This window comes from Kribbella sp. NPDC004875, assembly GCF_042873375.1.
Lineage (GTDB): Bacteria > Actinomycetota > Actinomycetes > Propionibacteriales > Kribbellaceae > Kribbella.
Genome location: NZ_JBIALI010000001.1, coordinates 1,234,282 through 1,288,095 on the forward strand (window position 1 = coordinate 1,234,282; position 53,814 = coordinate 1,288,095).

The following is a 53,814-nucleotide window of genomic DNA, read 5'->3' on the forward strand; positions in this document are numbered from 1 at the left end:
AGTACAACCTGGACGACCCGGCGCTGCTGCCGCCACCCGACCCGACCACCCGCGTGGCCGCCCGAACGGGAGTTGACGAGTAATGGCTCAGGGCAGGAAGAGCACCGGACCGGGCGGCCTGTCGCCCGAGTCGATCATGATCTTCGCCGCCGTCGGCGTGCTCGCGCTGGTGGTGTTCTCGCTCTACGGCGCGCTGAAGGTCGCAGCGGCGATCAACGGCACCCTCGTGGGCGGGAACCCGTTCAACGCGATCGTCGACCTGATCAAGGGGCACATCGCCTGGTCCGGCGCGGCCACCGGCGTCCTGATCCTGGAACTGGTCGTGCTGTTCGGCCTGGTCGGCACCGGGTTCTGGTACTTCCGGAACCGGCAGGCGTCGGTCGGTCGCGTCGACCGGCAGGCGCAGCTGATGTCGAAGCGGTCCGAGATCTACAAGCTGACTCGCGAGGGCGCGCAGGAGAAGGCGAACTCGCTCGGCGCCGGCCACGCGGGTCCGGGCATCCTGATCGGCCGGACCGTCCGCGACAACCTCGAGGTCTTCGGCAACTGGGAAGACATGCACGTCGACATCTGGGGTCCCCGTACCGGTAAGACCACGTCGCGCGCGGTGCCGGCGATCCTGGACGCACCCGGCTGCGTGATCGCCACCTCGAACAAGCGGGACATCGTCGACGCGACCCGCGGGCCGCGCTCGGAGAAGGGCCCGGTCTGGGTGTTCGACCCGCAGGAGGTCTGCGAGGAGCCGAACACCTGGTGGTGGAACCCGCTCAGCTACATCACCGACGAGACCAAGGCCCGGGAGCTGGCCGAGCACTTCGTCGCCTCGCAGCGCCAGGTGGGCGCCCAGACCGACGCGTTCTTCGACGCCGCCGGTACCGACCTGCTCGCCGGTCTGCTGCTCGCCGCGGCGGTCGCCAAGCGGCCGATCACCCAGGTGTACTCGTGGCTGGCCGACCAGCGCAACGACGAGCCGGAGCGGATCCTGCGCAACACGCCGGGTCTGCAGCTGTCGGCGGACGCGCTGTCCGGTGTCATCAACGCGCCCGACAAGCAGCGCGCGGGCGTCTACGGTACGGCGCAGCAGAGCGCGCAGTTCCTGGTCAACCGCAAGGTCACCCGCTGGGTCATCCCGAACGGGCAGAACGACAACCGCCCGCAGTTCAACCCGCACGAGTTCGTCCGCAAGGGCGGCACGCTGTACAGCCTCTCCAAGGAAGGCGCCGGTACGGCGGGCCCGCTGGTCACCGCCCTCACGGTGGCGGTCGTGGAAGCGGCGGAGCAGTACGCGCGCGGCTGCCCGATGGGCCGGATGCCGAGCCCGCTGGTCGGCGTACTCGACGAGGCGGCGAACGTATGCCGCTGGAAGAACCTCCCCGACCTGTACTCGCACTTCGGTTCGCGCGGCATCGTGCTGATGACGATCCTGCAGTCGTGGGCGCAGGGCCAGGAGTGCTGGGGCGACCACGGCATGCAGAAGCTCTGGGGTTCGGCGAACATCCGGGTGTACGGCGGTGGCGCGGCCGACGCGTCGTTCCTGGAGAACCTGAGCAAGATGATCGGCGACTACGACATCAGCTCGAACTCGGTGTCGTACAACGAGGGCAAGCGCGGCACCAGCCAGCAGGTCCAGCGGCACAACATCATGGAGGTCTCCGACCTCGCCTCGATGCCGCCCGGCCGCGCGGTGGTGTTCCCGTCCGGAATCCCGGCGACGCTGGTGAAGACCGTCCCGTGGTTCACCCGGCCGGACGCCGGTGCGGTGAAGGCTTCGCTGGCGAAGTACGATCCGGGAGCCGCGTCGAGCGTCCCGGTGAGCAACAACCCGTGGGTGGCGGCAGGCAGCGGCCAGCAGGCGCCCGCGCCGCAGCGTGGTCCGGACCGACCGGTCTGGGAGCAGAACGAGGGAGACAACCGCGGTGGATGGTGAACAGGAGCTCTTCTACCCACACGTCGCGGCGTTCGTCGAGGACCGGCTGATCTACCTCTACACCCGGCGGCTCGGGCAGCAGTTCATCTGGTGCCCCGAGTGGTACCGGCACGCGGAGGCGCTCAGCCGGCTGGACTCGATCTGGCGGGCGTGGGAGCACCTGCGGCTCGACCCGGCGACCGGGATGTCGGTCTGGTGGCGCGACCACGCGGACCCGCACATGATGTCGCTGCTGGACCCGGACGGCCCGTTCGCCGCCTGCCGGAACAACCAGCACACGGACTACCCGATCCCGCCGCTCCCGGTCCAGGAGCCGCCCGCGGGTCTGTTCTTCGACCAGCGCCAACCGAACATCCGCAGCGTCTGACGATGTGGAGGTGGGGCAACCTCCTCGTCGCCTTCCTCGCCGAGCTGGTTGCTCTCGGCATCTTCGCCTGGTGGGGCTGGGCCACCGGAGGTACGACGCTCGCCCGGTGGCTGCTCGCCATCGGGCTCCCGCTGGTGACCGCGGTCGTCTGGGCGCTGTTCGCGGCGCCGACCGCCAAGCGCACCACGCCCGTACTGCGCTGGTCCGTGAAGGTTCTCGTGTTCGGCCTGGCGGGCGCCGCCCTCTGGGGCCTGGGTCACCCGGTGGCCGGCCTCGTCTTCGTGGTCCTGGTGGCCGCGAACCTGCTGATCATCCAGCTCCAGAAGCTGGACGCCAACCTGCCGGCGAGTTAGTGTCCTGAGCCGAACGTCCGACTCAGGACACTAGGGGAGATCGAGGTCGATCTTCACCGGCTGCGGGCTCCTCCGCTGCTGCTGCTTCTTCTTCTGCTCGGGGGTGCGGGCCAGGTCGCGGCGGTGCAGGGCGTCCTGGGGTGCCTGCGCCGTCGCCGCTTCCTGCGGCCGGGTGCGGACCGCGTCGGCTGCGGGGGCCTGCTCCTCGCGGGCGTTCGCCCGGTGCCGTTCCGCGCGGTCTTCGTAGGCACGCGCGGTGTCGATGTCGGCATTCACCTGGTAACCCTCGAGCTGGCTGGCGCGCATGTTGCGCCGCCCCTGGGCGTCGAGTTCGTCGGCTCCAGGCGCATCCGGATCGGCGGCGGCTTGGTCCTGCCGGTGCTGTCCGCGGGCCTGCAGGTCGAGCTCGCGCTGCCGCCCGCTCGCAGCGAGGCCGCGATACCGGTCGGCCGTCGCTGCCGCGTCGTCGGCGAAGGCGATCTCCCGCGCGCGCCGGGCCTCGACCATGTCGGCGCGGTCGCGTAGTTCGTCGCGTTCTTTCTCGTCGAGCGCGTCCAGGTCGAGTTCCTCGGCCCGCGCGGCCTCGTCCTCGGCGTCGTGGCGGGCCTGCACCTCTTCCTCGGCGCGCCGCTCGGCGGCGTCCTCGGCGAGGTCGTGGGTCGGGGACTTGGCAGCCTCGGCACGTGCTCTGGCGGCTCGGCGCTCACTTGCGGCCTCGGTGTCGTCGTCGCCCTGCTCGCGCTGGTCGAGCTCGAGCGACTCGGACTTGCCGTCGTCGGTGTCGGGCATGCCGGCTCCTTTCCTTCCCGCAACACGATGCCGCACCGCGGGGTCAGCGGGTCGCTCCGGTGACCAGCCAGCCGTCGCGGCGCTCCCGCAGGGTGAGCGTGAGGAAGCGCAGCAACATGTACCCGCCGAACGCCCACCACAACGCCACGATCCCGCCCCCGAGCCACAACACCGCCAGCGCCAGCGGCACGTACAGCGCGAGCGCCACGACCCCCGCGAGCGCCAGGTACCGCCCGTCCCCGGCCCCGATCAGTACGCCGTCCAGCACGAACACGACCCCGTTGATCGGTTGCCACAGCGCCGACACGATCAGGACGGCCGCGAGCGTACGCCGTACCTCGGGATCGGTGGTGAACCACGGGACGTAGAGGTCGCGCAGCCCCCAGAGCGCGAGGCCACCGATCAGGCCGGAGAACAGGCCCCACCACATCATCCGGCGGGTGATCGCCCGCGTCCCCGCGACGTCACCCGCACCGAGCGCCCGCCCGGTCAGCGCCTGCGCGGCGATCGCGATCGCGTCCAGGGCGAGGGCGAGGAAGGACCAGAGCGTGAACGCGACCTGATGCGCCGCGACCGACGTCGTACCGAGTGCTGTCGCGACGAAGGTGAGCAGGATGATCGCGACGCGCAACGTGAGGGTCCGGACGATCAGCGGGACGCCCATCTGCGCCGATGCCAGGATGCCGGCCCGGTCGGGTCGCAGTTTCGCCCCGTCGCGCCGGGCGCCGCGGACGACCACCACGACCAGGGCGACACCGGCGCCGGTCTGGGCGAGCGCCGTCCCGAGGGCGGAGCCGGCGATGTCCAGGTGGACGCCGTACACCAGGAGGACGTTCAGCCCGATGTTCGCGAGGTTGGCGGTGATCGCGACGACCATCGGGGTCTTGGTGTCCTGGAGTCCCCGCAGTACGCCGGTGGCGGCGAGCAGGAGGAGCATCGAGGGGATGCCGAAGCAGGAGATCCGCAGGTACGTCACCGCGTGGCCGGCCACTTCGGGCGACGGGTCGAACGCCGCGATCGCCTGCGGAGCGAGCGCCAGCCCGAGCAACGCCAGTACGACGCCGAGGACCAGCGCGAGCCACAGTCCGTCGATGCCCTGCGCGAGCGCGCCCTTGTGGTCACCGGCGCCGATCCGGCGGGCGACCGACGACGTGGTCCCGTACGCGAGGAAGACACAGACGCCGACGAGGGTCTGCAGGATGGTGCCCGCGACGCCGAGCGCGGCGAGTTGCGGCGTACCGAGGTGGCCGACGATCGCGGAGTCGGCGAGCAGCATCAGGGGCTCGGAGACCAGCGCGAAGAACGCCGGGACGGCCAGTCGGAGGATCTCCCGGTCCTGTGCACCCACCCACCGTCTGCGTCTCACCGGAGCGAGGTTACCCACGCCTGACCCCGGCTTCCGAAATTCGTCTCAGACTTTTTCTTCTCCACAGTTGTGCATTTGAGAAACCGCAGGTCAGGGCCAGGTTGTGGGTAGTTGCCCACAGATATCCACAGGGTTGTGCCCAACCTGTGCACACCCCTTCCCGGGGTTATCCACGGTTCTTCCACACCCCCTGTGGACGGCGGAGTGGCCATTGGTGACAGGACCGGCGTACGGTCGCGAAGCCTGGCGCCGGAGACTGTCGGTGGGCGTGGCTATGGTTCGAGCAGGTGTTCGAACCCGGCCCACGGGTGGCTGGGGCAGCGGCGGACGAGGAGGTCGGACGAAGTGAGCGTGGCGGAGTTCCGCGGGGGTCAGGACGGCGGCCACGAGGAGCGCAGGCCGGAGATGGGCTTCGACCGCACCCCTCCGCAGGATCTGGCGGCGGAGCAGTGTGTGCTCGGCGCGATGATGCTGAGCAAGGACGCGATCGCCGACGTGATCGAGACCCTGCGCGGCACGGACTTCTACCGGCCGGCGCACGAGTCCGTCTTCGACGCGATCACCGACCTGTATGCGCGGGGCGAGCCGGCCGACGCGATCACGGTCGCGGCCGAGCTGACCAAGCGCGGCGACATGGCCCGGATCGGCGGCGCGCCGTACGTGCATACCCTGGTCGCGTCGGTCCCGCTCGCGGCCAACGCCAGTTACTACTCACACATCGTCCGCGAGAAGGCGATCCTCCGCCGGCTCGTCGAGGCCGGCACCAAGATCGTCCAGCTGGGGTATGCCGGCGAGGGCGAGGTCGACGACGTCGTCGACGAGGCGCAGGCGGAGATCTACTCGGTCACCGAGAAGCGGACCACCGAGGACTACGCCCCGCTGAAGGACATCATGGAGGGCGCCCTCGACGAGATCGAGGCGATCGACTCCCGCGGTGACGCGATGGTCGGCGTACCGACCGGGTTCACCGACCTGGACGAGCTGACCAACGGGCTGCACCCCGGCCAGATGATCATCGTCGCCGCCCGTCCCGCGATGGGTAAGGCGCTGGCGCTCGACACCCCGCTGCCGACGCCGACCGGCTGGACCACGATGGCCGAGGTCGCGATCGGCGACCTGCTGCTGGACGCCGACGGGCTGCCGACCACGGTGGTCGGCGCCACCGAGGTGATGGTGGACCGGCCGTGCTTCCGGCTGTCGTTCTCCGACGGCAGCGCGATCGTCGCCGACGCCGAGCACCAGTGGCGCGTCGAGGACGGCGGCCGCCCGGTGGTCTGCACGACCGCTGACCTGTACACGGCGATGTCGGCGAGTCCCGGGCTGACACCGTCGATCCCCGGGTCGGCGCCGCGCCAGATCACCGGGCACGGCTTCCCGGCCGCGCTGCACGGAGAGGGCGAGCGGCGGCTCGAGTGGGTCGACCCGGTGGACAGTGTGCCGGTGCGCTGCGTCGAGGTCGACAACGCCGACCATCTGTACCTGGCCGGCAAGACGATGATCCCGACCCACAACTCGACGCTCGGCCTGGACTTCGCCCGGTCCTGCTCGATCAAGCACGGCCTGACCTCGTGCATCTTCTCGCTGGAGATGAGCCGCAACGAGATCACCATGCGGCTGCTGTCCGCCGAGGCGAAGGTGCCGCTGCATCACATGCGCAACGGCAAGATGACCGACGAGGACTGGGCCCGCCTCGCCCGCAAGATGGGCGAGGTCTCCGAGGCCCCGCTCTTCATCGACGACTCGCCGAACCTGACGATGATGGAGATCCGCGCCAAGGCCCGCCGCCTCAAACAGCGCCACGACCTGAAGCTGATCGTGATCGACTACCTCCAGCTGATGACGTCGGGCAAGAAGGTCGAGTCCCGCCAACTCGAAGTCTCCGAGTTCTCCCGCTCCATCAAGCTCCTCGCCAAGGAACTCGAGCTCCCCGTAGTAGCCATCTGCCAGCTGAACCGAGGCTCCGAACAACGCTCCGACAAACGCCCCATGGCCTCCGACCTCCGCGAATCGGGCAGCCTGGAACAGGACGCCGACGTTGTCATCCTGTTGCACCGGGAGGATGCGTATGAGCGGGAGTCGACGCGGCCCGGTGAAGCGGACTTCATCGTGGCCAAGCACCGTAACGGCCCGACCGCCGACGTGGTCGTCGCGTTCCAGGGCCACTACTCCCGCTTCGTCGACATGGCCCACGACGGGTGACGGGTGTCTCGGCGGGTGTGGACGAGGATCGCGAGGGTTGCGCAGACTGCTGCGACGACAAGTAGTGCGGTGATCGCTACCGCCAGTCGGAGGAGACCGTCGGCGGAGGTCGGCGCCGCGAAGTAGAGGCTGCCGAGGCCCGCAACGGCCACGACCTCGGCGAGCACCGGGCCGGTCGAGTTCAGTGCGGAGACGGCCGAGGCGAGTTCCGGTTCCACCCGCGACGTGACCTGTGCGATCAGGGGGCTGTATCCGGCGGCGTGCCCGGCCCCGGCGGTCAACAGGAGAGCTGTGCAGCCGAGCGGGTTCCACTCCTCGCGAGAGACGAGCACCAGCACGAACATCCCGGTCGCGTAGACCAGTGGTCCGGCGATCGGCAGGGCGCCTCGCACCCGTCGCGGGCAAGCGCTCCAGCTGAGACTGACCACACCGAAGCCGATGGTGTACGGGATGAAGGCGAGCCCGGCCTGAAGCGGCGTGTAGCCGAGGTACGACTGCAGATGCAGTGTGAGCGTCAACAGAAAGACCGTGTAACAGCCCATCACGATGCAGCAGGCCACCAGCCCGAACTGCAGATCTCTCCGCTTCAGCGCCGCGAGGTCGAGGACCGGTTGCCGGGCCCTGGCTTCGTAGCGGCCGAAGATTCCCAGCAACAGGCCACCACTGGCCAGCATGAGCCACGTCCAGGTGGGCCAGCTCTGAGATCCGCCGAAGATCAGGGGCAGGGTGATCGCAGTCATCGCCGCGGTCAGGAGGCCCACTCCGGCAAGATCCAGGCGCTTCGGCTCGACGCCTCCGGGCGAGCCAGGGAGCCGTCGGAGGCCGAAAGCGAGGACGACGACACCGATCGGGACATTGATCAGGAACACCGGCCGCCACGAAAGACCGAGCAGGTCGGAACCGGCGACGAGCCCGCCACAGATCTGGCCGAGTGCGACGCCCAGCGCGAGCACCATGCTGTACAGGCCGATGGCTCTGCGCCGCTGGGCCCCCGCCCACTGGAGGTGGATCAGCGAGAAGACCTGTGGGGTCAGCAAGGCGGCCCCGACGGCCTGGGCGATGCGCGACACGATCAGCATGGCCGGATTCACCGAGATCCCGCACAGCAGTGACGCCGCCGTGAACCAGCCGAGACCGGTCAGGAACGCACGCCGGTGACCGATGACCTCCCCGATCCGTGCACACGTGACGAACAGGACACCGGTGGTCAGTAGGTAGCCCGACACGACCAGTTGGATCTCGGCGTCGGTGGCTTGCAGGCCGTGGCGGATGGTCTGCGCCGCGACGGAGACGATGGAAGCATCGATGGACGCCATGGCTTGCCCGGCGAGCAGAACGGCAAGCATCGAGCGTCGGCGCGCAGCAGTTCGCAGCGGACGGATGACCATGACGTCAAGCCTCTGCCGAACCTTTGGCCACGGTCTTGAACGAATATGCGGATCCACGTCCGGCTGGATTGTCCGTGCGTGCCGATAGATTCCTCGGCGTGCGGACGACCAGAACAGTGGCGGCGAGTCCGTACGCCGTGATCCGCCTCGTCGAGTGCACCGATGACCATGTCCGCTGGTCGCCGCCCGAGCAGGCAAGCGAGGCGCACCTGGTGCTCGTGTGGCGCGGCCGGTTCCAGGTGGACTCAGAAGGTCGGCGGATGACCGTTGACCCGACCAACGGCTACCTGGAGGCACCCGGGCGGGAGACCCGGTTCTCGCACCCTGCCGGTGGTGACGTCTGTACGTCGATCACCTTGCCCGACGGACGGCTCGCCGAGGGGATCGACGCGAGCCGGACGCCCGCTGTTCGAGTGGACGCCCGGCTCGAGTTGGCTCACCGGATGTTGTTGCGCGCCGATGCCGACCCGGACTTCGAGGTCGTCGAGGCGGTCGTTGCTCTGGTCCGGCTCGCGCTACGCCGCGGGCCGGAGGACCGGCCGGCGCCGGGACGCTACGACCTCGCGGATCGTGCGCGCGATGTGATCCTCGCGGACGAGGCGACCAGCTCCAGCCTGGTGGCACTCGCCGATGCACTGGACACCTCCCCGTCGCACCTGAGCCGCACGTTCCACCACCATGCGGGGATGAGCCTCAGCCGATACCGCAACCGCGTCCGGGTGAGCCGGGCGCTGCAGCGTCTCGCCGACGGTGAGACCGACCTCGCCGGCCTCGCAGTCTCCCTCGGCTTCAGCGACCAGGCCCACCTCACCCGCAGCATGCGCCGAGAGTTGGGACAGACGCCGCGGCGAGTTCGACGCCTGCTCACCCCACCGTCCGGCTGAGTCATCGCAACACCTGCGGTCCCAGACGGCCGGCGACGTTCAGGCGGCGAGGGGCTCGGCGGCGCGGAGTGGCTTGAGGGCGGCGGCCCATGACTCGAGCTGGTCGAACAGGACGGCCGCCTGGTCGGCGTACTGCGGGCCCGGAGTGAACACGCTGAAGTTCTCGAAGTCGCTGAACAGCGAGAACGACAGCTGCTGACGCACGTCGGCGATCTGCAACTCGGCGCTGATCCCGCGCAGGTGCTCGATCGCCCGTGCACCGCCGAGTCCGCCGTACGACACGAAACCTGCCGCCTTGTTGTTCCACTCGCCGTACAGGTAGTCGATGGCGTTCTTCAGGACGCCGGACGTCGAGTGGTTGTACTCCGGCGTGACGAACACGAACCCGTCGTACGCCGCGATCCGCTCGGCCCACGCCTTGGTGTGGTCGTTCGCGTACTGGCCGATCGACGGGGGCAGCGACTCGTCGAGGTGCGGCAGCGGGTAGTCCAGCAGGTCGATCAGCTCGTAGGTCGCACCGGTCCGCTGCTGGGCCTGCTCGAGCACCCAGTCGGCCACCGCCTTGCCGTTGCGCCCGGGGCGGGTGCTGCCGAGGATGACCGCGATCTTCAGGTCGCTCATCGCGACGACTCCTTCAGGATTGAGATGACTTGAAACTTCATGTCATCGACCACGGTAGGCGGGTTGACATGAACATTCAAGTCATTGCCTCGCTGGCTATGCTGCACTCATGAGCACTGAGGCGGCACGGGAGGCGGCGGAGCCGCGCTGGCTGCAGGAGGGCGAGCTCGAGACCTGGAAGACCCTGCAGCTCACGATGACGCTGCTCACGACCGCGTTGGGCGAGCAGCTCCAGCGCGATTCCAACCTGAGCTTCCTCGAGTACTACGTTCTCGCCGGCCTCTCGGATCAACCCGAGCACACGATGCGGCTGAGCAGTCTCGCGGTGCTGACGAACTCGGAGCTCTCCCGCCTGTCCCACCTGATCCGCCGCCTCGAGAACCGCGGTCTGGTCCGCCGCGAGCCCGACCCGAACGACGGCCGTTTCACGAACGCGATCCTCACCCCCGACGGCTACACGGAGCTGGTGAAGGCTGCCCCCGGCCACGTCGAGCTGGTCCGCAAGCTGGTCTTCGATCCACTCACCGAGTCCGAGGGTCGAGCCCTCCAGAAGACCATGGCCAAACTTCTCCCGGGTCTCCTCGGCGACTGCTAGTGGCCTGAGGGCGTTAGCGCGACCGCCAGCGTTCCGCCGAGATGGACTCTTGGGCGAGGAGGCGGAGGGAGGCGATCAGGGTTTCGCCGAGGATCGTGCCGATGACGACCGACTCGGCCAGTTGGTCGCGGGTGGGGTTCGCGCTGACCGCGTCGATCTCGACCTGGGTGAAGCGTTCGACGGCATCGGCGTAGGTGTCGAGGTGGGCGACGAGGTTCTCCTGGCCGAGGCTGCGTAGGGCGGCGACGGTGTCGATGAGCGTCGCCAGCGCCGGGGCCGCGGGGTCGACGGACCAGCCGCGTTCCGCGATCAGCTCGGTGACCTGAGCGGTGGCCGCGGTCCGGGCCTCGTCGGTCGCGTTCAGGCGGCGGGTCGGGGTGAGGGCGCGATGCGCGCGGCCGATCTGTTCGTGCAGCGGCTCGGTGTCGGAATCCAGGGACTCGAGGATCTCCTTCACGGTCGCGACCGGGACCTGGGCGAGTTCGATCAGCGCGCGAATCAGGCGTAGCCGGCGGATGTGCGTCTCGCCGTACGACGCCTGGTTCGGGCTGCTGAGCTCACCGGCGGGCAGGAGGCCCTCGCGCAGGTAGTACTTGATCGTCGGCACCGGGACGTCGGTGACCTTGCTGAGTTCCCCGATGCGCATCGCTTGCCTTCCTGTTGTCTCTGATGGATAGTATCAGTATCCATAATCGGATAGTTGAGCTATCCATAAGAGGCAGGACGTGTTCGCATGACCGATGCATCTCGGACTATCGCCGGCGTCATCCTGCTGACGATCGTGACGATCCAGTTCGGCGGCTACTTCATGACCAAGATCGTGCGTGGTCAGGTGCCGATGACCGGGTTCCAGAAGTCGTTCGCCCGGGCGGGGCACGCCCACGCCGGCGTCCTGGTGATCCTCAGCCTGGTCGGCCTGCTGTACGTCGACCAGACCGGCCTGACCGGGTTCTGGCTGTGGGTCGCCCGCCTCGCGATCCCGGCCGCGGCGATTCTGATGTCCGGCGGCTTCTTCGCCTCGTCCGCCGGTAAGGACCGCAACCAACCGAACCAGTTCCTCTGGGTCCTCTGGCTCGGCGCCGCTTCCCTCGCCCTCGGCGTCCTCACCTTGGGAATCGGTCTGATCACCTGAAGGCCTGGCGGAGGCGTTCGCCGACCTGGCTGATCAGTGCCGACGTTTCCGGGGTTGCCTGGGTGACGGTGAAGGGGCCGAGGGCCGCAACCGCGGCGACCTGAGTCAGGAGCAGCGCGGGAGTGTCGGCGCTGAAGCGGACTGTGCAGGAGGACGGGCCGAGTGGCTCGACGATGCCGCGGACCACGCCTTCGAACGTCGAGGTGACCGCGGCCGCCGGCGCCTCGACCGTCAGGTGCACTGTGTGCTGGTACTCCGCCGACACGAACGACTCCCGCAGGTACGACGGCCCGTCCAGCACCCGCGGCGTGAACCGGTGCAGAACCGGCGTCACCCCGGAGATCCGGTCGACCCGGAAGATCCGCCAGTCGTCCCGCTCCGGATCGAACGCGAGCAGGTACCACCGCCACGCCAGCGTCAGCAGCTGATGCGGCTCCACCCGCCGGCGCGTCATGTCACGGGCGCGCCCGTGGTAGTCGAAGGCAACGATCTCGTGGTTCCGGCAGCAGCGCGCGAGGACCGCGAGCACGCTCGGATCCACCTGCGGTACGCCGGGACGCGGAATCGCCTCCGCCGCCGAACTCACCGCGGCGAGCTGCGGCCGGAGCCGCGCGGGCAGCACCTGCTCCAGCTTCGCGAGCGCACTCATCGAGCTCTCCGCCATCCCGGTGACCCCGCCCCCGGCCGCGCCGACCAGACCGAGCGCGACCGCGATCGCCTCGTCGTCGTCCAGCTGCAAGGGCGGCAGGTGCGTTCCGGACCCGAGGCGATAGCCGCCCGCCGTCCCGGTCGTCCCGGTGACCGGGTAGTCGAGCGACCGGAGCCGGTCGACGTCCCGCCGTACCGTGCGTTCGGTGACGCCGAGGCGGTCGGCGAGCTCGTGGCCGGACCACTCGCGACGACTCTGCAGCAGCGAGAGCAGCCGGAGCATCCGGCCGGGCATGTCCTTGCGGGCGCTCATCCACAAATCATCCCTTGAGGACAAGATGTGTCCGCAAGGGCTCCTAGCGTGATCTTCATGATGCTCACGACGACAAGCACGGGGTACGACGAGGCGCGGCTCGGGTTCCAGCGGCGGGACCCGCATCGGCCGGCGGCGATCTTCCCGGTCACCAGTGCGGCCGAGATCGAGGAAGCCGTGCGGTCTGCGAACGACCAGGACCTTCCGATCGCGGTCCAGGCGTCCGGGCACGGTCTGACCGAAGGGCTCGACGGTGGCCTGCTGATCGCGACCGGCGGGTTCGACGGCGTGACGGTGGACGCCGAGCGGAAGACCGCCTGGATCGACGCAGGGGCTACCTGGCGGGACGTGCTGGCCGCGACCGCGCCGTACGGGCTCGCGCCGTTGTCCGGGAGTTCGCCCGGCGTCGGCGCGATCTCGTACACGCTCGGCGGTGGTCTCGGTCTGCTCGCCCGCCGGTTCGGGTACGCCGCCGACCACGTCCGCCGGATCGAGGTGGTCACCCCGGACGGCGTCCGCCGGAACGCCGAGGACGACCCGGAACTGTTCTGGGCACTCCGCGGCGGTGGCGGGAACTTCGGTGTGGTGACGGGGATCGAGGTCGAACTCTTCGACGTACCGACGCTCTTCGGCGGCAGCCTGTACTTCGACCTCGCCGAGCACGCGTCGGTGCCCGAGGTCTGGCGCGAGTGGACCCGGACGGTCCCGGACGAGGTGACGTCGGCGATCGCGATCCTGCCGGTGCCGAACATCCCGCAGGTGCCGGAACCAGTGCGCGGGAAGTACGTCGCGCAAGTGCAGCTCGCGATCCTCGGGGACCGTGGTGAGGAGCTGATCAAGCCGCTGCGCGCGATCGGTGCGCCGGCGATGGACACGGTGGGCGAGCTGGCGTACGTCGACTCCGGCCGGATCTTCGCCGAACCCGACCACCCTGACAGCTACAGCTCGCGCAACGTTCTACTCAGCGACCTCGACGCGCTCGAGACGTTGCCAGAGCTCGCGGGACCAGGCGCGCCGACGATGCATGTGATCGGCATTCGCCACCTGGGCGGCGCGCTCAGCAAGCAGCCGAAGATCCCGAACGCGGTCGGTCACCGCGAAGCGGCGTACTCGCTGACCGTACTGACGCCAGGTGCGGGTGCGGTGGATCAGCGGATCCTCGAGCCGTGGCGCTCGTCGACGGTCGGCCGGTTCCTCAACTTCAGCTTCGGGAAGCTCACCGACGAGGAGGTCGCGGAGGCGTACGACGCCGGCGTCTACGAACGGCTCAGTGATCTGCGGGCGAAGTACGACCCGAAGCGCCGACTCCGAGCGAACCACTCGCTCTAGCGAGCATTTCGAGGACGAGTGCACCTTTGCCTTCGACGTAGGCGGTGCGGTCGGTCGTGAGCAGGTGCGCGAGTTCGCGCTTGCGGGCGGCGTAACGCTCACGGTCGACGGCATCGATTCGCAGGTGGTCGCGAAGGAGCACGTGGTCCTGGTGCGCTTTGTTGCCGTCAACAACGACGTACAGGTGGTGGTAGTGCACCGTGTCCGGCGGGAGCGCGAACGCCTCCCGCCCTGGGATCCCTTGGTCGCCCTCGTGCCGGTAGCCGGCGGCAGTCAGTCGTTCGATCGCGGCCGGCACCAGATCGGCGGTCGGCACGACCACGTCGACATCGATGATCGGCTTGGCCGCCAGACCGGGTACGGCCGTGCTGCCGACGTGCTCGATGACGTTCGGGAACTCAGCGAGGTACGGCGTGAGTCGCGCGCGGATCGCCTCGAACCAGAGGGCCCATTGCGGGTCGTAGTCCACGACCTCCGCGGGGACGATCACAGCGCCGCCGTCACGTCGACCTCGACGAGCTGGCCCGGGAAGCCGAGCTGGGCCACGCCGAGGAGCGTGCTGGCGGTGGTGAAGGCCGGGCCCAGGGGAGAGGCGTTGAGCTGGGTCCACACGGCCGACAGGTCTTCGCGGTCAGGGCTCGCGACGTAGATCACCGTCCGCACGACGTGCTCGGGAGTCGCGCCGGCCGCCTCGAGGGCGGTGCGGATGTTCGTGATCACCTGAGCGGTCTGACCCTCGAGTCCGCCCTCGGCCAGCTCACCCGTCGGCCGCAGCGGGCACTGACCGGCCAGGTAGACCAAGGTGTCCGCCTGAACGCGTGTCACGTGGTGGTAGCCAGGGGTCGCATGCAGGCCCTCGGGGTTGCTCCGCTCGATCGTCACGCACCGACCCAACGCGATCCCTCAACTCCGGGTCAACAGATTTAGCACGTACCGCCGCTGCCAAGGCGTCTCGACCGCGCGCTTGTCGTAGTGCTTCCGGACGTAGTCGACGGCCTGGTCGGCGGGTACTCCGTCGAGCAGGGTGAGGCACGCCAGCGCAGTACCGGTCCGGCCGCGCCCGCCCACGCAGGCGAACTCGACCCGCCCGGTCGCGGTGTGCTCGAGCGCCTCGCGGAAGATCGTCAGCGCGTACGCGGGATCTGCGGGCAGCCGGAAGTCGGGCCACTTCACCCAACGCGTTTCCCATGGGACGTCGGGCGGTTCCTTGCCGAGCAAGTACACGCCGTACGTCGGAAACGGCTCTGCCGCCGAGCCGTGCCGCAGACCACGTCCGCGGACCAGCCGACCCGACGGCAGCTCCATCACTCCTGGTGCGTCCTTCTCCCAATGACCCACGGGATCAAACTACAAGCCGAAGGCGGTGGGAGGCCGTCACGCTACAAGGCGATCCTCGGTCGAGGTGGAGAAGAGATGCAGTTTCTCGGGGTCCGGTGCGAGGTGGACGACCGTGCCCTTGTCGTTGTGCAGGCGGGTGCCGATCCGGGCGATCACCTGCTGGTTCTCGGTGTGCTCCGCGCTGCCGTACAGGTACGCGTCCGAGCCGAGCTCCTCGATCACCGAGACCTTCACCGGCAGCCCTTCGTCGGCCAGGTGGAACGCCTCCGGCCGGATGCCGAGCGTCAGCGTCTTGTCGTCGCCGGCCTTGGCCAGCAGGTCACGCGCGATCGGGACCACGTAGTCGCCGATCTTCGCGCCACCGTCGACGATCTGCGCGGTGATCAGGTTCATCGCCGGCGACCCGATGAAGCCGGCCACGAACTTGTTCCGCGGCTTGTCGTACAGGTTCAGCGGTGTGTCCACCTGCTGCAGTACGCCGTCCTTCAGCACGGCTACCCGGTCGCCCATGGTCATGGCCTCGACCTGGTCGTGGGTGACGTACACGGTGGTGACGCCGAGCCGGTGCTGCAGTTCGGCGATCTGTGTCCGGGTCTGGACCCGCAGCTTCGCGTCGAGGTTCGACAGCGGCTCGTCCATCAGGAACACCTTCGGGCTGCGCACGATCGCGCGGCCCATCGCGACCCGCTGCCGCTGACCACCGGACAGCGCCTTCGGCTTGCGGTCGAGGTACTCCTCCAGGCCGAGCAGCTTCGCGGCGTCCTGCACGCGCTGGGCGCGCTCATCCTTGTGGATGCCCTGCATCTTCAGGGCGAAACCCATGTTGTCGGCCACCGACATGTGCGGGTACAGCGCATAGTTCTGGAACACCATCGCGATGTCGCGTTCCTTCGGCGGGGCGTTCGTGACGTCCTTGTCGCCGATGAAGATGGCGCCTTGGTTCACTTCTTCGAGTCCGGCGAGCATTCGCAGCGCCGTCGACTTGCCTGATCCGGACGGGCCGACGAGCACCATGAACTCGCCGTCCTCGATGTCCAGGTCGAGTCCGTCGACCGCGGGAAGGTCGGTGCCCGGATAGATCCGCGTAGCTCCCTTGAACGACACAGTTGCCATGTCGCGCTTCCTTTCTCCCTGTCGGTGGAACGTGCTGTGGCCGACTTACATTCCCGTGTGAACGAACATTGACAAAGCGATTTTTTACGTACAAACTTTTTTGTGTGATGAGAGACGTGATGCACCTGGAGCAGCTCGAGCAGGCCGAGGCCCTGTTCAAGCCGCAACGGATCGAGGTACTGCGGCGGCTCGCGGAGCCGGCCACCTGTGGCGAGGTGGCCGAGCAACTCGGCCAGACCCCGCAGCGCGTCTACTACCACGTCAAGCGCCTCGTCGAGGCGGGACTGGTGACCCAGGTGGACGAGCGCAAGGTGCGCGGGATCCGCGAGGGCATCTACCAGGCGACGGCCCGTTCGTACTGGCTGTCGCCCACGCTCGTCGGCCGGATCGGTGGCCTCCGCCGGGCCCGCGACGAGCTCAGCCTCGGCTACGTCCTGGACCTGATGGAAGAGGTCCAGACCGACATCGCCGCGCTGGACCGGTCGGCCCCGGAGCTGCCGTCCATCGGGGTGTCCGGTGAGATCCGGGTCCCACCGGACCGGCGGCGGGAGTTCTTCAACGACCTGCAGAGCACGCTGCAGGACCTGTTCTCGCGCTACGGCGGCGCCGAGGGGGACGCCTTCAAACTCGCCGTGGCCTGTTATCCCAAGGGAGACCAAGACCATGACTGAACCGCTCGTACTGCAAGTGCGTGCCAAAGCCGGCGTCGACCAGGTGCGCGAGGCGCTGACCGACCCGAAGGCCCTCAACCTGTGGCTCGGCGAGCACTCGACCGTCGACCTGCCCGGGACGTACGAGTTCTGGGGCCGCTACATCCCCGAGGGTGACGCCCCCCACCAGCGGGTCCTCGCGTACGACGGGACCGCGCTGAAGCTGGCCTGGTTGCTCGGCGGCGAGGAGACCACCACGGAGATCACCCTGCTTCCCGAGGGCGACGACGCTACGGTGATCAAGGTCGAGCAGAGTCACTTCGACTTCGCCGACGCGATCAGTGGCGCGAACATCCGCGGCGTCCTGCAGACCTTCTGGGCGCTCGCACTCGCCAACCTCGTCGACCATCTCGAAGGCCGCGAGCTCACCACCCGCCCGGACTTCACGTCGCCGGTCTTCGAGGGTGAAGCGCTGATCGACGCCCCGATCGCCCAGGTCTACTCCTCGCTGATCGAATCCGAGAAGGCCTCGGCCTGGTTCGGCTACCCGATCGGGATCGAACCCTGGGTCGGGGGCCGGTACGCGATGGGCGGCTTCGACTCCGGTGCGGCCGCGCTGGTGGTCGACATGGTCGAGGGCAGCAAGATGTCGATCGACTGGGGACCGGCCGGGATCAGCACCTGGGAGCTCGCCGAGTCCGACGGCAAGACCCGGCTCACCTTCGTGATGAGCGGGTTCGACACCGACAACCCGCCGTACGGCGCCTGGCTCGGGTGGCTCAGCGGCGCCGCAGCGCTGCGCAGGTACAACGAGCTGTCCGACTGGAACATCTACGCTGCCTAGAAGTACTGGCTCTCCAGGCGGATCGAGTCGCCGATCAGATCGAGCAGGGCGGTCACCGCTCTGCTCGGTCGGCGACCGGCGAGCGTCACCACCGACAGCGTCCAGCTCAGGCCGGCGTTCTCGATCGGGAGTTTGGCGACGCCCGGCTCGTCGGCCAACTGGACATCAGGTACGACGCCGACGCCCAGCCCGGCCCGGACGTAATCCGGGATCGTCGTCAGCTCCGGCACTTCGACCTGGATCCGCCGCGGTGACCCGATCGCCTCGAACGCCCGGTCGACCATCTTCCGGTTCCCGAACCCGGCCGGCATGTCGACGAACCGCTCGCCGGCGATCTCCTCCAGCCGTACGGCGGATTTGCGCGTCAGCCGATGCTCGGCCGGCAACAGCGCCACGAACGGGACGGTCGCGATCTCGCGGACGTCGAGACCGCTGAGCTCGGGCTTCGGCAGACCGAGCAGGGCGACGTCGAGCCGGCCGTGGCGTACGTCGTCCGCGAGGCCCGTCGAGCCGGTGGCCGAGGTGGCGACCTGTACCTCGACCAGCGGGTACTTGCGATGGAAGGCGCCCAGCAGGTCCGCCATGCTGACCAGGCTGAGCCGGGCGAGCGTACCGATCCGGATGTTGCCGCGCAGACCGGTGGAGGCTTCCTCGACCGCCGCTCGGGCTCGATCAAGGGCTTCGAGCGCCGCCTTCGCCTCGGGTAGCAGCGCCTGACCGGCGCCCGAGAGCACCACTCGCCGGGTCGAGCGGTCGAAGAGCGTCGTCTTCAGATCGGTCTCGAGCGCGCGGATCGCGGCCGACACCGTCGACTGGACCGTGAACAAACGCTGCGCCGCCCGGGTGAAACTCAGTTCCTCGGCGACCGCGACGAAGTACTCCAGTTGGCGGCTGTCCACAGGGTAATTATCGAGACTCTCGATAAGAGCGTGCAAGAACTTTCGTTGGACTCGATAGATGGTTCGGCCGCACGCTGGAAACATGTCCACCATGACGTTGTCGCGAGCCGGTGAACGGATCCGGCTCGCTCCTGCCCACGGGTTCTGGGTGATCGCGGCGGCCTTCCTCACCACGATGGCCTTCTCGACGATCCCGACGCCGCTGTACGCGATCTACCAGCAGCGGGACGGGTTCCCGACGTACGTGATCACGGTGATCTTCGCCAGCTACGCGGTCGGCGTGATGGCGTCGCTGTACCTGGCCGGGCATGTCAGTGACTGGCTCGGACGCCGGCCGGTCGCACTGCTCGCTGTCCTCGCCGAGGCGTTGTCAGCGGTGATCTTCCTGACCTGGTCCACGGTTCCCGGCCTGCTGGTCGCGCGGTTCATCTGCGGCATCGGTGTCGGTGTGCTGACCGCGACCGCCACGGCGCACATGTCCGAGCTGCGCCAGATCGCCCGGCCCCACGAGGATCCGAGTCGCTCGGCCCTGATCTCGAGCATGGTGAACCTCGGCGGGCTGGCGTTCGGTCCGCTGATCGGCGGCCTGCTGGCGGAGTACGTGGGTGCGCCGCTGGAACGCCCGTACGAGATCTTCCTGGTGTTGCTGCTGCTCAGTGCGATCGGGATCGCGCTGGTGCCGGAGACCGTGCAGCGGCCGGAGGAGCGCCCGGCGTACCGGCCGCAGCGGGTGGCGGTGCCGTCAGCGGCGCGGCCGCTGTTCTTCGCGTCGGCGATCGGGGCGTTCGCGGCGTTCGCGATCTTCGGGTTGTTCACGTCGCTCGCGCCGACGTTCCTGGCCGGCGTACTGCACCACACCTCGCGGCTGCTCGCCGGTGGGGTGACGTTCGTGGTCTTCATCGCGGGCGCCCTGAGTCAGGCGGTGTTCGTGCGCCTCACCCGCCCGGCTCAGCTCCGGCTCGGTCTGGTCGCGATGTCCGCCGGTCTGGTCGGCGTCGCCGTCGGTGGCCTGATCCCGAACCTGTACCTGTTCGTCATCGGCGGCGTGGTCGCCGGCGCCGGCGTGGGGCTGGTGTTCCGTGGCGCGGTCGCGACGGCCGCGGCGCTGGCCGATCCGTCGTCACGCGGCGAGGTGCTGGCCGCGCTGTTCCTGATCGCGTACGCCGGTCTGGTGATCCCGGTGCTCCTGATCGGTCTGGGGATCGCGTTCCTTCCGGCCGAGGTCGCGCTGCTGATCTTCTCCGTGTTGATCCTGATCCTGGTGAACGCCGCCGTACTGCGGATGTTGGCCGCCCACAAGTGATGTGATGCGGGTGTGGATCTGCCAAGGGACTACGGCCTGACCGTCGCCGAGCTGGAACCACACCCGGGTGGGTTCGCCACCGAGGGCTGGGTGGCGGACGGGCGCTGGTTCGTGAAGCGCTGGAAAGCCGGCGAGCGCCCGGTCGGGCTGGAGCAGTTGGCCGAGCTGCGAGCGCTCGGGCTGCCGGTGATCGAGCCGGTGCGGACGCTGCGGGGCGAACTGTCGGCGACGGCCGGCGACCGTGCGTACGCCGTCTTTCCGTACGTCGAGGGTCGTACGGCGACGTGGGACGACTGGCGGGTCGCGGCGCGGGCGTTGCGGCAGGTGCACGACGTACCGCTGACGCTCGACCTGCCGGCCGCGGACACGAGCGAACCGTGGATCGAGGTGCTGGGACAGAACCTCGGGCATCCGTGGATCGCGGACCGGGCGGACGAGGTCGCCGCGGCGATCGCGCGCCTGGGTGACGTCCGCGGGCGGCTCGTGCCGGTGCGAAGCGTGCTGTGCCACACGGACTTCCACGGCTTCAACATGCTGCTCGACGACGCGGGGGAGATGGCCGCGATCCTCGACTGGGAGAACGCCGTCATCGGTCCCCGCGAGTTCGACATCTGGGTGGCTGCCGAGGGCGATCACCTGGCGGAGTTCCTCGAGGAGTACGGCGCCCGCGACCTGGACCTCGATCACGTCGAGTTCGCGCTGCTCGCCCGCGGTCTCCGGGACATGGCGGCCCGGGTGCTGCGCGACGTCGACCGCCCGGGCGTCGACACCTGGGGCTTCGGCCGGATCCGCCGCGTCGACGCGAACCTCGACGTCTTCAGCCGGTATTGCCCGTAGACGACAACCTCGGCATCTCGACAGTACGTACACGTCCACTACCGGTGATCGTCGGCACATCCGCGCCTGCCCCCGACTCGACAAGCGAAGACCTCCTGTCGAGCTGCTGCCGACATTGCACCACCACCCCTGCCTCCGCAGCCGGCCTCTACGAAGTCAACCGTTAACCCTCGCAACGGCCCCTTCGCCCCTCGTGTGCCGGGGGCGAACGGGCAAGGCCGGGGGTCACCCCTCAAATGGTTCGCCGGGGTGCCGGATGCCGAGGTGCCGGACGACAGCGGCGTTGGATGCCGGGGTGTCGGATGGTGCGGGCTAGGTGGTGGTGGGGGTGGTGGGGGCTGATCCGGGGCCGGGGAGGACGTCGATGTCCTCGGAGTGCATGGGCTTTCCGCAGTGCGCACAGGACAGGTCGACATGACTGATCTCGCCGCAGGCGTGATGCCGGTAGAGGACCGGCGGGCCTGCCGGGCCGGCCAGCCATTTGTCGCCCCAGGCAACCATCACCATCAGTACGTCGGTCAACTCGCGGCCCTTCTCGGTCAGCACGTACTCGTACCGCGGCCGTTGGTCGTACGGCCGGCGCTCCACCACGCCGCGGTCGACGAGATGGTTCAGCCGCTCGGTGAGCACCTTGCGGGAGATCCCGAGGTCCGCCTGGATCTGCTCGAACCGGGACAGGCCGACCCAGATGTCGCGCAGGATGAGCGGTGACCACGGCTCGCCGATCACGTCGAGCGTGCGGGCGATCGAGCACGCCATCTCACTGAAGTCCGTTCGCTGCATGACACCAGGATAGCAATTGGGGTTCCCTCAGGGAACTCTAATGTGTTAGCGTTCCCTCAAGGAACTCCGAAGGGAAGGCGGAACGATGAGCAAGGTCTTCAGCGCTCTGGCGGTCTCGGTCGACGGGTACATCAGCGGGCGCGACTCCGGCCCGGACCGTGGGCTGGGTGACGCACCGATGCTGTTCGACTGGTACTTCGACGGTGACACCCCGAGCCGGGCGCTGGACGGCTTCAAGCTCAGCGAGCCGAGCGCCCGCGTGTTCGACGCCGCGGCGAGCCGGGCGGGCGCGATCGTGATCGGCCACAAGACGTACGACGACTCGGGTCACTTCGGCGGCGGCAGCCCGCACGCGAAGGCGAAGCCGGTCGTGCTGAGCCACGGCCCGGTCGCGGAGATCAGCGAGCAGCAGACGCTCGCGCACACGATCGAGGACGCGATCGCGGTCGCCCGGAAACTGGCCGAGGGGAAGGACGTCGCGCTGATGGGTGGCGGCGTCGTGACGGCCGCGCTGCAGGCCGGGCTCGTCGACGAGTTGATCCTGCACCAGGTGCCGGTGTTGCTTGGTGGTGGCCGGCCGTTCTTCCAAGAGCTGCCCGAGCACGTCCGCCTGAACCTGATCGAAGCCGTGCCCGCGCCCGGCGTGACCCACCTCCACTACGAAATTGTCCGCTGAAGGAGCCTGACCATGTTGAAGACCGCCGTACGCAACGCCGTCGAGAGCAACTCCATCGCCCACCTGGCCACCGTCCTGCCGGATGGTTCGCCGCACTCGATCCCGCTGTGGGTCGCGACGCTGGACGACAAGATCATCTTCCTGACCGGCCCGACCTCGCAGAAGGCCCGCAACCTGCGGCGTGATCCGCGGGTCGCACTGTCGCTCGCGCCGGTGGACAACCCGTACGAGCCGGTCATCGTCCGCGGCCGCGTCGTCGAGTGGATCGACGGCGACAAGGGCTGGGAGCTCGTCGACCAGATCGCGATGAAGTACATCGGCCGGCCGTACGGCCGCGACCTGGCCCGCGTCGTCGGCGTCATCGAGGTGGACCACCAAACCGTCGGCGTCAGCTGAGCCTAAGATGCCGGCATGGGTGTGACTGTGACGGTTGGGGAGCAGGACGCTTATCTCGCGCGGGTGGGGCATGCCGGGATGCTGTTGCTGCCGATGATCACCGGGATCGGCGAGCAGATCCGGGAGTGGGCCGACGAGCTCGCCGGCGAAGGGATCACCGCGCTGGTGTGGGATCCGTTCAAGGGGCGGAGCACGGACAACACCAGCCGGGAAGAGCTCAGCGGGCTGTTGCGGGAGATGGACGACGACACCGCGCTGGAGGAGCAGCGGGAGTTGCTCGACTACCTGACCGGTGAGCTCGGTTGCACGAAGGTCGGTGTGATCGGGTGGTGTCTCGGCGGCCGGTTCGCGTTCCTGCTCGGGGCGCGGGATCACCGGGTGTCGAACGTTGTCGCGTTCCACCCGACAGTGCCGTCGCAGCGGCCGCCGCATCACACGTACGACGCGATTGCCGAGGCGGCCGGCATCACGGCGCCGGTGCTGGTGAGCTACCCGAGCGCGGATGCCGCCGTACCGAATGCCGACTTCGAGACCTTGCAGACCGTGTTGCAGGCGCGGACGGCCGGGGCAACCTTCACGCAGTACTTCCCGGGGGCGGACCACGGGTTCTCGGACAAGTCGCGGCACGACAAGGACGTGAACGCGGACGCGTTCCGGCTGGCTTGGCCGCAGGCGCTCGCGTTCATGAAGTCGACGGTCGCCTGAGCTCGGCTTCGATCAGTTGATGCAGTTCGCCCAGGCGGCTGCGGCCGGGCGTTCCTTGCGGGTAGCGCTGTAGTACGTCGCGAACCACGTTCGGCGCGCGCTCGACGGCCCACCGGATCATCGCCATCGGGTCGCCGCCCGCGAGCTCGCGGGCGTAGGCGGCGTACTGCGCGGACGCGACCACATGCTTCACCTGCGTTGGGTTCGCCAACGGATGCAGGTACGCCGACCCGGCCGCGCCCAATGCGGACCGAGCAGCTGCCTCCGCCGCCGGATCGTCCACCTCGCCCGCGGCCTTCAAGGCCGCCCACGCGGCAGTCCGGATCGCCTTGGTGCGCTTGCCGCCGGCACCGAACTCGCGGACCACCTCGATCGCGTCGCGCGGCCGCCGGTCGTCCGGAGCGACCGCTTCGAACAACGGCAGGACCTGTTCCGCGCACTCCGCTGTCCACAGGCTCAGCGCCCGCAGTTCGTCGAGACTCAGAGCGATTTCCATGAGCCTCAATCGTATCGTTGAACCTCGGACTTTAAGCTTTCACGCCGCCCGGCGATGGTCCGTAGGCGTGACACCACGGACCCGCTTGAACGCAACGCTCAATGCGAAGGCGTTCGCGTACCCGACCCGGCGGGCGATCGTCTCGACCGTGTCCCGGGTCGACCGCAGCTGATCGGCGGCGAGCGTGATCCGCCAGCCGGTGAGGTAGCTCATCGGCGCCTCGCCGACGACCGCCGTGAACCGCCGGGCCAGCGAGGCCCGCGACACCCCGACCCGATCCGCGAGCTCGGTGACGTTCCACGGGTACGCCGGATCCTCGTGCAGCAACCGCAACGCGGACCCGGCGACCGGGTCCGTCTGTGCCTGGTACCAGCCCGGCGCGTGCGACTCCGGCCGCGCGAACCAGGCGCGCAGTGTGGTGATCAGGGCCAGATCGAGCCACCTGTCCAGCACGCTCTGCTGCCCGGGCGCGTCCCGCTGGATCTCGCTGGTGATCATCTCCATCACCGACCCGGCAACCTCCTCGGCCGGTACGACGAGCACCGGCGGCAACGCGGTGACCAGGCGCCGACTGACATCACCCGCCACCTGATAGGTGCCGCTGGCAACCATCACCTCGCCGGTCTTGCGGCTCCCGTAGGTCCGCACGCCGAGACGTGCGGAGTAGTCGACCGGTGCCCCGGGCAACGGTTCGCAGCGGCCGCCGGGATGGATCCGGAGTTGCGGAGCGGTCCGCGGGCTGTCGCCGACGACGTACGGCTCCGGGCCGGTGAAGATCGCGACGTCGCCCTCCTCCATCCGCAGCGGCTCGACGCCGGCGCGGGCCACCCAGCCGGAACCGCGGACCAGGGTCGCGAGCGCGAGCGGTGCCTCGTCCCGGATCTCCAGCGCCCACGGCAGATCCAGGATGGTCAGGTTGAACACCCCGTCCTGGGCGCGGGTCCCGGTGAGCAGTTCGTCGAGAACGTCCATGCGCCGACCCTACGACAGGTTGAGCGTTCCGGACATCAAATTGCGGCGTACGACCATGGTTTGTCTCACCTCGAGCCGGTGGACTGGAGCCATGACACCGATTCTGATCCTCAGTGGCAAAGGCAAGACCGGCCGTCGCGTCGCGGCCCAGCTCGATGCGCGGGGCGTCCCGTACCGGCTCGCCTCCCGGTCCAGCGAGCAGCCGTTCGACTGGTACGACGAGAGCACCTGGGCGGACGCGGTCCGCGGCGCGGACACGGCGTACCTCGCGCCTCCGGTCGGACCGACCGGGCTGGCCCGGGCCGGCAAGTTCGTCCAGCAGGCGAAGGGGTTGCGGCGCCTGGTGCTGCTGTCCGGGCGCGGCGTCGGCAGCCCGGGCCGCGACGTCGCCGTCTATGACGGTTCGCTCGAACTCGAGAGCGTGGTCAGGGCGAGCGATCTGGAGTGGACGATCGTGCAGCCGGCCTGGTTCGCGCAGGGGTTCAGTGAGGACTTCTTGCGGTACCACGTGCTGGCGGGCGAGATCCGGCTGTCCGCGGGCACCGGCGCCGAGGCGTGGATCGACAGGAACGACGTCGGCGACGTGATGACCGTGGCGCTGCTCGACGAGTCGTACGCCGGTGAAACCCTCGCGATCTCCGGCCCGCGAACGCTCACGATGCCCGAGATCGCCGACGAACTCACCAAGGCCACCGGCCGCCCGATCTCCTACGTCGACCTGGACCCGGAAGCCCACGTTGCCGAACTGGTCGAGCAAGGTCTCACTCGGGAGGACGCCGACGCGGTCCGCGACCTGTTCGCGGTGATCCGCAACCACCGCTCGGAGTACGTCTCGGACGGTGTGCAGAAGGTGCTCGGTCGCCCGGCCCGCGACTTCACCGACTGGGCCCGCGAAACCGCGACGACCGGAGTCTGGGGCGGACCGCCAGCACTCAACAACTGACACCGGACGCTGGGATTCACGCTCACGGCTGCGCGGGACGCGCGATTGATGAGTGCTGGCGGTCCGCCTGTCAGTGCTGCATCGCCGTCCACTCGTCGTGGGTCAGCTCTTTCAGCTCCGCGGCGGGCGTCTTGGTGCGAAGCGTCGTCCCCCCGCCGACGGCGCCGCCACCGAAGACGATGTTCGCCCAGTTGTTCTGCGCGATCAGGATCGACGTGGTCTTGTCGCCGTTGATGTCGGCGGCCGTCGTGGTGTCGGTGGTGTCGCCGTCGCAGTTCCAGTCGATCGGCTGGTTCGCCGCGCCGGCCGTCGTCCGGGTGGTGCCGTTCGGGCACTTCCAACTGGTCTTGTACCCGGCGCCCAGGCTGCCGAGGCCGACCGTCTCGTCGGGCCGGGCCTCGTTGATCGAGGTCGGCTGGACGTTCGAGTAGCCCCAGTACTTGGTGCCGTCGGCCTTGAGTACACCGCCGAGCTGGAACGAGTAGTTCATCACGCTCAGGTAGTTCGGCTTGTAGTTCAGGTTGTCGGTGCCGCCGTGCTTCAGGCCGATGTTGTGCCCGAGCTCGTGGACGAACGTGCCGACGTTCGTGTCGTCGGTCGCGTTCCAGTTGCACTTCGGTCCGACCGTCACGATGAACGTGTCGTTGGGGATGTTGAACGCCTGGCCGCTGCTGCAGCCGCCGTCGTAGCTGTCACCCCAGATCATGTAGTGGAAGACCGCCTTGCGGGCCGCCGCGAAGTTGGCCGCCTTGATCGCGTTGGTCTGCGTCGCCGACGGGTTCAGGTCGGCGTCGTAGGTGACCTCGTTGCCACCACCGAGGTCGTACTTCGTGCCGCGGGCGGAGCCGGCGTCGAGGTGGATGGTGACACCGGTGCTGCCGTCGGGATTGCTGACCGGTGCGGTCGCGAACACCTGGACGATCCGGTCGAGGGCCGCGGTGGTCGCGAGCCGTCCGGACATGTAGTCCATCTCGACGAACAGGTCCTTCTTCTTCGGGTTCGCGCCCATCGCGGGCAGGTCCACGTCGACGACGCCGTCACCGTTGGCGTCGTACCCGTTCGTCTCCCAGGCGTCGGGCAGCGAGTCGCCGTCGGTGTCCGTCGCCGCCACCACCGTGGCGGCGCTGTCGGTGGGCGGAACCGGCGCCGCCACCGCGCTCGAGGCAGCGAGCGCGGCGGTGGCGACAGATGTCAGTACGGCGAACAAGGCGGGGCGGGGCCTCATCAGATCTCCTTAGGGGCGGTGGGTGATCTGATCGCTACCGTAGGTGAAATTCCTCCATGAGTACGGCGCAGTGGGGCCAGTGACTCAATTGGGTCACCCGGCCGAGCGGAGCATCGCGCGGATGCCGACGGTCAGGCCGAGTGCCGCGGTGACGATCGCCGCGACCCAGCCCCAGAGCACCGCGGTCGAGACCACGTCTCCCGAGAACAGGGTCCGCTCGGCGTCCACGACGTACGAGAGCGGGTTGAACTTCGACGCGGCGCGCATCCAGCCGGGACCGGTCTCGAGCGGAAGCAGCATCCCGGACAGGATCATCAGCGGGAACAGGAACGTCTGCTGCACCACCCAGAACATCCAGTCCTGCTTGCGGACCGCGATCGCCAGCGCGTAGCTGAACGACCCGAGGCCGACGCCGAACACCGCGAGCAACGCCAGGCCGACCAGCGCGCCACCGACGTGCAGCTCGAACGCGAACGGCGTCATCACCGCGATCACGATCACCGCCTGCCCGAACAGCGGCACCATCTCCTTCAACGCGCGTCCGATCAGCAGTGAGGAGCGGGACAGCGGCGTGACCAGCATCCGTTCGTGCGCACCGGTCTGGAACTCGAACAGCAGGTTCGCGCCGGTGGTCGACGTACCGAACAGCGTGGTCATCACCAGGATCGACGGCACGAACCACTGCCAGACGCCGTCGCCGAAGGTTCCGCCCATCGACCCGGACAGCAGCGGGCCGAACAACGCGAGGAAGACGAGCGGCTGGATCATGCCGAACAGCAGGCTGAACGGATCACGCAGGACCGGCTTCAGTTCGCGGGTCATCACGATCCGGATGTCGCGGAGCAGGTTCCGGGACGGCCGGCTGGTCGTCAGGACAGGGCTGGGGTCGAGGGTCAGGGTGGTCATCTCAAGCGGCCTTTCCGTTGTTGTCCTCACGCAGGCTGCGGCCGGTGAGGTTGAGGAACACGTCGTCGAGCGTCGGCCGGTGCACCTGCGCCGCGGCAATCGGTACGTCGTTCCGCTGCGCGGCGGCGATCAGCCGGGGGAGCGTCGCCGGACCGTCGGCGACCCGGACGCTCAACTCGTCGCCAACGGCAACGATCTCGCGGACGCCCGGCAATCCCGCGGCCAGTGCTTCCAGTCGTTCGAGGTTGCTTGGGGCAACTGTCAGTGCGAGCCGGTCGCCGGCCAGCTTCGCCTTCAGGGCGTTCGCGGTGTCGTCGGCGATCACCTCGCCGTGGTCCACCACGACCACCCGCTCGGCCATCGAGTCGGCCTCGTCCAGGTAGTGCGTGGTGAGCACGATCGTCATCGAGTACTGCTCGCGCATCCGCAGGATGTGATCCCACAGGTTCGCGCGATTCTGCGGGTCGAGGCCGGTCGACGGCTCGTCCAGGAAAAGGAGTGACGGCGCGTGCACCAGACCCATCGCGACGTCGAGGCGGCGGCGCTGACCGCCGGACAGGTCCGACACCTTGCGCTGTGCCAGGTCCTTCAGTTCGAGCGCCTCGAGCAGTTCGCCGGCGCGGAGCTTCGCGGGCCGCCGGTCGAGTCCGTAGATGACACCCTGGCCGACCAGTTCGTCGGCGACCCGCTGGTGGTGGCCCGCGCCGTTGCCCTGGCCGACGTACCCGATCCGGCGGCGGACCTGGCTGGGGTGGTGCGTCACGTCGTACCCGGCGACCGTCGCGGTGCCCGAGGTCGGGGCGAGCAGGGTGGTGAGCATCCGCAGCGTGGTGGTCTTGCCGGCTCCGTTCGGGCCGAGCACGGCGACCAGTTCGCCGGGGTCGACGTCCAGGCTGATGCCGCGGACGGCGTGCACGGTCTCGGTACGGCTCACCACGAAGTCCTTGGTGAGCGCTCGGGTGCTGATCACGATGTCTCCTTCGGTCGGTCTCTGGGTCCGACATTTCCAGTGGAAGCGGACAGGTTCTGACCGCTACCCGTGGCAATCTGAAGTCATGTCCGAAACCTCTGCTCGACTGCTCGCGCTGCTGTCGCTGCTGCAGGCCCGGCGTGACTGGCCGGGTGCCCTGCTCGCCGAACGGCTCGAGGTGAGCCCGCGGACCGTCCGGCGCGACGTCGACCGGCTGCGCGACCTGGGCTACCCGGTGCGCGCCACCAAGGGGCCTGACGGTGGCTACCGCCTGGACGCCGGCGCCGACCTGCCGCCGCTGCTGTTCGACGACGACCAGGCGATCGCGGTCGCCGTCGCGCTGCAGACCGCGACGACCACGGTGACCGGGATCGAGGAAGGCGCGTTGCGGGCGCTGGCCACCGTCCGTCAGGTGATGCCGGCGCGGCTGCGGCAGCGCGTCGACGCCCTGCAGGTGACCACTGTCGACCGGTACGCGAACCGGCGTACGACGGTGGACTCCGAGCAGCTGATCGCGGTCGGGATGGCGGTCCGGGCCCAGGAGGTACTGCGCTTCGACTACGCGTCGCCCGGCGCGCGGGAGGACGAGTGGGTGCCGCCGCGGAAGGTGGAGCCGCATCATCTGGTGACGTGGGGCGGGCGCTGGTACCTCGTCGGCTGGGATCTCGATCGGAAGGACTGGCGGACGTTCCGGGTGGACCGGATGACGCCGAAGATCCCGACCGGACCGCGGTTCACCCCGCGCGAGTTGCCGGCGCCGGACGTCACGACGTACATCTCGGGCAAGTTCAGCGGGCAGGACCAGAACACGTTCCGGGGTGAGGCGATCCTGCAGGCGCCGGCGTCGCTGATCGCGAAGTACGCCGGTCGCGGCGCGATCGTCGAGGAGGTGTCGCCGACGAGTTGCCGGCTGGTGCTGACCGCGTGGTCGTGGACCGGGCTGGCGGCGACGTTCGGGATGTTCGAGTGCGATCTGGAGTTCGTCGGACCGCAGGAGTTGAAGGATGCCGCGGCCAAACTGGCCGCCCGTTACCAGGAGGCCGCGTCGTGATCACCGAACTCGTCGTTGGGGATGCCGAGGAATGGCGGGAGTGGCTCGGCGCGAATCACGGAGCGTCGGACGGCGTCTGGCTCGTGCTCGCGAAGAAGAACGTGACGACACCGACGAGCCTGACGTACGACCAGGCGCTCGAAGAGGCGTTGTGTCACGGGTGGATCGACGGGCAGCGGCGCGGCCGGGACGAGACGACGTTCGTCCAGCGGTACACCCCGCGGCGGGCCCGGAGCATGTGGTCGCAGCGGAACGTGGACCTGATCGCGCGGATGGAACGCGAAGGCCGGATGCGGCCGCCGGGCCGGGCCGAGGTCGAACGGGCGAAGTCCGACGGACGCTGGGACAAGGCGTACGGCGGATCGCGCGCGCTGGAGGTCCCGGACGATCTCGCGGCGGCGCTGGCCGCGAACCCGAAGGCGCAGGCGATGTTCGAGATCCTGACCAGCGCCAACCGGTTCGCCGTCGTGTTCCGGGTGAACGACGCGAAGAAGCCCGAGACCCGCGCCCGGCGCATCACGCAGTACGTCGAGCAACTCGCCCGCGGCGAGACGATCTACCCGCAGAAGCGCTCGCTCTAGATCAGGTCGAGCGTTGCTTCCTGGCCTGCCGTGAGCGGGAAGTAGGCGAGGAACGTGACGCCCTCGTCCTCGGTGTCGAAGCGGGAGATCCGGTCGACCGCGGGCTCGTAGAACACGTCGCCGGGGTGCAGGACCTGCGGCTCGTCGTCGGCGGCCTGCTGGTAGACGGCCGAGCCGGACAGGATGTTGCCGAACACGGGGCCGTTGTGAACGTGCGCCCCGAGGGCGGTGTGTGGGTCGATCGTGATCCGGCGTACCTCGACGCGCTGCACCGGGAGGGGCTCCGGCAGGTGCTGGTCGAGCACGACGACACGGCTGATCGGTGACTCTGCGGGGCTCATGCCGTACATACTAATAGGTACAGAGTTCACGCGGAACCGGCGCCGCGTGCGGCGGCGCCGGTCAGTAGAGGATCGGGTTGAGTGGCGAGGAGATGGTCTCGCCGGGTTGGTTGCCGGGCATCCAGCTGGCCAGGTCGGCGACCTGGTTGGCGTTGACCGGCTCGGAGATCTCCATCGATGCGTCGACGTAGATCACTGTCATCACCCGGCGCGGGATGCCGGTCGTGTTCGCCGGCGCGTGGTGGAACGTCCAGCCCAGGTGGTAGCTGACCTCGCCGAGCTCGAACGGTTCGGAGATCTCGGTGAAGTTCTGCTCGGCCAGCGACTGCTGCAGGATCCGCTCCGACTCGTCGCTGATCGGCAGATCGCGACCGTGCTCGAACCTGTGACTGCCGGCCGCGAACGACAGCGGGCCCATCTCCATCGGGGTCTCCTGCAGCGGGACCCAGATCGTCACGCAACGGTCGGTCGTGAACGGCCAGTAGTACTGGTCCGCGTGCCACGGCGTGACCCCGCCACCGGACTCCTTGTACAGCGCCTGGTCGTGGTACAGCCGCACCGACTGCACGCCGAGCAGTTGCGCCGCGATCCGCGCGAGCCGCGGGGACGACACGAACTCCAGTACCCGTTCGCTGTCCTGCCACAGGTTCGTCACCTGCAGGAACGCCTTCCCGTAGGTGTCCCGCTCCGCCAGCGGCAGGTGCTGGGTGTTCAGCTCGATCACCTTGCCGGTGATCTCCGGCTCGTACTCCGCGATCGTCTCGGGGCTGAGCACGTTCTTCAGCTTCACGAAACCGTGCTCGGCGAAGTGCGCGACATCGGACCGGCTGAGGGTGTAGTCGGTCTCGAGCTCCGGGCGGGTCAGAGTCATGGGACCTAAGGGTTCCTGCACGCTCCATCGCTGTAAAGATCAGTGATCAAATCTTTGCCCGGCGTGCACGTGCACGTGCACGCACCACAAAGCGGTCAGGACCGTAATGCGCGGACGGTGCTACAGCACGCCGGTGTAGGTGAGGGCGAACGTGCCGCACGGGAACAGGAAGAGCGCGGCGAGGGTGATGATGCCTGTGAAGGACTGGTGCGGCCCGATGAGTTTGGCGTATGCCGCGATCAGCACCGGGACCATCACGACCTCGAGCAGGAGCATGCTGCGCGGGATGATCGTGCCGGTGGCCGCCAGGATCACCGAGAGCGCGGCGGCGGCGATCCAGGCGCCGTACCCGATCAGGTACGTCGTGCGCGCGCCGAAGCGGACCGCGATGGTGTGGTATCCGGCCGTCTTGTCGGCGTCCAGGTCGGCGATCGTGGTGGGTAGGTAGAGCGCAGCGGCGGCGAGTGTGCCTTGCAGGCCCATGAGCCAAGGGAAGTCGCTGAGGTCGGGGTTGATCGCGGCCCAGCCGGCCAGTGGGCCGAAGGCGCCGAGGGCGAGGGCGTTGACGGCGACGTCGAAGCCGGCGCGGGTCTTGAGGCGGACCGGTGGAACCGAGTAGGCGTAGCCGAGAAGGACCGCCAGGAGTACGCCGAGCGCGAAGACGATGCCGACGTGGAGAGACAGCCCGACCGCGGCGACCGCTGCGGCGAACGCGAGCCGCTTGGCCGCCCGGAGCGTGATGCGGCCGTCGAGGAGTGGGGACTTCGCCTTGCGCGGGTTGAGGCGGTCGCTCGGGAGGTCGTACGCGTCGTTCACCGCGAGAACGGCGAGCCAGACCAGTGGTCCCATCACGACCGCCCCGACGATCAGGCGCGGCCACTCCTCGACGGGCGGGATCAGCCGACGCGTCGCGAGCAGGATGCCGGTGTAGTACGGCACGATCGAGACGACCCAGAAGGCCGGTCGCCCGACCGCGACGATGTCACGCACGCGAGCCGCAGAACCCCGGACCTGCACGGATGTGCTCACAGCTCCACTGTCCTCTCGCCGCCTGCCAAGCGTCTTCCCTCGGCCGAGTGAACCTCCTCACCCTGTGGGCGGACGTCCACCACTCACCAACCGCGCCCCGGCAGGCCGGTCCGGCCGAGCTTGAGCGTGGGACGCGGCCGGTTGAGGTGGTTGGTGAGTGGTGGAGGTCCGGCTACGGCTGGACCCTGGCGAGGGAGCCCGTCTCCAGCGCCACCCAGACCGCGTTGTCCTCGGCAAGGGACAGGCCGTGGGGCTCGGAGCCTTCGCCCAGTGGGTGCTCCGAGGTGACGTTGCCTCGGGCATCGACGTGGACGAGGGACGCGGCCGCCCAGAGAGTCAGCCAGCAGCCGCCTTCGGTGGTTGCGGCCACGGCGTGCGGCTTGGAGCCTTCGGGGAGCGTGAACTCCTCGATCGTCCCGTCGGCAGTGATCCGCCCGACCCGGTCGGCGAGGAGTTCGGTGAACCAGACGGCATCAGGACCCGCGCTGATGCCCACCGGACCCGCAACAGACGTCGGTAGCGGATGGGTGGTGACCGCGCCGTCCACCGTCATCCGGCCGATCGCGTTCGCCTGGTTGAGCGTGAACCACAGGTCTCCGCCGAACGTGGTGATCATCGCGGGGAACGCTCCCGTCGTACCGATCGGATACGTGCGGACCTCGCCGTCGACGCTGACCCGGCCGATCGCGTCGGCGTTCATCAGCGTGCACCAGAGGGCACCGTCCGGACCGACGCACAACCCGTACGGCGCCCCGGCGATCTCCACGGCCGACAGCGCGCCGTCGTACCCGATCCGGCCGATGCGGTCGTCGCCGTTGCGGGTGAACCAGACGGCCTGGTCCGGCCCCTCGACGATCACGCTCGGCCGGGAGCCCGGCGCGTCGAGGTCGATGACCCGGCCCGCGGCGGTGGCGACGCGGCCGGTGTGGACCAGGGTCGTCCACACCTCACCGCCTGCGACCGCAACGCCGTACGGACCGCCGTCGGTGAATTCAGTGCGTGACAAGGTAGTGCTCCTTCAGGTCGATGACGGTGCCGCGCCAGCGGGAGATGAAGCGGCGGTCGTGCGTGACGACGACGAGCGCGCCGGCGTAGCGGTCGAGCGCCGCCTCCAGCTCCTCCACCAGCACGAGCGACAGATGGTTCGTCGGCTCGTCGAGCAGCAGTACGTCGTGGGGCGTGGTCAGCAACCGTGCCAACGCCAACCGGCGGCGCTGACCGGTCGACAACGCGCTGACCTTCGTTTGCAGTTGGTCGGCACGGAACAGGCCGAGTCCAGCCGCACCCGGATGACGGGCGAGTGCCTGCCGCAACGTGGCGTCGGCGTTCGGCTCGTGCTCCTCCTGTCGCAGGTAGCCGATGCGGCCCCGACGGCCGACGTACCCGGAGTCAGGTGTGAGCGTCCCGGCGAGTACTTCGAGAAGTGTCGACTTGCCGATCCCGTTCGGGCCGGTGATCAACACCCGGCCACCAGCCGGCACGTCCAGCGAGACCGGCGCCAGCCGCTCCGCCACCGAGACTCCCACCGCCTCCAGCTCGCCCGATCCACTGCCCGTGCGGATCGCCGCGGTGAACCGCAGTGGTTTGGCGGGCACCGGCGGCGGGTTCTCCTCCAGTCGGCGCAGCCGTTCCTTCGCGTTGCGGATCTTGCTGCGTTCGGCCTCGTTCACGCGACCGGTCTTCCGGTCGTACGCGACCTTGTTGTTGTCCTTCATCGGTCGCCCGTACGCGACCCGATCGGCAGTCGTCCGCACCAGCACCCGATGCTCGGCGACGTCGTCCTCCCACTGCGCCCGGGTTTGCTCGGCCCGCGCCCGCTCGGCCGCTTTCTCTTCGAGGTAGCCCTGGTAGCCGCTCCCGTACCGCGTGACTCGGTGGGTGTCGCCGTCGACCTCGAACAGGGTCGGCGCGACGCGCTCCAGGAACGCGCGATCATGCGAGACCACGACCGTCGTACCGCGCCGGGAGCGCAGGTGATCCTCCAGCCAGACCGTCGCTCGCACATCCAGATGGTTCGTCGGCTCGTCGAGCAGCAGGATCTCCGGCGAGGACGCCAGTACGGCGGCCAGGTGCAACCGCGCCAACTCGCCACCGGACAGTTCGGACAGCCGCCGATCACCGGGCAGCGTGCTCAACCCGAGCCCGTACGTCGCGCGGGCGAACCGCGCGTCCGCGTCGTACCCCTCGCGGATCTCGAAGACGGTCTGCAGTTCGCCGTACTCGTCGAGGACGTCGACGCGTCCCTCGGTGAGTAGCGCCTCGAGCTCGCGCATCCGGGACTCGATCCGGCGCAGGTCGGCGAGGGCGTGGTCGGCCAGCGCGTTCACGTCGAGATCGAGCGGCAGCGGGTTGTCCTGCGCGAGATAGCCGAGGCTGCCGGCCGCGGTCACCGCGCCGTCGGTGGGCGGCTCGAGACCGGCCAGGACGCGCAGCAGTGTCGACTTGCCGGAGCCGTTCTCGCCGATCAGGCCGCTGACCTGACCTGGCGGGAACGCGCAGGTGACCTGGTCGAGCACCGTGCGGTGGTCGTAGGACTTGGTGACGGCGTGCAGGGACAGCTGGGTAGACATACGGATCCTCCTGACTCTCGCGGGTTCGGGGTTGGCGAACGGCGGGTCAGAAGATCACTGGCTGCTCCTTAATGCGACGTATGTTGCGTTAAGATCATTGCATGCCGGACGACGAACGCGCAAGCAGACCAGGTGGGCGAACCGCCCGAGTGCGCTCGGAGGTGCTCGCCGCCGTCGATGCCGAGCTGGCCGAACACGGGTACGACGGGCTCACGATCGACGCGGTCGCGACGCGGTCCGGCGTCCATCGGACCACCGTCTACCGCCGCTGGAAGTCGGTGGCCGGCCTGCTCGTCGACCTCCTGGAGGCCGGTGCCGACGACTCCTGGGAGCCGGCCGACACCGGCTCGCTCGAAGGTGATCTGATCGCGGTCAACCGCGAGATCCATGCCGCCCTCACCGCCCGCCCGTCGGTGACTCAGGCGGTGATCGCCGCGTCCTTCCGTACGCCGGAGGCCGCCGACGCCCTCACGCAGTTCTGGATCGACCGCTACGAGCGCACGGCGATCGTCGTACGGCGGGCTGTCGATCGCGGGGAGATCCCGCCGACCACGGACGCGCACCAGCTCCTGCTCACTGCGACGGCTCCGCTGTACCACCAGCTCGTCCTGCTGCGCCGGCCGATGACGCGGGCGAGCGCCGACGAGCACGCGCGGATCGCCGCGGCGTCGGTGTAAATCTCTTTGCGGGAGCTCGACCGGCGGCCCTACGGTGGCAGCCCCGGCCGATTGGAGCTCCGATGAGCGTCACCTTCTCCGCACTGTCGTTCGATGCGAAGGATCCGGCTGCGCTGGCGCGGTTCTGGGCGGCGATCCTCGGTTGGGAAGTTGTCGATGGCACCGAACTCGTGCCGCACGACAACACCGGGTTCAGGCTGCGATTCCTGCAGAGCGACGTACCGAAGGACCGGGCGAACCAGATGCACTTCGATCTGACCAGTCAGGTCCCCGAGGATCAGCAGGCGACGGTCGCGCGGGCGCTGGAGAACGGCGGCCGGCACATCGACGTCGGCCAGAAGCCCGAGGAAGGGCATGTGGTGCTGGCGGATCCGGAGGGCAACGAGTTCTGTGTGATCCCGGCGGGGAACAACTTCCTCAAGGACACCGCGTTCATCGGGGCGTTGTCGTCGGACGGGTCCCAGGCGGTCGGGTACTTCTGGAGCAAGGCGCTGGAGTGGCCGCTGGTGTGGGACCAGGACGAGGAGACCGCGATCCAGTCGCCGCAGGGCGGCCCGAAGATCACCTGGGGCGGCCCACCCGTGGAACCGAAGGCACCCCGGAACCGGCTCCGGTACGAGCTCACGACGGCCGACGACGTCGAGGCAGAGGTCGAGCGGCTGATCGCCCTCGGCGCCAAGCGACTCGACGCCGGGCCGGACGGCTCCGTCGAACTCGCCGACCCCGACGGCAACGAGTTCACCCTCCGCGCCACCCGCTGATCAAGGGGGCCCAGGCACCGCCCCTCCCCCTGAGCCGCCCTGCTCGGGAGGTGGCGCCGGCCCTTGGGGTGACCGGTGGGCGAGAGGGGGCAGGGTGGACGGTGACGTCCTACTAGGGTCGGTGGGGACGCCTAGGTGAGGAGACGGTTGTGACTGGTCGGTTGGCTGACGAGATTGTGTTGGTGACCGGGGCCGCGCGTGGGATCGGGCGGGCTGTTGCGGTGAAGGCGGCGGCGGAAGGTGCGGCGGTCGGGCTGATCGACATCTTGTCGGACCCGTTGACCGCGACGACCGCGGAGCTGGCCGAGTCCGGCGCGAAGGTCGCGGCGGCCGTCGGCGACATCACCGACGAGGCGTCGGTCCGGGAGTCGGTCGGTCGACTCGCCGAGGAACTCGGCGGTCCGTTCACCGTGCTGGTCAACAACGCAGGCAAGAACTCGTACGCCGACCCGACCACGATGTCCGTGGCCGAATGGGACGACGTGTTCGACGTCGACCTGAAGGGCGCGTTCCTGATGTCCCGCCAGGTCCTGCAGCCGATGATCGACAACCGGCACGGCTCGATCGTGAACATCGCCTCGATCCACTCGAAGCTGACCACGGCCGGCATGTTCCCGTACGCCGCCGCGAAGTCCGGCCTGGTCGGGATGACCCGGTCGCTCGCCCTCGACGTCGCGCAGCACGACGTCCGGGTGAACGCGGTCAGCCCGGGCTACATCTCCACCGACCTGCTCGAGGAGTTCTTCGACACCATCCCCGGCGAACGCGAGAAGGCGCTCGGCGTCCACCCGCTCGGCCGGATCGGTACGCCGGAGAACGTCGCCGAGGTGGTCTGCTTCCTCGCCTCCGACGCCGCCGCGTTCGTCACCGGTGCGAACTGGGCCGTGGACGGCGGCCTCGGCGTCCGCTACGCCTGACGGCCTGGAACCTATCCAGGCATCCCGGGGTGGTAGGCGCAGGCTGAGGCGAGATCGCCGTTGTCGGGCTTGGTGGTTGTGCGTGGTTGGGTCGTGCGGGGCTGGGTCGCGGTGCTCGGCGGGGCCGTGGTGACCTTGCGCGGCGCCGCCGTCGTCCGGCCTGCCGGATTGGTCGCCTGGGCCACGATCGCGCGCATCCCGGCGTAGTTCGGGTTGCGGCCGTTCGGGAAGTTCTTCTTCTTGTCCAGGTCGACGTTGACGATCTTGGCGGTCTTCACGCGTTCGCCGAGGGTGACCATCGCGCCGAGCACGTTCGACGGGATGTCGGTGCGGATCAGCTGCTCGCCGGCCTTCGCGATCTGCTGGTAGTTGACCAGCACGTTCTGCGGGGTGGCCCGCTCGACGATCGCCTTGACCGTGCACCGCTGCCGCGCCTGCCGGGCCAGGTCAGCGGTCGGGACCTTGTACCGGCCGCGCGCGAACCAGAGCGCGTCCGTCCCGTTCAGCAACTTGTTCGGCCCGGGCTGCAGGTACCGGCTCGGCGGGATCTTGTCGTCGTCGCTGCCGCCGACCGGAACCGGGTAGTTGATGTTCACGGTGATGCCGCCGAGCGCCTCGACGAGCTGCGCGAACCCGGCCAGGTCGACCTGCACGTAGTAGTGGATCTGCAGCCCGAGCGCCTCGCCGACCGACAACTTCAGCACGTCGGCTCCCTCGTTGTCGGACGGTCCGAGGATGCCGGGGTACAGCTTCGGGATGTTGCGGTACATGGCGTCCAGGTAGAACTCCGGCTGTTCCTTGTTCGGGTCGATCTTCGGGTCCCAGAAGCCGGTCGGGAACTTCTCGTGCAGCGGGGAGTCGGCCGGGAACGGCATCCGCATGAAGTTCCGGGTCAGCGAGATCAGCGCGGTGTTGCCGGTCTTGGTGTCGATACTCGCGACCATCACCGAGTCGGTCCGCGTGCCCTGCCGGCCGTCGCCGTCGTCGGCGCCGAGCAGCAGCACGTTCAGCCGCGGGATCTGCTGCCAGATGTCCTTCTTCGGGGTGATCGTCGGCCGGGTCTGGCTCTTCACCTCGTCGCCGCCGAACACCTTGGTCACCAGGCTGCGCTGCGCCACCAACGTCTGCGCGCCGGTCGCTGCACTGACGGCAAGTGCGAAGCACACCACGCCGATCACCAGCGAGCCGAGCACTCGCGCGCCCGGTCCGGCGGTGAGCGGGCGCAGCATCTTGTACGACGTCACGAGTACGACGACCCAGGCGAGCGCGATCGCGATCAGTCCGGCGATCATCCAGAGCAGCACGGTGGAGTCCAGCGCCCAGGTGATCACGGTGTCGCGGTGCCGCAGACCGACGTACGCCGCGGTGCCGTAGAGCGCGATGCTGATCGCGGTGACGGCCGAGCCGAGGCGGGTCCGGTGCGCGGCGAGGTACGCCGTCCCCGGGACGAGGATGCCGAGGACCGCCAGCGCGAGCGCGGCGAGGGTGGATCGTTGCCGGGACCTGACGCGGCGTGCCCGCTGGCCGCGCGCCGACCGCCGCGCTCTGGTCTGGACCATGCCCTCTTCGATTCACTGACGAGGCAAAAAGTTGGCATGATCGGTGAGGTGACCGACATTCAGGTACGGCGTGCCACGCCGGACGACGCGGAGTCCTTGGTCCGGTTACGGGGACTGATGCTCGCCGCCATGGGCAACGACATCGACGGGCCCTGGCAGAAGATCGCGCACGACTGGTTCACCGAACAGCTGAAATCGCCCGGCACGTTCGCGGCGTACGTCGCCGACGATCCGAGCGCCGGCGTGGTCGCGGGCGCGGCCGGCAACGTCTGGGAGCACCCGCCGGGTCCGCGGGACCTGTCCACCGTGCGCGGTCACCTGTACAACGTCAGCACCGAACCGGACTTCCGGCGGCGTGGTCTGGCACGCGCGTGCGTGGTGGCGCTGATGGACTGGTTCCGGGACGAGACCGCCGTCGGCCAGATCGAGCTGCACGCGACCGACGACGGTATCGACCTCTACCGCGGCCTCGGATTCATCGAGTCGACGTACCCGACCCTGCGTTTCCGGACCACCAAGGCGTAGCGCCGCGGGTGTCGCGGAGCGCGTTGGTGGCGCAGTGCACCTCGCCGCCGCCGAGGTGCGCCCAGGCGAAGTCCTCGACCCAATGCACCCGTACGCCGTTGTTCGCGAGGGCCTGCTCGGTGGCTTGCCGGAAGACGTCCCGCCCGTTCAGCCGCGGCCCGTGCGGATCCGGCGCGGCGAACTGATGCTCGGTGAGCGACAGTCCGTTCACCAGCCCGGGAGTCAGCGCCTTGAGCAGGCCGAACCCGGGCACCTTGTTGAAGACCACCGGTAGCCGCACCAGCTCGTCCGCACGCAGTCCGGTTGCTTTCAGCAGGACCTTGAGCTGGTCGTCGATGTGCCGCGCCGCCGCCTCGTTGTCGGCCTGGCCGGTGCTCAGCACCTCGTCGACGGTCGGCTTGTGCGGCGAGTTGGTGTCCGCGAACAGTTGCTGACCGCCACCACCCCGGCGTTGCACATCGCGCAGCAGCTGGAAGGCGAGTCGTGGGTCCGCGACCGCGAGCGTCCAGCCGCGGGCGTTGTTCGCGCGCACCACGTGCGTCGTCTCGTCCGCGTGCCCGACCATCAGCCAGGACGTGTCGATCACGACCGGCGGCTGGTAGCCCTGGCCGGTCACCATCGTGATGAATCCCGGATCGGGGTGCCGCTCGCCGGACCCGTAGACGATCCGCCCGTGCGGATAGCCGGCGTACGGCGGGAGCGACTCGATGTTGCCGCCCATGTTCAGCAGGTCGTCGAGACCGGGGGAGGCCTTGTCGGCGAGCTCCTGGACGACGCCGACGTCCGGCCCGCGCAGGTCGCGGTACAGCAGCCGGCCGGCGGGGCGCGGCGTGTCGGCCTCCGGGAGATCCCAGACGTTGCCGGAGCGGATCAGGATGCGCAGCGTGTGCGGACCGCCGATGTCCGGCATGCTCGCGGTGGCGGGCTCGAAGGTGTCCTGCAGCCACATGTCCTGCCAGCCTTCCGGTGTACCGTGCACGAACTTCAGGCGAGCACCGGTCGACGTGGTCGCCTGGCGCAACGTCTTCGCGAAGGGCTGCCACTCACCGGGTTCATGAGTGGGCGTCTGGCCCCACCAGCCCTGCCCTTTGGCCGGCTGGCCGGCGAGGACCGTCTGCGCGGGCTGGAGATCGTTCTGCAGCATCAGCGGAGCGACGCGCATCCGGACCGCATCGGTGCTGGTCCGGCCGCGGTCGGCGACCGTCAACGTGACGGTGATCTGCCCGTCCCACCGCGCCGGATCCCGGACGATGTCGCGCCCTTCCAGCTGCAGCCGTACGCCGCGCCGCAGATCCCGCGCGGTCACTGTGCTGACCGGGCGACCGTTCGCGAACACCCGAGCTTTGCTCGCGGGGGTGACCGTGACGCTGCCGATCGCGCTGTCCGAGAGGTTGCGTTGGGCATCGATCGACAACGGCGCCAGGTCGGCGGCATCCCGCGGCCCGTTGATCCGGTCGTCGGCGGAGTCGTTGCAAGCGGCAAGCTTGTCGTCGACCGCGCGGCCCGGCGCATTCAGGTCCGCCGGGTCGACAGTGCAGCGGTGCTCGTCGTCGTCCAGGTTGGGTAGGAAGATCGCACCGCGGGAGTCCGTCCAGGTGTCCTTGCCGGCGTCGTCGGCGTGCGTCAGCAGCCCGTCACGGTTCACGTCGGCGGTCAGTCGCGCCGCCGGGGACGTACCCCAGGCGGTCAGCGTGGGCGTCACAGTGGTCAGCAGCGCCGCGGTGGCGAGACCGGCGGTCCAGCGTTTCATCGAAGGCTCTCCTTTTTGGTACAGGCGTGCTTCTTCGACTGAAACTAACACGGGCGTGTCAGAAAAAGCAGGTGGAAATCCGGTCTCCACCCGTGGGCGGAGAAGGGTTTCTGGGCACAGTGGCAAGAGATGAGTGAGAGCGCGCCCGGCGTGGGCGCGCTGTGCTGTGGGGAGCCGATGGATGCGCCGCTGGAGTGTTGTCAGGAGGACCGCGCTGGTGATCACGGCCGTGGTCGCGATCGGGGCGCTGGTGGAGGTGCCCGCGAGCCCGTTCGCCCGGCACGGAGACCCCGAGCGGCAGGTTCCGGTCGCGGACGAGTCCACCGAATCCGCCCAGTCGCCGGTACGGTCCGAGCTGCCGCGACGGGTCACGATCCCCGCCCAGCCACGCGAGACGATCGCGTATCCGGTCGTCGGGCCGCGAAGGTACGCCGTACTGCCCGGGGATCCCGCAGTGATCGGGCGGGGCGGGCGGTTGATGCGGTTCCGGATCGCGATCGAGAGCGGGATCACCGGGGTCGATCAGGCCGCGTTCGGCCGGTTCGTGCGGGCGACGTACGGCGCGGGGGCCGGGTGGGCGTCGCGCGGGCAGTGGCGGTTCCAGCAGGTCGGCCCGGGTGAGCCGGTCGACTTCACGCTGATGCTGGTGACGCCACAGACGCGGGACGCGATCTGTGGCGCGGCGCCGGACCGGTACACGAGTTGCCGGATCGGGGACCAGGTGGTGCTGAACGTGGCCCGGTGGGCGCACGGCGTACGCGGGTTCGGCGCGTCACTGACGACGTACCGGCACTACATGATCAACCACGAGACCGGCCACCGCCTCGGTCGCGGTCACGAGCTGTGCCCGGGCCCCGGCCAGCCGGCGCCGGTCATGCAACAGCAGACCCTGGGCCTCCACGGCTGCACCGCGTACGCCTGGCCCTACCTGAACGGCGCCCGCTACCAGGGCCGGCTGGGTCAGTACGACGACCCGGTCCCTCAGTCCTGAATGATCGAGAGCACGTTGCCCGCGGGGTCCTTGAACCAGGCGATCAGCGGACCCTGCCCGCGGGAGATCCCGGACTCGTCCTGGTCGTCGTTGTACCGCTCGAACGTGACACCGCGCCCGGCCAGCTCCCGCGCCGTGGCCTCGATGTCGCTGACCGGGAAGTTGAGCACCGTGTACTCGGCCGGCACGTGGTTCGACTTCGGGTACACCAGCACCGGCGTCCCACCCGCGACCCGCAGGTGCAACATCCCGTGCGCTTCCCCGACGTCGATGCCGAGCGTGGTCGCGTAGAACTCCTTCGCCCGCGGGATGTCGTCCACCGAGAACCCGCTGTACGCCTTGCTGTCCTTCAACATCTGCTGCCTCCTCTTGAACCCTGACACCGGCAACGTCGAGACCACAACACCGTTCTCGACATATCCGGCGCTCTCAGGTCAGGTGTGGAGGACCTGGGGAAGGGAGTCGCTGACGGCCGCCGCGACCGAGGCGGACTCGAGACCGTCGGCGACGGTGTGCAGGAGCCGGACCAGGTGGGCGGCGTCGGTGGGACCGAGGATGCCGGTGATGACGTCGAGGACCCGGACGGTGAGGCCGTCGAGCTGGGAGAGCCGCGCCTGCCCCATCCCGGTGACGGCCAGCGCCGGGGTGGTCCGGACCATGCCGAGCGCTTCCAGGTCGGCGATCGCCAGCTCTGCCTCGCCGGCGGTGATACCGACCTGCTGGGCGACCTCGCGGGCGGAGCCGCGGCCGTTCGCGATCGCGTTCAGCACGAGTGCGGCCGGCATCTTGATCCCGACCGCCTCCTGCAGGCCGAGGATCAACGGATGCGCGTGACCGCGGACCCGCTCCACCGCGTCCAGCAGACGAAGCGCATCGCCGACATCGCTGATCAGGTGCTCGGTCTGCACGGCCGCGATCCCCGTCGGCCCGCGGCGAACCGGTGACGGTACGACGCCGCCGATGACCCGCTCAGGCATCACGAGGGCCGTCGCCACTACTTGCTCGTCCTCGGGTCCCGCGGTCGTCGGCCTGATTCCAGCGTCTTCGATGGTCACTTCTCCAGCGTACGGAGCCGTTCCGACAGCTTCGGCGTGTCCTTCCTGAGGAAACCCTGTGAATCTCATGACGTTCGTGCCGTAGCCTCCGCTCCATGCAGCTGAGTGGGAAGCGTGTTCTGGTGATCGGCGGCGGGGGTGGCGGGATCGGGCGGGCGACGACCGAGGCCTTCGGCAACGAAGGTGCGGCGGTGCTGGTCGCGGACCTCGATCCGGCGCGGGCCGAGGAGGCCGCTGCCGCGGTGCGGGAGCGCGGCGGTACGGCGTACCCGACGTCCGGTGATGTTCGTTCGGCGACCGACATCGAGGCGATGGTCGCGGCCGCGGTCGAGACGCTCGGCGGACTCGACGTACTGGTCACGGTCGTCGGCGGACAGGTCGCGTTCGTGCCCGCGGTGAAGCTGCACGAGATGGCCGACGCCGACTGGGACACGATCTACGAGCTGAATCTGCGGTACGTCGCTCGCGCGGTCCGCGCCGCATTGCGGGTTTTCCTGGATCAGGGCACCGGCGGTGCGATCGTCAGCGTCGGGTCGGTCACCGGGTTCATGGCGGCCCCCGAGCAGGCGGCGTACGGCGTGATGAAGGCGGGCATCCTCAGTCTGGCCCGGACCGTCGCGGCGGAGTATGCGCGGGACGGGATCCGGATGAACGTCGCCGCGGCCGGCGCGATCGCGACCGCGGTGGCCAACGCGAACGTCGACGCCGAGGTCGTCGAGGAGATCCCGGCCGGCCGTTTCGGCCGCTCCGCCGAGGTCGCCGGCGCGGTCGTGTACCTCGCCTCGGACGCCGCGTCGTACATCACCGGACAGCAGATCGTGCTGGACGGCGGCGTCTCGGTCCGGGGGCCGTTTCAGTAATCGAACACACGGGCGAAGAATTCGGGTTCCGGTAAGTCCGGAAAAGCCCAGAAATTCTCGAAACGGGGCGTGACCTCCGCTCTCCGTGCTCCGTTGGATCTGACGTGACGGTGAACACAACACGGCGCACCGGCACCGCGCTCGCCCGCGTTTTCCAGGCCGACCACCCTCGAAGTAACAGCCAGGAGGACCAGTGACAACCGCCACCGCCACTCAGACCATTTCGCGACGCCGCGTGCGTGTCTGGTTCGGTGAGCACGTGATCGCCGACTACAACGCCGAGCCGGCGTTGGCCGAGCGGTATGCAGACGCCATGAGCCGTCGGTTCGCCGGTCTCCGGGTCACCAACGACCCGATGCCCGCCGTCGACAAGCTCCCCGACCCCCTGCCCGGCGAGCGCATGTGGGACGTAGCACCCCGCTGAGAAAGTCTCCGGCACCTTCCGCGTTCCGTACCCACCAGACAACCCACGCGGAACGACGCCTGATCGAGTCGCCTCACCTCGATCACCCGAAGGGCCGGTTGTGGGCGGCAAGCGAGTGTGGGCGTTCTGCCCCTCGCTTGCCGCCATTTTCTCCCCTGCAAATGCGCCTGAATGCAATCAGCAATTCCGCAGTGAACGTTCGCGCCGGATCCCCCTGGTCCGGTGCGAACTTTTTTCACTTTCCTTCGTAGTACTCCGGTTTCATCTGAATGAGCTGGACGTAGTTCCCGTCCGGGTCGAGCAGCGTCGCGAACCAGCCGATACCGCGGTCCTCCGGCGGCACGAGCCATTCGACGTCCAGCGTGCGCAGGTGCGCGGCCGCCGCCTCGATGTCGTCGACCGCGAAGTTCACGATGTGCCGCCCGGGCTCGGCGTTCTTCGCCGCGACGTCGTCGCGCTGCTCGATCACCAGACCGAACCCGCCCAGGTCCAGGTTCCCGTAGCCGTCGACCTCCGCCTGGAAGCCGTCGCGGTACCACGTCTTCAGCCGCCCGGCGTCGGTGCTGCCGAGCAACATGCTGTTCAGTACGGGCTTCGCCACCATCTCTCCTTCCACTGAAACTGACGTCGGGTACGTCGGAACGCCCGGGCGGATCTCGACATGACCTGCTTGACTGGACCGACGACCGCACCGACCGCACCAGGGAGGTTCGATGAAGATCACCGCCGAACTGCTGGCCACCGGTAAGAACACCGCCGGTTTCGAGATCCCCGAGTCCGTCGTCGAGTCGCTCGGAGGCGGCGGCCGGCCGAAAGTCAGCGTCACGGTCAACGGATTCACGTTCCGTACGTCGATCGCGCGGATGGGCGGGCGCTACCTGCTCGGGGTCAGCGCGGACCGTCGTACCGAGGCCGGCGTCGCGCCCGGCGACGTACTCGACCTCGATGTCGAGCTCGACACGGCGCCGCGGGAGCTCGAGGTCCCGGAACCGTTGGCGACCGCGCTCGCCGCGGACGCCGAGGCGCAGGCGTTCTGGGAGACGCTCAGCTACAGCAACCGGCAGTGGCACGTGCTACAGGTGACGTCGGCGAAGACCGAGGCCACTCGCGACCGTCGTATCGAGAAGTCGATCGGCATGCTCCGCGAGGGCCGGGCTCGCTGACGCTCAGCAATACGAGCGGCAGCCGCGATCCACGCCGTACCGGCGCCGGGTCCTCGCGACCAGCGCGACCGGTGACAGCTGTCCGCCACGGTGCCAACTGTTCAGGAACGCCTGTGGCGGCACGGCTCCGCGGCGGACCCACCACACGGTCGGCGCCGTTGGCCAGCTGATCCCGAAGTGCAGGTGGGGCGATGTGCCTCGGGCACTTCCGGTCTTCCCGGTTCGTCCAAGCGGCTGCCCGGACCTGACCTCGACGCCCGGTTTGATGCCCGGCTGGATGGCTGACAAGTGCGAGCCGTAGTACCGGACGCCGTCCGCTCCGACGATCGAGACCGACAGACCGCCGCGGTCGGCGCCCCGGTTGGTCTTCGGATCCCAGGCGTCGACCCGGGTGACTTCGTCGACCCGCCCGGCCACCGGCGCGACGAACAAGCAACCGACGTTGGTGAAGATGTCCGACGCGGGATAGTCGTGATGACTCTGCGAGGCGTCCGCCCGGCATCCACCTACTGGGAACACATAGTGGATCACCGGCCGGTCGGGCCTTTCCGGTGTGGATGGTCGTGCGGTCGGCGCCCTCGAGGCCGGGCGTGGCGTAGGTGACGGGGCCGCGGTGGTTTTCGGGCTGTCGAACGCTCCCGCTGCCGACAGCGCGAACAACCCACCACCGGTCACGACCACCGCCGCTACCAGGAATCCGGCCCAAGCCTGTCGCGTCACGGGTACCAGAATGCGTTGACCGCCGCCTTCGAGTACACCGTCTCACACGGAATTCCGTTCTTGTCGGCGTCCATCCGGGCCGGCATGCCGTAGTACCACCAGTACCGGACGGCCTCCGCGTACGACGCTCCGCGAGCGGCGAGGTCACGGCAGTACAGTCCGGCCGACCAGTACACGACGCCGTCGACGGCGCGCCCGTTCCAGTACGCCGCGACGGACCCGCGCGAGTACACGGTCTCGCACGGAATTCCGTTGCTGTCGGCATCCATTCGGCCGGGTTGGCCGTGCAGTCGCCAGTAGTCGACGGCCGCGGCGTACCCGAATCCCCTCGCCTTCAGGTCCCGGCAGAACAATCCGGCCGGCAACTCCCGGACGTCTCCGGCCGCCGGCTCCGACGTGGACGTTCCCTGCACCGACGGGGTCACCGTCACCGTGCGCGTCGCGGTCGGCGCGGCCGTTGCCCGCGCGGCCGGCGCCGACGGCGGCGTACCAGCTGCCCGGGACGCCGGATCGTCCTTCGTCATCAGCACCACGAGCCAGGCCAGCAACACCAGAATGACGCCGACCGCTACTCCCCCCAGTACTGCCAGGACCGCGTTACCCCACTCACGCCGCGTGCGTGCAGACGCATCTCCATTCATTTTTCCCCCCGCGCCACCACCGGCGCCTCATCCCCCTAGCACCCGATAGAGCCGCTGCGCCGACAACCACGAAGCTGCTCATCTTTCGACGGTAGGCCGATGCGGGGCGGATGGACAGATGTTCAGCGGGGCATCGCCCAGGCGGTGGTGTCCGTGAGTACGTCGGGTAGCCGGCCCACGACACCGAGACGTTGCGTGCAACGGGTCAAGGCGACGTACAGGTCGCGCAGTCCGCGTGGGGACTCGATCACGATGCCGTCCGGGTCGACGACCAGGACCGAGTCGAACTCGAGCCCTTTGGCTTCGCGGGCCGTGAGGACGGTGACGCCGGAGAGCCCGTCGACCGCCTCCTGGATCAGCTCCAGCCGGCTGCGCGACGTGATCACCCCGACCTCGCCGTACGCCGTCTCCTCCGCCGCCATCTTGTAGACGTACAACGCCTGGTCGGCCGCCGGTACGTCGATGTGCCATGGCTGCACGCCCGTCGAACGGACCGACTGCGGCGCCCGCGCCGACGGGTCGACCGCCCGCAGCACGTCGTTCGCGACCTCCATCACCTCGGCCGGCGTCCGGTAGTTCAGCGTCAGCTCCGCGAGGCGCCAGCGGTCGCCGAACGTCTCACCGAGGGCACTCGCCCACGTCGTCCCGCCGCCGACCGAGCTGGTCTGCGCCACGTCACCGACCACGGTCATGGACCGCAGCGGGCACCGCCGCGCGATCGCCCGCCACGCCATCGGCGACAACTCCTGCGCCTCGTCGACGATGACGTGCCCGTACGTCCAGCGCCGATCGGCCGCCGCGCGGTCGGCCAGCGTCCGGTCGTCGTCCGCCTCGTAGCGCTCGGCGAACGCCTCGGCGTCCAGAATGTCCTTGGCGGTCAGGATCTCCGCCTCGTCGTCCTCGTCGAAGTCCGTCGACCCCGAACCGGACAGCACGTCCAGAGCACCTTGCGCATAAGCGATCGCCCGCGCTCGCGCGGCCCGCTCCCGCGCCGCCTCGGTCCCGTCGTCACCGAGCAGCTCCGCCGCCTCGTCCAGCAGCGGTACGTCGGCCGGGCTCCAGTCGTCGCCGTACCGCAGCAGGTGTTCGCGATCCAGCGCGGACAATTGCGGCGCCGCGGACGCGAGCCGGTCCTCGTCGCCGTACAGGTCCTCGAGGAGTTTCCGCGGACTGAGCAGCGGCCAGAGCTGTTCGAGCAGCGCCTGGACGGCGGGTTCCGCGAGCACCTCCTTACGCAGCTCGGCCAGGTCGTACTCGTCGAGCAACTGCTCCCCGTCGAGCGGGTCGGTGCCGATCAGGTCGGCGTACAGGCTGGTCAGGTGGTCGGTGATCTCGTTCAGGACGTACGGACGCGCCTGGTTGTGGGTGAGGTTGCGGTTGCGGACCCGGGCATGGGTCGCCGCGCACACCTCCGGCTCGAGGGTGAGCTCGGTCCGGTCGACCGTCACCCGCACCGGTTGCTCCGGGATCCACTGCCGGTCGGCGACCGCCTTCGCGACCACGTCGGCCATCACCGTCCGGCCCTTCACCTCGGCGCTCTCCGAGGATTCCGGGCGGGTCGCGTTCAGGCCGGGGTACAGCTCGGCCACGGTGACGAGGCGGACGCCGTCCTCACCGAGCGACGGCAGCACCTGGCCGATGAAGCGCAGGAACGCCGCATTCGGGCCGACGACGAGAATTCCGCGCTTTTCCAGCTGCTCGCGGTGCGTGTAGAGCAGAAAAGCCGCGCGGTGCAGGGCGATCGCGGTCTTGCCGGTGCCCGGACCGCCCTGGACGACCAGGATTCCGGGCAGCTCGGAACGGATGATCCGGTCCTGGTCGGCCTGGATCGTCTGGACGATCGACTCCATCCGGCCGGTCCGGCGCGCCTCCAGTGCCTTCATCAGCACGGCCTCGCCGATCACGCCGGTACCGGGTTTGGACGCGTCGGCCGCCTCGCGGGCGAGGTCGAGCTGCTCGTCCTGGACGTCGACGACGCGCCGCAGCCGGGTCTGCACGTGCCGGCGCCGGACGATGCCGTGGTTCGCCACCGCGGTCGCGATGTAGAACGGCCGGGCCGCGGGGGCGCGCCAGTCGACGAGCAGCGGTTCGTAGTCGTCGTCGTGCAGGCCGAGCCGGCCGATGTGCAGGACCTCGCCGCCGGCGGTGTCCAGGCGGCCGAAGTACAGCCCCTCCTCGGCGGCGTTCAGGCGCGCCTGCCGGAGTTTGAGGTCACGGATCCGGCCGTCCCGCTGGTGCAGGGCCTGGGCGTTGCGGGTGTGCACCTGCTGCTCGTCGTCGGTACGCGCCTCGGTGCGCTCGCGCTCGGTGTCCAGCGCGGCGTAGAACTTGGTCAGGTGTGCCTGTTCGGCATCGACCGGATTCGGCAATTCATTACCCCTTGTGTTAAAATGCGTCCCGGTTGGTTTTCAGGCCGCATTTCACTCTTTGCAGAAATGACACTGCGCGCGGCAGCCACAAATCCTTGAGTTTATCTCCTGGCCGGGTTTTCCTGTAGTGGTGTTCCACTCGATCGTCCCGCCGTATCTGCTCGAGCAACTCGAGCGATCCGCGGGTGACCCCAGCGTCCGGGCCCGGATCCGGCAGTCGTTGCAGCACGACGCCGTACTGCGTGGCAGGCCCGCGTCGGGTCGAGAACGGGTGGCCGCGGCGGCCGGCCGGCAGCGGAAGGTGTACGACGCCGAGCACGGGACCGACCTGCCCGGCACGCTGGTGCGTTCCGAGGGCGACGACGCGGTCCAGGACAAGGCGGTCAACCAGGCGTACGACGGCACCGGCGCGACCTGGACGCTGTACAAGGAGTGCTACGGGCGGGACTCGATCGACGACGCCGGGCTGGTGCTCACCTCGACGGTGCACTACGACCGGGGCTACGCGAACGCGTTCTGGGACGGCTCGCAGATGGTCTTCGGCGACGGTGACGGCGAGATCTTCGGAAACTTCACGTCGTCGGTCGATGTCACGGGGCATGAGCTGACCCACGGCGTCACGCAGTACACGGCGAACCTCGCGTACAACGGTCAGTCCGGCGCGCTGAACGAGAGCATCTCGGATGTGTTCGGCTCGCTCGCGAAGCAGTACTCGCTGGGTCAGAGCGCGGCCGACGCCGACTGGTTGATCGGGGCCGGACTGTTCCTGCCCGGGGTGCAAGGGGTCGCGCTCCGGTCGATGAAGGCACCGGGGACGGCGTACGACGATCCGCGGCTGGGCAAGGACCCACAGCCGGCCACGATGGCGGGGTACGTCGAGACGCAGGACGACAACGGCGGCGTACACATCAACTCAGGCATCCCGAACCACGCGTTCTACCTGGTCGCGACGGAGCTCGGCGGCAACGCGTACGACGACGCGGGCAAGATCTGGTACGACACGCTGACCTCCGGCAAGCTCCCGCAATCGGCCTCCTTCCGAGACTTCGCCGACGCCACCCGAACCACCGCCCGCGAGCTCTACGGCGATGCCTCCCCCCAACTCACCGCCGTCACCAAGGCCTGGCAAACCGTCGGCGTAGTCGACGACCACACCCCCTTGATGAACGCCGCCCACGCCGACCTCCAGCCCTCCACCCCACCTTCGCTCCCACCCGACCCCACCCCCTGACGTGCGCCGCGGGCTCTGGCTGCTGAACGTTCTCGCGATGCCGGTGATCGCTGTCGTGGCGATCCTGCAGCCGGTGACCGTTCTGTCCGCAACCTGCGTCAGCGCGGAGTGCGATCCGCATGGCTACGTGGCGATCTTCAGCACCGCCCCGGCGGTGGGCGTCACCGCGATCGCGGTGATCGCCCTGGTGCTGCTGGTGAGGCGCAGCCGCGCGGGTTTCGGCACGGCACTCGGTGCCGCCGGTGGCTGTGCCGGGATGCTGGCGATGTTCGGTGAGTTCCTGCCGGTGACGCTGGTCTGGCGGCTCGGCGCCGTCACGGTGGCCATTGCCTGGCTCGCGATCGCCGGACTGCGGTGGGCGCCGGCGCGAGTGCGCCCGCGGCTGGTGGAACCGCCGTACCCGCCGCTCGGATGAGACGGTTTGACCTCAAGTTTAGTTGAGGTATTAGCGTGTTTTGTCGTGACTGTTCATCCGCTCCGGCTCGTGGTGTTGACGCGCAATCTCGAGGTGGGGCGGTTCGGGACGGCGGTGACGCGGTGGTTCGTGCGGGAGGTCGAGCGGGCGGACGAGTTCAAGCTCGACCTGATCGACCTGAGTGTGCTGCCGCTCGCCGAGTTGCCGGGGCGGATCGCGGACGCGGATGCGGTGCTGATCGTCACCGCCGAGTACAACCACGCCTACCCGGGTGACGTGAAGAGCGCGATCGACGCCGTACGGCGGCCTTGGTACGCGAAGCCGGTCGGGTTCGTGGTGTACGGCGGCCGCTCCGGCGGACTCCGGGCGGCCGAGCAGTTGCGACTGGTCTTCGGCGAGCTGCACGCGGTCACGATCCGCGACAGCCTCGGCTTCCGCGAGGAGGACTTCACCGCGGACGGCGAGCCGGCCGATCCGAGCACGTCTGCGGCCGCCGCGGCCCTCCTCCACCAACTCGCCTGGTGGGCCCGTTCGCTCCGCGACGCCCGCGCGGCGACTCCGTACCCCGGCTAGGCGGACCGCCACCACTCACCAACCGCGGTGCATCTCCCCGTGCCACGCTCGGCCATCGCTCAACCGGCGCTCTGACCGCCAGTTGCTGAGTGGTGGCCGTCCGCCGGAATAGGACGACTGCCCCAGCAGTTGGGAGTTGAACGTGACCGCTGAACCGATGCCCCTGTCCGTGCTCGATCTCTCGCCGGTGCCGACAGGTACGCGGCCGTCGGAGGCGTTGCACGAGACGCTCGAGCTGGCCCGCACCGCGGAAGCGGCCGGGTATCACCGGTTCTGGCTGGCGGAGCATCACAACATCCCGAGTGTGGCGAGTTCGAGCCCCGAGGTGATGATCGCGGCGGTCGCCGCCGCGACGTCGACGATCCGGGTCGGCTCCGGCGGCATCATGCTGCCGAACCACTCGCCGCTGAAGGTCGCCGAGACCTTCCGCGTCCTCGGCGGTCTCTACCCTGACCGCATCGACCTCGGCCTCGGCCGTGCCCCGGGCACCGACCAGCGCACCGCGCTCGCGCTGCGCCGCAGCCGGGAGGCGCTCGGCGCCGACGACTTCACCGAGCAGTACGCCGAACTCCGCGCGTACGTCGACGGCTTCCCGGCGGGCCACCCGTTCGAGCCGATCACCGCGCAACCGACCGACGTACCGCTCCCGCCGATCTGGATCCTCGGCTCCAGCACGTACGGCGGCCAGGCGGCGGCCGCGCTCGGAACGGGTTTCGCGTACGCAGGGCACTTCGGCACCCTCGACCCGGCGGGCGTGATCTCGGCGTACAAGACCAACTACCAGCGCTTCGAGCACGATGGTGCGCCGCACGCGATCCTGGCGCTGGCCGCGATCGTCGCCGAGACCGAGGAGCGTGCGCAGGCGCTGGCCCGCGCGAACGCCCTGTCGACCCTGCGCCTGCGATCCGGCCGCCCCGGCCCGCTGCCGTCTCCCGAGGAGGCGGCCGCCTACCCGTGGAGCGACGCCGAGGAAGCCGCCGTCGAGGAGTGGACCGGTCTCGTCACCGTGGGTACGCCGGACCAGGTGGCCGCGGAGCTCCTGCGCAAGGCCAACACCGCCGGCGCGGACGAGCTGATCATCACCACGAACATCCACGACCCGGCGGAACGCCGCCAGTCCTTCCAGTTGCTCGCGGAGGCGTGGGGCCTGAAGCCCCGGTAGGACTCATCCGCCGCGGACGTGCTCGAAAATGAGGCTCGTCTCGGCGTGGCTGACCGCGGGATCCGCGGTCAGATGATCCAGCACGAACTCCCGCAGTGCGTCGGGAGTCGCGGCTGACACATGCAGCAGGTAGTCGTTGGCTCCGCTGACATGGAAGAGCGACAGGACGCCGGGTAGCCGCGGCACCTTCGTACGGAAGCGGTCGATCTCGTCGCGGGAGTGCGCGCCGATCCGGATCGCGATCAGCGCCTGCAGCGGCCGGCCGAGCGCGCCCAGGTCGACGTCGGCGTGGAAGCCGCGGATCACCCCGCGCTCGCGCAATGACCGCACCCGGGTCAGGCAGGTCGACGGCGCGACGCCGACCGCCTCGGCGAGCGCGTTGTTCGGCATCCGGCCGTCGGCCGTGAGCAGCTCGACCAGCTTCCGGTCGACGTCGTCGAGTCCGTCGGGAAGCGGCCGCGGGGCCGGTCCCGGGCTCCGACGATCCTTCGGCATGCCACCACTGTAGGGCCCGTCCACAGAATCCACAGCGTGTGGACGACCCTGTGGACGAATTTTCTTCGGAACTGTTGCGGTGATCTCGCAGAAGATTCCACAGTCACCTCAGTTAT

The 53,814-nt window shown here is 69.1% G+C and carries 62 protein-coding genes (1 of these 62 only partly in view); 31 read left to right on the forward strand and 31 right to left on the reverse strand.

Translation table 11 applies throughout. The annotated features are described in order from the left end of the window. The 4 genes in view from ACFYRH_RS05895 to ACFYRH_RS05910 are tightly spaced (at most 2 nt apart) and all read left to right on the forward strand, a layout consistent with a single transcriptional unit that may run on beyond the window. A protein-coding gene (locus tag ACFYRH_RS05895) for an ATP/GTP-binding protein (protein ID WP_387768750.1) crosses the window boundary here: on the forward strand, window positions 1-83 show its final stretch. Its footprint begins 1,531 nt before the window's first position; only the last 83 of its 1,614 coding nucleotides appear in the window; the start codon falls outside the window, past its left edge; the stop codon is at window positions 81-83. Continuing rightward, a complete protein-coding gene (locus tag ACFYRH_RS05900; protein WP_387768752.1) occupies window positions 83-1,927 on the forward strand; it encodes a type IV secretory system conjugative DNA transfer family protein in 1,845 nt (614 codons plus the stop codon). Before ACFYRH_RS05895 ends, ACFYRH_RS05900 begins: the two co-directional genes overlap by 1 nt. Continuing rightward, complete coding sequence (locus ACFYRH_RS05905; RefSeq protein ID WP_387768755.1) at window positions 1,917-2,294, forward strand: DUF4913 domain-containing protein; 378 nt, start codon at window positions 1,917-1,919, stop codon at window positions 2,292-2,294. Before ACFYRH_RS05900 ends, ACFYRH_RS05905 begins: the two co-directional genes overlap by 11 nt. Before the next feature lie 2 nt (window positions 2,295-2,296). Beyond that, window positions 2,297-2,647 (forward strand): YrdB family protein, encoded by a 351-nt coding sequence (locus ACFYRH_RS05910; protein WP_387768757.1) that lies wholly within the window; start codon window positions 2,297-2,299, stop codon window positions 2,645-2,647. Between the two features lie 30 nt (window positions 2,648-2,677). Here the strand turns inward: ACFYRH_RS05910 and ACFYRH_RS05915 are convergent, their stop codons facing one another. Then, window positions 2,678-3,436, reverse strand: coding sequence for a hypothetical protein (locus ACFYRH_RS05915; protein ID WP_387768760.1), 759 nt, complete (start codon window positions 3,434-3,436; stop codon window positions 2,678-2,680). 43 nt (window positions 3,437-3,479) lie between these two features. Continuing rightward, entirely contained in the window at window positions 3,480-4,802 is a 1,323-nt protein-coding gene (locus ACFYRH_RS05920; RefSeq protein ID WP_387768763.1) for an MATE family efflux transporter, read from the reverse strand. Between the two features lie 405 nt (window positions 4,803-5,207). Between ACFYRH_RS05920 and dnaB the strand changes: the two genes are divergently transcribed. Beyond that, a complete protein-coding gene (gene dnaB / locus ACFYRH_RS05925; protein WP_387771724.1) occupies window positions 5,208-7,001 on the forward strand; it encodes a replicative DNA helicase in 1,794 nt (597 codons plus the stop codon). On the opposite strand, the gene ACFYRH_RS05930 is transcribed toward dnaB, so the two are convergent. After that, the gene (locus ACFYRH_RS05930; protein WP_387768766.1) at window positions 6,965-8,389 is read right to left on the reverse strand and encodes an MFS transporter; all 1,425 of its coding nucleotides are present in this window, start codon (window positions 8,387-8,389) and stop codon (window positions 6,965-6,967) included. The two genes, dnaB and ACFYRH_RS05930, sit on opposite strands and share 37 nt — an antisense overlap. Window positions 8,390-8,487: 98 nt before the next feature. Between ACFYRH_RS05930 and ACFYRH_RS05935 the strand changes: the two genes are divergently transcribed. Next, window positions 8,488-9,273 (forward strand): helix-turn-helix domain-containing protein, encoded by a 786-nt coding sequence (locus ACFYRH_RS05935; protein WP_387768769.1) that lies wholly within the window; start codon window positions 8,488-8,490, stop codon window positions 9,271-9,273. A 39-nt stretch (window positions 9,274-9,312) separates the two neighbouring features. Here ACFYRH_RS05935 and ACFYRH_RS05940 read toward each other — a convergent pair whose 3' ends face one another. Continuing rightward, on the reverse strand, window positions 9,313-9,894 hold the full coding sequence (locus tag ACFYRH_RS05940) for an NADPH-dependent FMN reductase (protein ID WP_387768771.1): 582 nt from the start codon (window positions 9,892-9,894) through the stop codon (window positions 9,313-9,315). 109 nt (window positions 9,895-10,003) lie between these two features. Here ACFYRH_RS05940 and ACFYRH_RS05945 point away from each other — a divergent pair, with 109 nt between their 5' ends. Continuing rightward, window positions 10,004-10,489, forward strand: coding sequence for a MarR family winged helix-turn-helix transcriptional regulator (locus tag ACFYRH_RS05945; protein WP_387768774.1), 486 nt, complete (start codon window positions 10,004-10,006; stop codon window positions 10,487-10,489). A gap of 13 nt (window positions 10,490-10,502) precedes the next feature. Here ACFYRH_RS05945 and ACFYRH_RS05950 read toward each other — a convergent pair whose 3' ends face one another. Further along, complete coding sequence (locus tag ACFYRH_RS05950; protein WP_387768777.1) at window positions 10,503-11,135, reverse strand: MerR family transcriptional regulator; 633 nt, start codon at window positions 11,133-11,135, stop codon at window positions 10,503-10,505. A gap of 87 nt (window positions 11,136-11,222) precedes the next feature. Between ACFYRH_RS05950 and ACFYRH_RS05955 the strand changes: the two genes are divergently transcribed. Further along, entirely contained in the window at window positions 11,223-11,621 is a 399-nt protein-coding gene (locus ACFYRH_RS05955) for a hypothetical protein (protein ID WP_387768780.1), read from the forward strand. On the opposite strand, the gene ACFYRH_RS05960 is transcribed toward ACFYRH_RS05955, so the two are convergent. Beyond that, window positions 11,614-12,582, reverse strand: coding sequence for a helix-turn-helix transcriptional regulator (locus ACFYRH_RS05960; protein ID WP_387768783.1), 969 nt, complete (start codon window positions 12,580-12,582; stop codon window positions 11,614-11,616). The genes ACFYRH_RS05955 and ACFYRH_RS05960 overlap by 8 nt on opposite strands. A 57-nt stretch (window positions 12,583-12,639) precedes the next feature. Between ACFYRH_RS05960 and ACFYRH_RS05965 the strand changes: the two genes are divergently transcribed. Then, window positions 12,640-13,911: an FAD-binding oxidoreductase gene (locus ACFYRH_RS05965; RefSeq protein WP_387768785.1), complete on the forward strand. Its 1,272-nt coding sequence runs from the start codon at window positions 12,640-12,642 to the stop codon at window positions 13,909-13,911. Here ACFYRH_RS05965 and ACFYRH_RS05970 read toward each other — a convergent pair. From ACFYRH_RS05970 to ACFYRH_RS05985, 4 genes are read right to left on the reverse strand one after another with little or no spacing between them, the layout of a single operon-like run. After that, complete coding sequence (locus ACFYRH_RS05970) at window positions 13,850-14,401, reverse strand: GrpB family protein (protein ID WP_387768788.1); 552 nt, start codon at window positions 14,399-14,401, stop codon at window positions 13,850-13,852. The genes ACFYRH_RS05965 and ACFYRH_RS05970 overlap by 62 nt on opposite strands. Then, complete coding sequence (locus ACFYRH_RS05975; protein ID WP_387768791.1) at window positions 14,398-14,793, reverse strand: RidA family protein; 396 nt, start codon at window positions 14,791-14,793, stop codon at window positions 14,398-14,400. The genes ACFYRH_RS05970 and ACFYRH_RS05975 overlap by 4 nt, the downstream gene beginning before the upstream one ends. Window positions 14,794-14,814: 21 nt before the next feature. After that, window positions 14,815-15,249, reverse strand: a complete 435-nt coding sequence (locus ACFYRH_RS05980; RefSeq protein WP_387768794.1) for a protein-tyrosine phosphatase family protein — start codon at window positions 15,247-15,249, stop codon at window positions 14,815-14,817. Window positions 15,250-15,285: 36 nt separating this feature from the next. Beyond that, complete coding sequence (locus ACFYRH_RS05985) at window positions 15,286-16,362, reverse strand: ABC transporter ATP-binding protein (RefSeq protein WP_387768797.1); 1,077 nt, start codon at window positions 16,360-16,362, stop codon at window positions 15,286-15,288. Between the two features lie 107 nt (window positions 16,363-16,469). Between ACFYRH_RS05985 and ACFYRH_RS05990 the strand changes: the two genes are divergently transcribed. Together ACFYRH_RS05990 and ACFYRH_RS05995 are read left to right on the forward strand one after the other, a co-directional pair. Next, window positions 16,470-17,033, forward strand: a complete 564-nt coding sequence (locus tag ACFYRH_RS05990; protein ID WP_387768800.1) for a helix-turn-helix domain-containing protein — start codon at window positions 16,470-16,472, stop codon at window positions 17,031-17,033. After that, a complete protein-coding gene (locus tag ACFYRH_RS05995) occupies window positions 17,026-17,856 on the forward strand; it encodes an SRPBCC family protein (protein ID WP_387768803.1) in 831 nt (276 codons plus the stop codon). Before ACFYRH_RS05990 ends, ACFYRH_RS05995 begins: the two co-directional genes overlap by 8 nt. On the opposite strand, the gene ACFYRH_RS06000 is transcribed toward ACFYRH_RS05995, so the two are convergent. Further along, window positions 17,853-18,755, reverse strand: coding sequence for a LysR family transcriptional regulator (locus ACFYRH_RS06000; protein ID WP_387768806.1), 903 nt, complete (start codon window positions 18,753-18,755; stop codon window positions 17,853-17,855). The genes ACFYRH_RS05995 and ACFYRH_RS06000 overlap by 4 nt on opposite strands. 82 nt (window positions 18,756-18,837) lie before the next feature. On the opposite strand from ACFYRH_RS06000, the gene ACFYRH_RS06005 reads away from it, so the two are divergent. Continuing rightward, a complete protein-coding gene (locus ACFYRH_RS06005) occupies window positions 18,838-20,058 on the forward strand; it encodes an MFS transporter (protein WP_387768808.1) in 1,221 nt (406 codons plus the stop codon). Between the two features lie 12 nt (window positions 20,059-20,070). Then, entirely contained in the window at window positions 20,071-20,895 is an 825-nt protein-coding gene (locus ACFYRH_RS06010) for a phosphotransferase enzyme family protein (protein WP_387768811.1), read from the forward strand. A gap of 312 nt (window positions 20,896-21,207) precedes the next feature. Here ACFYRH_RS06010 and ACFYRH_RS06015 read toward each other — a convergent pair whose 3' ends face one another. Further along, window positions 21,208-21,678, reverse strand: coding sequence for a winged helix-turn-helix transcriptional regulator (locus tag ACFYRH_RS06015; protein WP_387768814.1), 471 nt, complete (start codon window positions 21,676-21,678; stop codon window positions 21,208-21,210). 85 nt (window positions 21,679-21,763) lie between these two features. Here ACFYRH_RS06015 and ACFYRH_RS06020 point away from each other — a divergent pair, with 85 nt between their 5' ends. From ACFYRH_RS06020 to ACFYRH_RS06030, 3 genes are read left to right on the forward strand one after another with little or no spacing between them, the layout of a single operon-like run. Continuing rightward, window positions 21,764-22,354: a dihydrofolate reductase family protein gene (locus ACFYRH_RS06020; protein WP_387768817.1), complete on the forward strand. Its 591-nt coding sequence runs from the start codon at window positions 21,764-21,766 to the stop codon at window positions 22,352-22,354. 12 nt (window positions 22,355-22,366) lie between these two features. Then, complete coding sequence (locus ACFYRH_RS06025) at window positions 22,367-22,750, forward strand: TIGR03618 family F420-dependent PPOX class oxidoreductase (protein WP_387768820.1); 384 nt, start codon at window positions 22,367-22,369, stop codon at window positions 22,748-22,750. A gap of 15 nt (window positions 22,751-22,765) precedes the next feature. Further along, window positions 22,766-23,455 carry a dienelactone hydrolase family protein gene (locus tag ACFYRH_RS06030; RefSeq protein WP_387768823.1) on the forward strand — a complete coding sequence of 230 codons (690 nt, stop codon included), beginning with the start codon at window positions 22,766-22,768 and terminating at the stop codon, window positions 23,453-23,455. Here ACFYRH_RS06030 and ACFYRH_RS06035 read toward each other — a convergent pair. Further along, window positions 23,433-23,951 (reverse strand): putative immunity protein, encoded by a 519-nt coding sequence (locus ACFYRH_RS06035; protein WP_387768826.1) that lies wholly within the window; start codon window positions 23,949-23,951, stop codon window positions 23,433-23,435. The two genes, ACFYRH_RS06030 and ACFYRH_RS06035, sit on opposite strands and share 23 nt — an antisense overlap. A 39-nt stretch (window positions 23,952-23,990) precedes the next feature. Then, window positions 23,991-24,923, reverse strand: a complete 933-nt coding sequence (locus ACFYRH_RS06040) for an AraC family transcriptional regulator (RefSeq protein ID WP_387768828.1) — start codon at window positions 24,921-24,923, stop codon at window positions 23,991-23,993. Between the two features lie 91 nt (window positions 24,924-25,014). Here ACFYRH_RS06040 and ACFYRH_RS06045 point away from each other — a divergent pair, with 91 nt between their 5' ends. After that, window positions 25,015-25,866 carry an NAD(P)H-binding protein gene (locus ACFYRH_RS06045; protein ID WP_387768831.1) on the forward strand — a complete coding sequence of 284 codons (852 nt, stop codon included), beginning with the start codon at window positions 25,015-25,017 and terminating at the stop codon, window positions 25,864-25,866. Window positions 25,867-25,936: 70 nt separating this feature from the next. Here the strand turns inward: ACFYRH_RS06045 and ACFYRH_RS06050 are convergent, their stop codons facing one another. From ACFYRH_RS06050 to ACFYRH_RS06060, 3 genes are all read right to left on the reverse strand, one after another. Continuing rightward, entirely contained in the window at window positions 25,937-27,091 is a 1,155-nt protein-coding gene (locus ACFYRH_RS06050; RefSeq protein WP_387768834.1) for a hypothetical protein, read from the reverse strand. Window positions 27,092-27,184: 93 nt separating this feature from the next. Then, on the reverse strand, window positions 27,185-27,997 hold the full coding sequence (locus ACFYRH_RS06055) for an ABC transporter permease (RefSeq protein WP_387768837.1): 813 nt from the start codon (window positions 27,995-27,997) through the stop codon (window positions 27,185-27,187). Between the two features lies 1 nt (window position 27,998). Beyond that, window positions 27,999-28,967, reverse strand: coding sequence for an ATP-binding cassette domain-containing protein (locus ACFYRH_RS06060; RefSeq protein ID WP_387768840.1), 969 nt, complete (start codon window positions 28,965-28,967; stop codon window positions 27,999-28,001). Between the two features lie 85 nt (window positions 28,968-29,052). Between ACFYRH_RS06060 and ACFYRH_RS06065 the strand changes: the two genes are divergently transcribed. Then, window positions 29,053-30,018: a helix-turn-helix transcriptional regulator gene (locus tag ACFYRH_RS06065; RefSeq protein WP_387768843.1), complete on the forward strand. Its 966-nt coding sequence runs from the start codon at window positions 29,053-29,055 to the stop codon at window positions 30,016-30,018. Next, window positions 30,015-30,599: a YdeI family protein gene (locus ACFYRH_RS06070; protein WP_387768846.1), complete on the forward strand. Its 585-nt coding sequence runs from the start codon at window positions 30,015-30,017 to the stop codon at window positions 30,597-30,599. Before ACFYRH_RS06065 ends, ACFYRH_RS06070 begins: the two co-directional genes overlap by 4 nt. Here the strand turns inward: ACFYRH_RS06070 and ACFYRH_RS06075 are convergent. From ACFYRH_RS06075 to ACFYRH_RS06095, 5 genes are all read right to left on the reverse strand, one after another. Beyond that, window positions 30,596-30,940 (reverse strand): cupin domain-containing protein, encoded by a 345-nt coding sequence (locus tag ACFYRH_RS06075; protein ID WP_387768849.1) that lies wholly within the window; start codon window positions 30,938-30,940, stop codon window positions 30,596-30,598. The genes ACFYRH_RS06070 and ACFYRH_RS06075 overlap by 4 nt on opposite strands. A gap of 61 nt (window positions 30,941-31,001) precedes the next feature. Next, complete coding sequence (locus ACFYRH_RS06080; RefSeq protein WP_387768852.1) at window positions 31,002-31,811, reverse strand: phytanoyl-CoA dioxygenase family protein; 810 nt, start codon at window positions 31,809-31,811, stop codon at window positions 31,002-31,004. A 120-nt stretch (window positions 31,812-31,931) separates the two neighbouring features. Further along, entirely contained in the window at window positions 31,932-32,840 is a 909-nt protein-coding gene (locus tag ACFYRH_RS06085) for a UbiA prenyltransferase family protein (protein WP_387768855.1), read from the reverse strand. Window positions 32,841-33,012: 172 nt separating this feature from the next. After that, entirely contained in the window at window positions 33,013-33,846 is an 834-nt protein-coding gene (locus ACFYRH_RS06090) for a virginiamycin B lyase (protein ID WP_387768857.1), read from the reverse strand. After that, on the reverse strand, window positions 33,833-35,410 hold the full coding sequence (locus tag ACFYRH_RS06095) for an ABC-F family ATP-binding cassette domain-containing protein (RefSeq protein WP_387768860.1): 1,578 nt from the start codon (window positions 35,408-35,410) through the stop codon (window positions 33,833-33,835). Before ACFYRH_RS06095 ends, ACFYRH_RS06090 begins: the two co-directional genes overlap by 14 nt. Before the next feature lie 101 nt (window positions 35,411-35,511). On the opposite strand from ACFYRH_RS06095, the gene ACFYRH_RS06100 reads away from it, so the two are divergent. From ACFYRH_RS06100 to ACFYRH_RS06110, 3 genes are all read left to right on the forward strand, one after another. Further along, a complete protein-coding gene (locus ACFYRH_RS06100) occupies window positions 35,512-36,087 on the forward strand; it encodes a TetR/AcrR family transcriptional regulator (protein WP_387768863.1) in 576 nt (191 codons plus the stop codon). A 62-nt stretch (window positions 36,088-36,149) separates the two neighbouring features. After that, window positions 36,150-36,848 carry a VOC family protein gene (locus ACFYRH_RS06105; protein ID WP_387768866.1) on the forward strand — a complete coding sequence of 233 codons (699 nt, stop codon included), beginning with the start codon at window positions 36,150-36,152 and terminating at the stop codon, window positions 36,846-36,848. Window positions 36,849-36,997: 149 nt separating this feature from the next. Then, window positions 36,998-37,765, forward strand: coding sequence for an SDR family NAD(P)-dependent oxidoreductase (locus ACFYRH_RS06110; RefSeq protein ID WP_387768869.1), 768 nt, complete (start codon window positions 36,998-37,000; stop codon window positions 37,763-37,765). A gap of 11 nt (window positions 37,766-37,776) precedes the next feature. Here ACFYRH_RS06110 and ACFYRH_RS06115 read toward each other — a convergent pair whose 3' ends face one another. Then, the gene (locus tag ACFYRH_RS06115; protein ID WP_387768872.1) at window positions 37,777-39,324 is read right to left on the reverse strand and encodes an LCP family protein; all 1,548 of its coding nucleotides are present in this window, start codon (window positions 39,322-39,324) and stop codon (window positions 37,777-37,779) included. Window positions 39,325-39,372: 48 nt separating this feature from the next. Here ACFYRH_RS06115 and ACFYRH_RS06120 point away from each other — a divergent pair, with 48 nt between their 5' ends. Further along, window positions 39,373-39,849 (forward strand): GNAT family N-acetyltransferase, encoded by a 477-nt coding sequence (locus ACFYRH_RS06120; RefSeq protein WP_387768875.1) that lies wholly within the window; start codon window positions 39,373-39,375, stop codon window positions 39,847-39,849. Here the strand turns inward: ACFYRH_RS06120 and ACFYRH_RS06125 are convergent. Continuing rightward, window positions 39,800-41,599: a protein-arginine deiminase family protein gene (locus ACFYRH_RS06125; protein ID WP_387768878.1), complete on the reverse strand. Its 1,800-nt coding sequence runs from the start codon at window positions 41,597-41,599 to the stop codon at window positions 39,800-39,802. The genes ACFYRH_RS06120 and ACFYRH_RS06125 overlap by 50 nt on opposite strands. Window positions 41,600-41,816: 217 nt before the next feature. Here ACFYRH_RS06125 and ACFYRH_RS06130 point away from each other — a divergent pair, with 217 nt between their 5' ends. After that, on the forward strand, window positions 41,817-42,590 hold the full coding sequence (locus ACFYRH_RS06130; protein ID WP_387768881.1) for a DUF3152 domain-containing protein: 774 nt from the start codon (window positions 41,817-41,819) through the stop codon (window positions 42,588-42,590). Here the strand turns inward: ACFYRH_RS06130 and ACFYRH_RS06135 are convergent. Both ACFYRH_RS06135 and ACFYRH_RS06140 read right to left on the reverse strand, forming a co-directional pair. After that, window positions 42,581-42,946, reverse strand: a complete 366-nt coding sequence (locus tag ACFYRH_RS06135) for a VOC family protein (protein WP_387768884.1) — start codon at window positions 42,944-42,946, stop codon at window positions 42,581-42,583. The genes ACFYRH_RS06130 and ACFYRH_RS06135 overlap by 10 nt on opposite strands. 78 nt (window positions 42,947-43,024) lie before the next feature. Continuing rightward, window positions 43,025-43,645 carry a MarR family transcriptional regulator gene (locus ACFYRH_RS06140; protein WP_387768887.1) on the reverse strand — a complete coding sequence of 207 codons (621 nt, stop codon included), beginning with the start codon at window positions 43,643-43,645 and terminating at the stop codon, window positions 43,025-43,027. Window positions 43,646-43,740: 95 nt separating this feature from the next. Between ACFYRH_RS06140 and ACFYRH_RS06145 the strand changes: the two genes are divergently transcribed. Together ACFYRH_RS06145 and ACFYRH_RS06150 are read left to right on the forward strand one after the other, a co-directional pair. Then, window positions 43,741-44,505 (forward strand): SDR family NAD(P)-dependent oxidoreductase, encoded by a 765-nt coding sequence (locus ACFYRH_RS06145; RefSeq protein ID WP_387768890.1) that lies wholly within the window; start codon window positions 43,741-43,743, stop codon window positions 44,503-44,505. 193 nt (window positions 44,506-44,698) lie between these two features. After that, complete coding sequence (locus tag ACFYRH_RS06150) at window positions 44,699-44,929, forward strand: hypothetical protein (protein WP_131284226.1); 231 nt, start codon at window positions 44,699-44,701, stop codon at window positions 44,927-44,929. 235 nt (window positions 44,930-45,164) lie between these two features. Here the strand turns inward: ACFYRH_RS06150 and ACFYRH_RS06155 are convergent, their stop codons facing one another. After that, window positions 45,165-45,530, reverse strand: coding sequence for a VOC family protein (locus ACFYRH_RS06155; protein ID WP_387768893.1), 366 nt, complete (start codon window positions 45,528-45,530; stop codon window positions 45,165-45,167). Between the two features lie 112 nt (window positions 45,531-45,642). Here ACFYRH_RS06155 and ACFYRH_RS06160 point away from each other — a divergent pair, with 112 nt between their 5' ends. Beyond that, window positions 45,643-46,092 carry a YdeI/OmpD-associated family protein gene (locus tag ACFYRH_RS06160; protein WP_387768896.1) on the forward strand — a complete coding sequence of 150 codons (450 nt, stop codon included), beginning with the start codon at window positions 45,643-45,645 and terminating at the stop codon, window positions 46,090-46,092. 3 nt (window positions 46,093-46,095) lie between these two features. Here the strand turns inward: ACFYRH_RS06160 and ACFYRH_RS06165 are convergent, their stop codons facing one another. The 3 genes from ACFYRH_RS06165 to ACFYRH_RS06175 form a co-directional block, all read right to left on the reverse strand. Next, window positions 46,096-46,812: a M23 family metallopeptidase gene (locus ACFYRH_RS06165; RefSeq protein ID WP_387768898.1), complete on the reverse strand. Its 717-nt coding sequence runs from the start codon at window positions 46,810-46,812 to the stop codon at window positions 46,096-46,098. Beyond that, window positions 46,809-47,453: an excalibur calcium-binding domain-containing protein gene (locus tag ACFYRH_RS06170; RefSeq protein ID WP_387768900.1), complete on the reverse strand. Its 645-nt coding sequence runs from the start codon at window positions 47,451-47,453 to the stop codon at window positions 46,809-46,811. The genes ACFYRH_RS06165 and ACFYRH_RS06170 overlap by 4 nt, the downstream gene beginning before the upstream one ends. A 122-nt stretch (window positions 47,454-47,575) precedes the next feature. Then, window positions 47,576-49,822, reverse strand: a complete 2,247-nt coding sequence (locus tag ACFYRH_RS06175) for a HelD family protein (protein ID WP_387768903.1) — start codon at window positions 49,820-49,822, stop codon at window positions 47,576-47,578. Window positions 49,823-49,952: 130 nt separating this feature from the next. On the opposite strand from ACFYRH_RS06175, the gene ACFYRH_RS06180 reads away from it, so the two are divergent. The 4 genes from ACFYRH_RS06180 to ACFYRH_RS06195 all read left to right on the forward strand — a co-directional run bounded on the left by ACFYRH_RS06180 (window position 49,953) and on the right by ACFYRH_RS06195 (window position 53,203). Continuing rightward, window positions 49,953-51,053 carry a M4 family metallopeptidase gene (locus tag ACFYRH_RS06180; RefSeq protein ID WP_387768906.1) on the forward strand — a complete coding sequence of 367 codons (1,101 nt, stop codon included), beginning with the start codon at window positions 49,953-49,955 and terminating at the stop codon, window positions 51,051-51,053. A gap of 37 nt (window positions 51,054-51,090) precedes the next feature. Next, window positions 51,091-51,468, forward strand: coding sequence for a hypothetical protein (locus ACFYRH_RS06185; RefSeq protein WP_387768909.1), 378 nt, complete (start codon window positions 51,091-51,093; stop codon window positions 51,466-51,468). A 45-nt stretch (window positions 51,469-51,513) separates the two neighbouring features. Then, entirely contained in the window at window positions 51,514-52,041 is a 528-nt protein-coding gene (locus ACFYRH_RS06190; RefSeq protein WP_387768912.1) for an NADPH-dependent FMN reductase, read from the forward strand. 142 nt (window positions 52,042-52,183) lie between these two features. Further along, on the forward strand, window positions 52,184-53,203 hold the full coding sequence (locus ACFYRH_RS06195) for an LLM class flavin-dependent oxidoreductase (RefSeq protein WP_387768915.1): 1,020 nt from the start codon (window positions 52,184-52,186) through the stop codon (window positions 53,201-53,203). A gap of 3 nt (window positions 53,204-53,206) precedes the next feature. Here ACFYRH_RS06195 and ACFYRH_RS06200 read toward each other — a convergent pair whose 3' ends face one another. Further along, entirely contained in the window at window positions 53,207-53,698 is a 492-nt protein-coding gene (locus ACFYRH_RS06200; RefSeq protein ID WP_387768918.1) for an Lrp/AsnC family transcriptional regulator, read from the reverse strand. Window positions 53,699-53,814 lie beyond the last annotated feature (116 nt).

Bases quoted from the DNA above. Each gene is read 5' to 3' on its own strand.
- ACFYRH_RS05900 (WP_387768752.1), top strand. From the start codon at position 83: ATGGCTCAGGGCAGGAAGAGCACCGGACCGGGCGGCCTGTCGCCCGAG.
- ACFYRH_RS05910 (WP_387768757.1), top strand. From the start codon at position 2,297: ATGTGGAGGTGGGGCAACCTCCTCGTCGCCTTCCTCGCCGAGCTGGTT.
- ACFYRH_RS05915 (WP_387768760.1), bottom strand. From the start codon at position 3,436: ATGCCCGACACCGACGACGGCAAGTCCGAGTCGCTCGAGCTCGACCAG.
- dnaB (WP_387771724.1), top strand. From the start codon at position 5,208: ATGGGCTTCGACCGCACCCCTCCGCAGGATCTGGCGGCGGAGCAGTGT.
- ACFYRH_RS05930 (WP_387768766.1), bottom strand. From the start codon at position 8,389: ATGGTCATCCGTCCGCTGCGAACTGCTGCGCGCCGACGCTCGATGCTT.
- ACFYRH_RS05940 (WP_387768771.1), bottom strand. From the start codon at position 9,894: ATGAGCGACCTGAAGATCGCGGTCATCCTCGGCAGCACCCGCCCCGGG.
- ACFYRH_RS05945 (WP_387768774.1), top strand. From the start codon at position 10,004: ATGAGCACTGAGGCGGCACGGGAGGCGGCGGAGCCGCGCTGGCTGCAG.
- ACFYRH_RS05950 (WP_387768777.1), bottom strand. From the start codon at position 11,135: ATGCGCATCGGGGAACTCAGCAAGGTCACCGACGTCCCGGTGCCGACG.
- ACFYRH_RS05955 (WP_387768780.1), top strand. From the start codon at position 11,223: ATGACCGATGCATCTCGGACTATCGCCGGCGTCATCCTGCTGACGATC.
- ACFYRH_RS05960 (WP_387768783.1), bottom strand. From the start codon at position 12,582: ATGAGCGCCCGCAAGGACATGCCCGGCCGGATGCTCCGGCTGCTCTCG.
- ACFYRH_RS05965 (WP_387768785.1), top strand. From the start codon at position 12,640: ATGATGCTCACGACGACAAGCACGGGGTACGACGAGGCGCGGCTCGGG.
- ACFYRH_RS05985 (WP_387768797.1), bottom strand. From the start codon at position 16,362: ATGGCAACTGTGTCGTTCAAGGGAGCTACGCGGATCTATCCGGGCACC.
- ACFYRH_RS05990 (WP_387768800.1), top strand. From the start codon at position 16,470: ATGAGAGACGTGATGCACCTGGAGCAGCTCGAGCAGGCCGAGGCCCTG.
- ACFYRH_RS05995 (WP_387768803.1), top strand. From the start codon at position 17,026: ATGACTGAACCGCTCGTACTGCAAGTGCGTGCCAAAGCCGGCGTCGAC.
- ACFYRH_RS06005 (WP_387768808.1), top strand. From the start codon at position 18,838: ATGTCCACCATGACGTTGTCGCGAGCCGGTGAACGGATCCGGCTCGCT.
- ACFYRH_RS06015 (WP_387768814.1), bottom strand. From the start codon at position 21,678: ATGCAGCGAACGGACTTCAGTGAGATGGCGTGCTCGATCGCCCGCACG.
- ACFYRH_RS06020 (WP_387768817.1), top strand. From the start codon at position 21,764: ATGAGCAAGGTCTTCAGCGCTCTGGCGGTCTCGGTCGACGGGTACATC.
- ACFYRH_RS06025 (WP_387768820.1), top strand. From the start codon at position 22,367: ATGTTGAAGACCGCCGTACGCAACGCCGTCGAGAGCAACTCCATCGCC.
- ACFYRH_RS06030 (WP_387768823.1), top strand. From the start codon at position 22,766: ATGGGTGTGACTGTGACGGTTGGGGAGCAGGACGCTTATCTCGCGCGG.
- ACFYRH_RS06035 (WP_387768826.1), bottom strand. From the start codon at position 23,951: ATGGAAATCGCTCTGAGTCTCGACGAACTGCGGGCGCTGAGCCTGTGG.
- ACFYRH_RS06040 (WP_387768828.1), bottom strand. From the start codon at position 24,923: ATGGACGTTCTCGACGAACTGCTCACCGGGACCCGCGCCCAGGACGGG.
- ACFYRH_RS06045 (WP_387768831.1), top strand. From the start codon at position 25,015: ATGACACCGATTCTGATCCTCAGTGGCAAAGGCAAGACCGGCCGTCGC.
- ACFYRH_RS06050 (WP_387768834.1), bottom strand. From the start codon at position 27,091: ATGAGGCCCCGCCCCGCCTTGTTCGCCGTACTGACATCTGTCGCCACC.
- ACFYRH_RS06055 (WP_387768837.1), bottom strand. From the start codon at position 27,997: ATGACCACCCTGACCCTCGACCCCAGCCCTGTCCTGACGACCAGCCGG.
- ACFYRH_RS06065 (WP_387768843.1), top strand. From the start codon at position 29,053: ATGTCCGAAACCTCTGCTCGACTGCTCGCGCTGCTGTCGCTGCTGCAG.
- ACFYRH_RS06075 (WP_387768849.1), bottom strand. From the start codon at position 30,940: ATGAGCCCCGCAGAGTCACCGATCAGCCGTGTCGTCGTGCTCGACCAG.
- ACFYRH_RS06080 (WP_387768852.1), bottom strand. From the start codon at position 31,811: ATGACTCTGACCCGCCCGGAGCTCGAGACCGACTACACCCTCAGCCGG.
- ACFYRH_RS06095 (WP_387768860.1), bottom strand. From the start codon at position 35,410: ATGTCTACCCAGCTGTCCCTGCACGCCGTCACCAAGTCCTACGACCAC.
- ACFYRH_RS06100 (WP_387768863.1), top strand. From the start codon at position 35,512: ATGCCGGACGACGAACGCGCAAGCAGACCAGGTGGGCGAACCGCCCGA.
- ACFYRH_RS06105 (WP_387768866.1), top strand. From the start codon at position 36,150: ATGAGCGTCACCTTCTCCGCACTGTCGTTCGATGCGAAGGATCCGGCT.
- ACFYRH_RS06115 (WP_387768872.1), bottom strand. From the start codon at position 39,324: ATGGTCCAGACCAGAGCGCGGCGGTCGGCGCGCGGCCAGCGGGCACGC.
- ACFYRH_RS06125 (WP_387768878.1), bottom strand. From the start codon at position 41,599: ATGAAACGCTGGACCGCCGGTCTCGCCACCGCGGCGCTGCTGACCACT.
- ACFYRH_RS06135 (WP_387768884.1), bottom strand. From the start codon at position 42,946: ATGTTGAAGGACAGCAAGGCGTACAGCGGGTTCTCGGTGGACGACATC.
- ACFYRH_RS06145 (WP_387768890.1), top strand. From the start codon at position 43,741: ATGCAGCTGAGTGGGAAGCGTGTTCTGGTGATCGGCGGCGGGGGTGGC.
- ACFYRH_RS06160 (WP_387768896.1), top strand. From the start codon at position 45,643: ATGAAGATCACCGCCGAACTGCTGGCCACCGGTAAGAACACCGCCGGT.
- ACFYRH_RS06170 (WP_387768900.1), bottom strand. From the start codon at position 47,453: ATGAATGGAGATGCGTCTGCACGCACGCGGCGTGAGTGGGGTAACGCG.
- ACFYRH_RS06185 (WP_387768909.1), top strand. From the start codon at position 51,091: ATGCCGGTGATCGCTGTCGTGGCGATCCTGCAGCCGGTGACCGTTCTG.
- ACFYRH_RS06200 (WP_387768918.1), bottom strand. From the start codon at position 53,698: ATGCCGAAGGATCGTCGGAGCCCGGGACCGGCCCCGCGGCCGCTTCCC.